This is a genomic window from Aureimonas frigidaquae, assembly GCF_001463905.1.
Taxonomy (GTDB): Bacteria; Pseudomonadota; Alphaproteobacteria; order Rhizobiales; family Rhizobiaceae; genus Aureimonas; species Aureimonas frigidaquae.
Map to the genome: position 1 here is coordinate 55,900 of NZ_BBWR01000005.1, position 55,103 is coordinate 111,002.

The 55,103-nt window shown below is 66.9% G+C and carries 56 protein-coding genes, 1 tRNA gene and 1 pseudogene (1 of these 58 running past the window's edge); 33 read left to right on the forward strand and 25 right to left on the reverse strand.

The annotated features are described in order from the left end of the window. The 9 genes from AUL30_RS05725 to AUL30_RS05760 all read right to left on the reverse strand — a co-directional run. Nucleotides 1-2,402: the 5' portion of an autotransporter domain-containing protein gene (locus tag AUL30_RS05725; protein ID WP_062226910.1), read on the reverse strand. Its footprint begins 1,978 nt before the window's first position; 2,402 of the gene's 4,380 nt are visible here — the first part of the coding sequence; the start codon lies at nt 2,400-2,402; the stop codon falls past the left edge of the window. A 127-nt stretch (nt 2,403-2,529) separates the two neighbouring features. Beyond that, nucleotides 2,530-2,655 carry a hypothetical protein gene (locus tag AUL30_RS20195; RefSeq protein ID WP_280137387.1) on the reverse strand — a complete coding sequence of 42 codons (126 nt, stop codon included), beginning with the start codon at nt 2,653-2,655 and terminating at the stop codon, nt 2,530-2,532. Continuing rightward, nucleotides 2,652-3,872: an MFS transporter gene (locus AUL30_RS05730; RefSeq protein ID WP_062226911.1), complete on the reverse strand. Its 1,221-nt coding sequence runs from the start codon at nt 3,870-3,872 to the stop codon at nt 2,652-2,654. The genes AUL30_RS20195 and AUL30_RS05730 overlap by 4 nt, the downstream gene beginning before the upstream one ends. 74 nt (nt 3,873-3,946) lie before the next feature. Continuing rightward, nucleotides 3,947-4,819, reverse strand: a complete 873-nt coding sequence (locus AUL30_RS05735; protein ID WP_062226912.1) for a tellurite resistance TerB family protein — start codon at nt 4,817-4,819, stop codon at nt 3,947-3,949. 67 nt (nt 4,820-4,886) lie between these two features. Next, on the reverse strand, nt 4,887-5,540 hold the full coding sequence (locus AUL30_RS05740; protein WP_062226913.1) for a septation protein A: 654 nt from the start codon (nt 5,538-5,540) through the stop codon (nt 4,887-4,889). A gap of 48 nt (nt 5,541-5,588) precedes the next feature. Further along, on the reverse strand, nt 5,589-7,250 hold the full coding sequence (gene ftsY, locus AUL30_RS05745; RefSeq protein ID WP_062226914.1) for a signal recognition particle-docking protein FtsY: 1,662 nt from the start codon (nt 7,248-7,250) through the stop codon (nt 5,589-5,591). Further along, entirely contained in the window at nt 7,243-8,565 is a 1,323-nt protein-coding gene (gene mtaB / locus AUL30_RS05750; protein ID WP_062226915.1) for a tRNA (N(6)-L-threonylcarbamoyladenosine(37)-C(2))-methylthiotransferase MtaB, read from the reverse strand. The genes ftsY and mtaB overlap by 8 nt, the downstream gene beginning before the upstream one ends. Beyond that, a complete protein-coding gene (gene dapF / locus AUL30_RS05755; RefSeq protein ID WP_062226916.1) occupies nt 8,562-9,449 on the reverse strand; it encodes a diaminopimelate epimerase in 888 nt (295 codons plus the stop codon). Before dapF ends, mtaB begins: the two co-directional genes overlap by 4 nt. An 81-nt stretch (nt 9,450-9,530) precedes the next feature. After that, nucleotides 9,531-10,619 carry an endonuclease/exonuclease/phosphatase family protein gene (locus tag AUL30_RS05760; RefSeq protein WP_062226917.1) on the reverse strand — a complete coding sequence of 363 codons (1,089 nt, stop codon included), beginning with the start codon at nt 10,617-10,619 and terminating at the stop codon, nt 9,531-9,533. 306 nt (nt 10,620-10,925) lie between these two features. Here AUL30_RS05760 and ffh point away from each other — a divergent pair, with 306 nt between their 5' ends. The 26 genes and pseudogenes from ffh to AUL30_RS05885 all read left to right on the forward strand — a co-directional run bounded on the left by ffh (nt 10,926) and on the right by AUL30_RS05885 (nt 33,950). After that, nucleotides 10,926-12,464: a signal recognition particle protein gene (ffh, locus tag AUL30_RS05765; protein ID WP_062226918.1), complete on the forward strand. Its 1,539-nt coding sequence runs from the start codon at nt 10,926-10,928 to the stop codon at nt 12,462-12,464. Between the two features lie 96 nt (nt 12,465-12,560). Then, nucleotides 12,561-12,962, forward strand: coding sequence for a 30S ribosomal protein S16 (gene rpsP, locus AUL30_RS05770; protein WP_062226919.1), 402 nt, complete (start codon nt 12,561-12,563; stop codon nt 12,960-12,962). A gap of 140 nt (nt 12,963-13,102) precedes the next feature. Beyond that, nucleotides 13,103-13,657: a ribosome maturation factor RimM gene (gene rimM / locus AUL30_RS05775; RefSeq protein WP_062226920.1), complete on the forward strand. Its 555-nt coding sequence runs from the start codon at nt 13,103-13,105 to the stop codon at nt 13,655-13,657. Beyond that, complete coding sequence (locus tag AUL30_RS05780; RefSeq protein WP_062226921.1) at nt 13,654-13,956, forward strand: putative quinol monooxygenase; 303 nt, start codon at nt 13,654-13,656, stop codon at nt 13,954-13,956. The genes rimM and AUL30_RS05780 overlap by 4 nt, the downstream gene beginning before the upstream one ends. 7 nt (nt 13,957-13,963) lie before the next feature. Beyond that, a complete protein-coding gene (gene trmD / locus AUL30_RS05785) occupies nt 13,964-14,668 on the forward strand; it encodes a tRNA (guanosine(37)-N1)-methyltransferase TrmD (protein ID WP_062226922.1) in 705 nt (234 codons plus the stop codon). Between the two features lie 142 nt (nt 14,669-14,810). Then, nucleotides 14,811-15,269, forward strand: a pseudogene (gene rplS / locus AUL30_RS05790) (50S ribosomal protein L19); the annotation flags it as partial. 124 nt (nt 15,270-15,393) lie between these two features. Continuing rightward, on the forward strand, nt 15,394-15,519 hold the full coding sequence (locus tag AUL30_RS20200) for a hypothetical protein (protein WP_280137388.1): 126 nt from the start codon (nt 15,394-15,396) through the stop codon (nt 15,517-15,519). A gap of 92 nt (nt 15,520-15,611) precedes the next feature. After that, nucleotides 15,612-17,021: a 3-isopropylmalate dehydratase large subunit gene (gene leuC / locus AUL30_RS05795; RefSeq protein ID WP_062226924.1), complete on the forward strand. Its 1,410-nt coding sequence runs from the start codon at nt 15,612-15,614 to the stop codon at nt 17,019-17,021. Between the two features lie 109 nt (nt 17,022-17,130). After that, the gene (locus AUL30_RS05800) at nt 17,131-17,598 is read left to right on the forward strand and encodes a GNAT family N-acetyltransferase (protein WP_062226925.1); all 468 of its coding nucleotides are present in this window, start codon (nt 17,131-17,133) and stop codon (nt 17,596-17,598) included. Between the two features lie 223 nt (nt 17,599-17,821). Beyond that, the gene (gene sdhC / locus AUL30_RS05805; RefSeq protein ID WP_062226926.1) at nt 17,822-18,214 is read left to right on the forward strand and encodes a succinate dehydrogenase, cytochrome b556 subunit; all 393 of its coding nucleotides are present in this window, start codon (nt 17,822-17,824) and stop codon (nt 18,212-18,214) included. 11 nt (nt 18,215-18,225) lie between these two features. Continuing rightward, nucleotides 18,226-18,603 carry a succinate dehydrogenase, hydrophobic membrane anchor protein gene (sdhD, locus tag AUL30_RS05810; RefSeq protein WP_157069942.1) on the forward strand — a complete coding sequence of 126 codons (378 nt, stop codon included), beginning with the start codon at nt 18,226-18,228 and terminating at the stop codon, nt 18,601-18,603. 5 nt (nt 18,604-18,608) lie between these two features. Then, a complete protein-coding gene (gene sdhA, locus AUL30_RS05815) occupies nt 18,609-20,459 on the forward strand; it encodes a succinate dehydrogenase flavoprotein subunit (protein WP_062226927.1) in 1,851 nt (616 codons plus the stop codon). Between the two features lie 107 nt (nt 20,460-20,566). Further along, nucleotides 20,567-21,385, forward strand: coding sequence for a glycosyltransferase family 25 protein (locus AUL30_RS05820; protein WP_062226928.1), 819 nt, complete (start codon nt 20,567-20,569; stop codon nt 21,383-21,385). A 75-nt stretch (nt 21,386-21,460) separates the two neighbouring features. Continuing rightward, on the forward strand, nt 21,461-21,865 hold the full coding sequence (locus tag AUL30_RS05825; RefSeq protein WP_157069944.1) for a hypothetical protein: 405 nt from the start codon (nt 21,461-21,463) through the stop codon (nt 21,863-21,865). Between the two features lie 192 nt (nt 21,866-22,057). Next, complete coding sequence (locus AUL30_RS05830) at nt 22,058-23,107, forward strand: App1 family protein (protein WP_062226930.1); 1,050 nt, start codon at nt 22,058-22,060, stop codon at nt 23,105-23,107. Nucleotides 23,108-23,206: 99 nt separating this feature from the next. Continuing rightward, nucleotides 23,207-23,986 carry a succinate dehydrogenase iron-sulfur subunit gene (locus tag AUL30_RS05835; RefSeq protein WP_062226931.1) on the forward strand — a complete coding sequence of 260 codons (780 nt, stop codon included), beginning with the start codon at nt 23,207-23,209 and terminating at the stop codon, nt 23,984-23,986. Between the two features lie 85 nt (nt 23,987-24,071). Next, a complete protein-coding gene (msrA, locus tag AUL30_RS05840; RefSeq protein WP_062226932.1) occupies nt 24,072-24,680 on the forward strand; it encodes a peptide-methionine (S)-S-oxide reductase MsrA in 609 nt (202 codons plus the stop codon). Nucleotides 24,681-24,709: 29 nt separating this feature from the next. Then, nucleotides 24,710-25,225 (forward strand): DUF302 domain-containing protein, encoded by a 516-nt coding sequence (locus tag AUL30_RS05845; RefSeq protein ID WP_157069946.1) that lies wholly within the window; start codon nt 24,710-24,712, stop codon nt 25,223-25,225. An 80-nt stretch (nt 25,226-25,305) separates the two neighbouring features. Beyond that, nucleotides 25,306-25,809, forward strand: coding sequence for a DNA starvation/stationary phase protection protein Dps (gene dps, locus AUL30_RS05850; protein WP_062226934.1), 504 nt, complete (start codon nt 25,306-25,308; stop codon nt 25,807-25,809). Nucleotides 25,810-25,874: 65 nt separating this feature from the next. Further along, the gene (locus AUL30_RS05855) at nt 25,875-28,112 is read left to right on the forward strand and encodes a primosomal protein N' (protein ID WP_083507700.1); all 2,238 of its coding nucleotides are present in this window, start codon (nt 25,875-25,877) and stop codon (nt 28,110-28,112) included. Between the two features lie 111 nt (nt 28,113-28,223). Beyond that, nucleotides 28,224-28,619: an AGROH133_08824 family phage infection protein gene (locus AUL30_RS05860; protein WP_062226935.1), complete on the forward strand. Its 396-nt coding sequence runs from the start codon at nt 28,224-28,226 to the stop codon at nt 28,617-28,619. Between the two features lie 230 nt (nt 28,620-28,849). After that, entirely contained in the window at nt 28,850-29,410 is a 561-nt protein-coding gene (locus AUL30_RS05865; RefSeq protein WP_062226936.1) for a F0F1 ATP synthase subunit delta, read from the forward strand. Further along, on the forward strand, nt 29,410-30,939 hold the full coding sequence (atpA, locus tag AUL30_RS05870; RefSeq protein WP_062226937.1) for a F0F1 ATP synthase subunit alpha: 1,530 nt from the start codon (nt 29,410-29,412) through the stop codon (nt 30,937-30,939). Before AUL30_RS05865 ends, atpA begins: the two co-directional genes overlap by 1 nt. A gap of 38 nt (nt 30,940-30,977) precedes the next feature. Continuing rightward, nucleotides 30,978-31,868 (forward strand): F0F1 ATP synthase subunit gamma, encoded by an 891-nt coding sequence (locus AUL30_RS05875; RefSeq protein ID WP_062226938.1) that lies wholly within the window; start codon nt 30,978-30,980, stop codon nt 31,866-31,868. Between the two features lie 104 nt (nt 31,869-31,972). Continuing rightward, nucleotides 31,973-33,427, forward strand: a complete 1,455-nt coding sequence (gene atpD / locus AUL30_RS05880; protein ID WP_062226939.1) for a F0F1 ATP synthase subunit beta — start codon at nt 31,973-31,975, stop codon at nt 33,425-33,427. A 118-nt stretch (nt 33,428-33,545) separates the two neighbouring features. Further along, the gene (locus tag AUL30_RS05885; protein ID WP_062226940.1) at nt 33,546-33,950 is read left to right on the forward strand and encodes a F0F1 ATP synthase subunit epsilon; all 405 of its coding nucleotides are present in this window, start codon (nt 33,546-33,548) and stop codon (nt 33,948-33,950) included. Between the two features lie 1,129 nt (nt 33,951-35,079). On the opposite strand, the gene AUL30_RS05890 is transcribed toward AUL30_RS05885, so the two are convergent. The 13 genes from AUL30_RS05890 to rplU form a co-directional block, all read right to left on the reverse strand. Further along, nucleotides 35,080-35,529 (reverse strand): GNAT family N-acetyltransferase, encoded by a 450-nt coding sequence (locus tag AUL30_RS05890; RefSeq protein ID WP_062226941.1) that lies wholly within the window; start codon nt 35,527-35,529, stop codon nt 35,080-35,082. Between the two features lie 12 nt (nt 35,530-35,541). Further along, nucleotides 35,542-36,060, reverse strand: coding sequence for an RNA pyrophosphohydrolase (locus tag AUL30_RS05895; RefSeq protein ID WP_062226942.1), 519 nt, complete (start codon nt 36,058-36,060; stop codon nt 35,542-35,544). An 83-nt stretch (nt 36,061-36,143) separates the two neighbouring features. After that, the gene (locus tag AUL30_RS05900) at nt 36,144-37,490 is read right to left on the reverse strand and encodes a S41 family peptidase (RefSeq protein ID WP_062226943.1); all 1,347 of its coding nucleotides are present in this window, start codon (nt 37,488-37,490) and stop codon (nt 36,144-36,146) included. Further along, on the reverse strand, nt 37,480-38,838 hold the full coding sequence (locus tag AUL30_RS05905; protein ID WP_083507701.1) for a murein hydrolase activator EnvC family protein: 1,359 nt from the start codon (nt 38,836-38,838) through the stop codon (nt 37,480-37,482). The genes AUL30_RS05900 and AUL30_RS05905 overlap by 11 nt, the downstream gene beginning before the upstream one ends. Nucleotides 38,839-38,979: 141 nt before the next feature. Next, nucleotides 38,980-39,462 (reverse strand): 23S rRNA (pseudouridine(1915)-N(3))-methyltransferase RlmH, encoded by a 483-nt coding sequence (gene rlmH / locus AUL30_RS05910; protein WP_062226945.1) that lies wholly within the window; start codon nt 39,460-39,462, stop codon nt 38,980-38,982. 10 nt (nt 39,463-39,472) lie between these two features. Continuing rightward, nucleotides 39,473-39,937, reverse strand: a complete 465-nt coding sequence (gene rsfS / locus AUL30_RS05915) for a ribosome silencing factor (protein ID WP_083507702.1) — start codon at nt 39,935-39,937, stop codon at nt 39,473-39,475. A gap of 22 nt (nt 39,938-39,959) precedes the next feature. Then, entirely contained in the window at nt 39,960-40,592 is a 633-nt protein-coding gene (locus tag AUL30_RS05920) for a nicotinate-nucleotide adenylyltransferase (RefSeq protein WP_407638267.1), read from the reverse strand. 5 nt (nt 40,593-40,597) lie between these two features. Further along, a complete protein-coding gene (locus AUL30_RS05925) occupies nt 40,598-41,899 on the reverse strand; it encodes a glutamate-5-semialdehyde dehydrogenase (RefSeq protein WP_062226946.1) in 1,302 nt (433 codons plus the stop codon). Further along, entirely contained in the window at nt 41,892-43,070 is a 1,179-nt protein-coding gene (gene proB, locus AUL30_RS05930) for a glutamate 5-kinase (protein WP_062226947.1), read from the reverse strand. The genes AUL30_RS05925 and proB overlap by 8 nt, the downstream gene beginning before the upstream one ends. After that, nucleotides 43,067-44,137, reverse strand: coding sequence for a GTPase ObgE (obgE, locus tag AUL30_RS05935; protein ID WP_062226948.1), 1,071 nt, complete (start codon nt 44,135-44,137; stop codon nt 43,067-43,069). Before obgE ends, proB begins: the two co-directional genes overlap by 4 nt. 125 nt (nt 44,138-44,262) lie before the next feature. Next, on the reverse strand, nt 44,263-44,871 hold the full coding sequence (locus AUL30_RS05940; RefSeq protein WP_062226949.1) for a GNAT family N-acetyltransferase: 609 nt from the start codon (nt 44,869-44,871) through the stop codon (nt 44,263-44,265). 127 nt (nt 44,872-44,998) lie between these two features. Then, on the reverse strand, nt 44,999-45,268 hold the full coding sequence (rpmA, locus tag AUL30_RS05945) for a 50S ribosomal protein L27 (RefSeq protein WP_062226950.1): 270 nt from the start codon (nt 45,266-45,268) through the stop codon (nt 44,999-45,001). Nucleotides 45,269-45,412: 144 nt separating this feature from the next. Continuing rightward, a complete protein-coding gene (gene rplU, locus AUL30_RS05950) occupies nt 45,413-45,889 on the reverse strand; it encodes a 50S ribosomal protein L21 (RefSeq protein WP_062226951.1) in 477 nt (158 codons plus the stop codon). Nucleotides 45,890-46,166: 277 nt separating this feature from the next. Between rplU and AUL30_RS05955 the strand changes: the two genes are divergently transcribed. Next, nucleotides 46,167-46,256 (forward strand) — tRNA-Ser (locus AUL30_RS05955). A gap of 18 nt (nt 46,257-46,274) precedes the next feature. Beyond that, nucleotides 46,275-47,681 carry an SNF2-related protein gene (locus AUL30_RS05960; RefSeq protein WP_062226952.1) on the forward strand — a complete coding sequence of 469 codons (1,407 nt, stop codon included), beginning with the start codon at nt 46,275-46,277 and terminating at the stop codon, nt 47,679-47,681. Between the two features lie 25 nt (nt 47,682-47,706). Here the strand turns inward: AUL30_RS05960 and AUL30_RS05965 are convergent, their stop codons facing one another. Next, entirely contained in the window at nt 47,707-48,537 is an 831-nt protein-coding gene (locus tag AUL30_RS05965) for a transglutaminase-like domain-containing protein (protein ID WP_062226953.1), read from the reverse strand. A 214-nt stretch (nt 48,538-48,751) separates the two neighbouring features. Between AUL30_RS05965 and AUL30_RS05970 the strand changes: the two genes are divergently transcribed. Continuing rightward, complete coding sequence (locus AUL30_RS05970; protein ID WP_244490721.1) at nt 48,752-49,834, forward strand: M42 family metallopeptidase; 1,083 nt, start codon at nt 48,752-48,754, stop codon at nt 49,832-49,834. On the opposite strand, the gene AUL30_RS05975 is transcribed toward AUL30_RS05970, so the two are convergent. After that, nucleotides 49,831-51,090 carry an amidohydrolase family protein gene (locus tag AUL30_RS05975; protein ID WP_062226955.1) on the reverse strand — a complete coding sequence of 420 codons (1,260 nt, stop codon included), beginning with the start codon at nt 51,088-51,090 and terminating at the stop codon, nt 49,831-49,833. The genes AUL30_RS05970 and AUL30_RS05975 overlap by 4 nt on opposite strands. A 79-nt stretch (nt 51,091-51,169) precedes the next feature. Between AUL30_RS05975 and AUL30_RS05980 the strand changes: the two genes are divergently transcribed. Next, entirely contained in the window at nt 51,170-51,586 is a 417-nt protein-coding gene (locus tag AUL30_RS05980; RefSeq protein ID WP_062226956.1) for a nuclear transport factor 2-like protein, read from the forward strand. A gap of 6 nt (nt 51,587-51,592) precedes the next feature. Here the strand turns inward: AUL30_RS05980 and AUL30_RS05985 are convergent, their stop codons facing one another. Further along, a complete protein-coding gene (locus tag AUL30_RS05985) occupies nt 51,593-52,342 on the reverse strand; it encodes a GntR family transcriptional regulator (protein ID WP_062227055.1) in 750 nt (249 codons plus the stop codon). A gap of 242 nt (nt 52,343-52,584) precedes the next feature. Between AUL30_RS05985 and AUL30_RS05990 the strand changes: the two genes are divergently transcribed. The 3 genes from AUL30_RS05990 to AUL30_RS06000 are packed head-to-tail and all read left to right on the forward strand — an operon-like array spanning nt 52,585 to nt 55,096. Beyond that, complete coding sequence (locus tag AUL30_RS05990; RefSeq protein ID WP_062226957.1) at nt 52,585-53,448, forward strand: ABC transporter ATP-binding protein; 864 nt, start codon at nt 52,585-52,587, stop codon at nt 53,446-53,448. Beyond that, complete coding sequence (locus AUL30_RS05995) at nt 53,445-54,260, forward strand: ABC transporter permease (protein WP_062226958.1); 816 nt, start codon at nt 53,445-53,447, stop codon at nt 54,258-54,260. Before AUL30_RS05990 ends, AUL30_RS05995 begins: the two co-directional genes overlap by 4 nt. A gap of 5 nt (nt 54,261-54,265) precedes the next feature. Then, nucleotides 54,266-55,096: an ABC transporter substrate-binding protein gene (locus AUL30_RS06000; protein ID WP_407638264.1), complete on the forward strand. Its 831-nt coding sequence runs from the start codon at nt 54,266-54,268 to the stop codon at nt 55,094-55,096. Nucleotides 55,097-55,103 lie beyond the last annotated feature (7 nt).

Genomic DNA, 55,103 nt, shown 5'->3' on the forward strand with positions numbered 1-55,103 from the left:
CCGGCCGCCACCACGGTGCCCCCCGTATAGCTGTTCTGGCCTGTCAGGGTCAGCGTGCCGTTGCCATTCTTGACGAGGCTGCCCGATCCGCTGATCCGCCCGGGATAGATGCCGTCCTGCTGCGCCGTGCGCGTGATGGCTAGGACCGAATCATCGACGATGTCTCCGGTCAGGACGGTGATGGAGGCCTCATTGGTGAGCGCCAGCGTCCCGGATTGGATCCGCGTGAGGCCCGTATAGGATAGGGGGCCCGACAGGGTTACCCGTCCTGTTCCGGAAGTGACGAGCCCCCCGGAGCCAGTGATCCCGCCGCCGAAGACCGTATCGCTCGACGTATCGAAGGCGAGCGTCCCGCTATTGCCGATCGTGCCGCTGAAGCTGGTCGGTCCTCCATCGCCAAAGGTCAGACCGGCGCCCGCCCTGATGTTCGCCGTTCCGGTGAAGCCGGAGAGGTCGCCCGTCATTACGGTTGTGCCCGCCTGGGCCAGGATGGTGCCATTGCCTTTGATCGCATTGGCGAAGCGGTAGTCGGTGCCCGTATGGTTGAAGATGAGCGTTCCCGTGCCGGCGCCAAAAGCGATTCCACGACCTGCCGATACCGTGCCGGCGGCGGCGGCGGAGCCTTCGTCGCCTATGATGAGGGTGCCGGTGGAGCCGGCGGCGTAGCCGATGCGCAGCTCGTTGCTTGCCGTCAGGCTGGCGCCATCCTGAACGATGATGGTGCCATCGCCATAGGAGCCGGCATAGACATTGCCAAGAAACGCGCCGACGGGAACCGTCTTCGCAGCCGTTCCGGCGCCCTGCAGCAGAAGAAAACCGGAGCTGCCCGCATCGACCCCGACGGCGATCACCGCCCCATCGAGAATTGATCCGCCGGTGAGATAGACCTCTCCGTTGCCGCCCACGCCGTTGCCGGTCCCTCCGACATAAAAGGGCAGGTGCGCGGTCAGTTTCGTACCGCCGCCATCGGCGGTCAGCAATGCGCTGCGTCCGCCGGGCGATCCCTGGACGTAGATGCCGTCGGCGTCGACGGTCGCGCCCCCGGATACGTCCAGCCTGGCATTGCTGAGGCTCAGCCAGCCATCGGCCGAACTGAAATCCGCCGGAGCACCGTGCCGCGTGCCCACGCGCAGCGTCGAGCCCGCGCCGTCCACCGAGATGGCGACCTGACCATCCGCAGCCAGGCTGAGTTCGGTTTCCACCGATCCGCCTGCCTGGACCACGAGCTGCCCCTGCAGCGATCCACCGGATGTGCCAAGCTGGGCGCCGTCCGTGGCCTTCAAAAGGCTGCCCGCGCCCTGAACCAGCGCATCGATCCGGCCGCCCACACTGCGTGCGCCTTCAAGCGAGGTCGTCGTCAGCACCCCGCTATCATCGACGGTCAGGAAACCGCTGCCGCCCTGCCCGACAAGGAGGGGCCCGTTGATCATGGCGCGCGATCCGGCGCCGGTGACGGAAAGCTCACCCACGCTGCCCGCATCATAGGCGACAGTCGTCATGCCGGCTGTGAGCGCTGCTGCGGTGGTTACTTTAACCAAGCCATCGGAATGAAGGCTGCGACCGATGTCGAGCGTCGACAATTCTGCCGTCGCGCCGTTCGAGAGTTCAACAGTTCCTTGGCCGATCAAGCCGACGGTCAGATGCGCCGAACTCGTCAGGCGCGACCCGTCGTCGCTCAGCTTGACGATCCCGGCCGCCCCATTCGCATTGCCGATATACCCGGCACCGCTCAGCTCGAGCGTACCGCCGGATGCCACCTCCACCTGTCCGTAGGCGCCGGCGTTCATGCCGACCTGCAGGGCACTAAACGTCGCGCGCGCACCGTTCTCTAAGTAGAAGGCGCCGTATCCATCATATCCGACATTGGTGGAGCCCGTCGCGGTCCAGTGCGAGCCCGGGCCTGTCACGGTTGCGGTGCCGACGCCATCCGTCAGGCGTCCGAGATGGGTGAACGCGGTCGAGACCGTACCGCCGTCGCTGACATACAAGCCACCGTTGCCCGATAGGCCGATGATGAGATTGCTGGTAGCGCTCCAGCTGCCGGCCGAGCCATGCACGAAGACAGTGCCTTTGCTGCCAACTGCGGATCCGATCGCGTCCGAGCCACTCGTCACGAGGCTGCCATTCACCCAGAGTTTCGCGCCACTGCCCAAAGCTTCGACCAGGATTTCCGAAACCGTCGCTGCGAGGCCCGTGCCGATCGTGGCCTCATTCGCCGTTGCGCCGATGATGGCGCGGTCCGAGGCTGTCGGCGCTGCCGGCGACCAGTTTGCTGCGTCGGAGAAATCCTCGCTCACGGCACCTGTCCAGCTGGCATCTGCGGCACGGGCCGGCTGCCACGTCAGTGCCGTGGATGCCAGAAGGGCGGCAAACACGCATTGCCGGATCTTGAGGGCGATCATCTGGATACTCCACGTCTCGATCCACGCCTAATGGCCAAGGATCAAATATATATACGTAGACGTATATAGGAATATCGGTCGTTTGCCTATGGCATTCGATCAGTGCGTGTCGACGGCACGGGCCGGATCAGAGGCAGAAGCCGAAGGCTGCGCTGGTCCAGATGGACAGGCCCTGCATGTCCCACAGCCAGAGCCCCGCAACGAGGATCGCGGCGATGGCGGCGCCGGTGGCAAGATCCTGGCGCAGGCTCATGCGGGCGCTCCCGCCAGCTGGACCGGCCGATCCTTGATGGGCAGGTTGACGATGCCGGCCAGAAGGCCGAGCCCGATGGAGATCTGCCAGGCCAGATCGTAGGAGCCGCTCGCTTCGAAGAAGCGGCCGGCCAGCCAGGCGCCGAAGAAGCCGCCGACCTGATGGCTCATGAAGACGATGCCGAAGAGCGTCGCCAGGTAGCGCACGCCGAAGATCTGGCCGACCAGCCCACTCGTCAAAGGCACGGTGCCGAGCCAGAGAAAGCCGATCGCACAGGCAAACAGCGTGGCGCTGAGGGGCGAGAACGGCACCAGCAGGAACAGGATGATGGCGCCGGACCGCGCGAAATACAGCGCCGACAGGACGTATTTTTTGCGCAACCGGTCGGCCAGCCGCCCGAAGGCGAAGGACCCGAAGATGTTGAAGAGGCCGATCAGCGCCAGGGCCCGGGCCCCGATTTCCGGTGAGAGCCCCTGATCGGACAGGAAGGCCGGCAGGTGGGTCGAGATGAAGGCGACATGGAAGCCGCAAACGAAAAAGCCGATATTGAGAAGCCAGTAGCCCGGGTGGCGCGAAGCCTGCGACAGGGCGGCGCGCAGGCTCTGCTCCATGCCCGGCCGCGCCAGCCCGTCACGCGGCAGACCGGCGATGCCGCGGGCCAGGAAGACGATCGCCAGACTGGCCGCTGCGGCCAGAAGCATCGTCTCGCGCCAGCCGAAGCTGCCGATGAGACCCTGTGTTAGCGGCACCAGGAAGAACTGGCCGAAGGAACCGCCTGCCGTGGCGATGCCGATGGCCGTCCCGCGCTGCTCGGCCGGCACGGCGCGGCCAACGGCCCCGAGCACCACCACGAAGGTGATGCCCGTCATGGCAAAGCCTGCCAGAAAGCCGAGCGAGATGTTGATGCCGATTGCGCTGGAGGCACCGGCGGTAAGCGCGAGCGCCGCGCAGTAGATGAGTGCGCCGACCGCCGCGACACGGCCCGAGCCGTGCTTGTCGGCAAGGGCGCCGACAAAGGGCTGCGCCAGGCCGAGAATCAGCGTCTGCACGGCAATCGCCAGGCCGAACGCTTCCCGGCTGACGCCGAGTTCCAGTTCGATGGGCCGCATATACAGTCCGAGCGACTGGCGGATTCCCATGGACAGGGTGACGATCGCCGCGCCGCAGGCCAGGACGATAGCCGGCCGGGCATAGCCGTACCGGACGGGACTCAGCATGATCGATCACCTCGCATCTTGCCGCCTGGCGGCAAGGTGCGAAGCTAAAGGATCGCGCGGCCCGCTGGAAGCCCTCAGGCTGCGGTGACTGCCTGCCGGTGGGCCGTATGGATCTCGGTGACGAGGGCGGGCGGCAACTGCAAGCCCTGGGCGAGCGCGTCGAGGTAGCGGCGCTCGGCATCGTTGTCGGCGTCGATCACCATGACCGAGGCGACATAGACCTCGACGGCCATTTCGGGCGTGCGCGACATGGCCGCCAGATCCGCGATCGGCATGGGGCGCCGCAGCTCGTCCATGACCAGCGCCTTCTCTTCGGCGTCGAGGTCGAGCGAATCCATCTTGCCGAAGATGGCGTCTTCTTCCGCCGCATCGATGCTGCCATCCGCCTTGGCGGCGGCGATCATCGCCGACAGGAGAAGCCGCGCATGCTCCTGTTCCTCGCCCGGAGGCGGGGCGAAGGCGGTATCGGAGGCGTCGGGAATTTCCTGCGGGGCGATCCTTTGTGCGGCACCGGCGCCCTGCTGCTGCGCCTGGTAGTTCTGCCACGCCTTGTATCCAAGGCCCGCCACGAGCGCGAGCCCGCCGAGCTTCAAGGCCGAGCCGCCGAGCTTCTTGGCGCCCTTGCCGCGCAGGAGGTAGGATGCGAGCCCGCCGGCGACCATCGGCCCGAGCGCCCCGCCAAGGCCGCCGCCCGATCCGCCGCCCAGAACGCTGCCGAGCCCGCCGCCGAAGCCGCCGCTCGATCCCCCGCGGCTGCCGCCGCGTCCATTGCCGAGGAGACCGCCGACCAGATCGCCGAGCTGGCCCTCCAGCCCGCCGCCGGAACTCCGGCCATCGCCGAGCGGAGCGCCCTGGCCCCGCCCGCTCTGGCCAAATCCGCCCTGGCCTCGCCCGCTTTGGCCCTGCGTCCCGAGAAACTGGTCAAGAAGCTTGCGCGCATCGATCATGGGTCCGGCCCTTCCGTTTTTCGCTGGAAGCGAAAATGGTGGCCGGGCCGGCCTTGGCAAGGCGGGCTCAGTCCCGCGTCTGGAAAAGCGGCTCGAGGGCGTGGCGCTTGAGAAGGGGGATCTGCAGGAGCATGAAGACGATGGTGATGGGCATGGTGCCCCAGACCTTGAAGGCGACCCAGAAATCGGTCGAGAAAAGGCGCCACACGACCTCGTTGAGGATGGCCAGGAAGACGAAGAACAGGCCCCAGCGCAGGGTCAGCTTGCGCCAGCCGGCATCGTCCAGCTTGAAGGCCTGGTCGAAGACATAGCCGAGCAGCGGCTTGCCGAAGGCGAGGCCGCCCAGTAGCACGGCGGCAAACAGCCCGTTGACGATGGTCGGCTTCATCTTGATGAAGACCTCGTCCTGCAGCCACAGCGTCAGCCCGCCGAACACCACCACGACGGCCCCCGATACGATGGGCATGAGGGGCAGGGTGCGCGTCATCGCCCAGGACACGGCGAGCGACAGGAGCGTCGCCAGCATGAAGAGCGCGGTGGCCACGAAGAGCGGGCCGCCCAGGGCACCCAAGGCCGGCACGGCCTCCACGATCGCCGCGCCGCGTGTGTTGGCAAAGAAGAAGACCAGGAGCGGACCGAGTTCGAGGACGAACTTGGCGACCGGGTTCATCTCCTTGCGGGCGGGCGCGTTGGGCGCTTCCTCGATGATCCGCTCGTTCATGTCAGCAACTCCGTGTCGGCCGCCGGTGCCGGCGGCGGGATAGTCGGTTCAGCCGGCCCGTCCGGCGATCGCCTGAGCAAAGTCCCGGGCCTTGAACGGTTCGAGATCGTCGATGCCTTCGCCGACGCCGATGAAGTAGACCGGCAGTGCATGGCGCGTGGCGATCGCCACCAGGATACCGCCCCGTGCCGTACCGTCCAGCTTGGTCATGACGAGGCCGTTGACGCCCGCCACGTTCCGGAATATTTCCACCTGGCTCATGGCGTTCTGGCCGGTCGTGGCATCCAGCGTCTGGAGCACGGTGTGGGGCGCATCCGGCGCGCGCTTGCGCAGCACCCGCACGATCTTTTCAAGCTCGGCCATCAATTCGGTCCGGTTCTGCAGGCGCCCGGCCGTATCGATGATCAGGACGTCCGATCCGGTGCGGACCGCCTCGTCATAGGCCTCGAAGGCAAGGCCGGCCGCATCGGCCCCGATGGGTTTGGCCACCACGGGCGAGCCGGTGCGCTCGCCCCAGATCTTGAGCTGCTCCACCGCCGCCGCGCGGAACGTATCGCCCGCGCCGAGCGTGACCTTCAGCCCGCCGCGCGTCAGCTTGGCGGCGAGCTTGCCGATCGTCGTCGTCTTGCCCGTGCCGTTCACACCCACCACCAGAATGACATGCGGGCGGACGGACAGGTCGAGTTCGAGCGGCCGGGCGACCGGCGTCAGCGCGCGCTCGACCTCTTCGGCCAGGATGGCCGTGACCGCGTCGCCGGTGACCTCCTTGCCGTAGCGCCCCTCGCGCAGGCGTTCGGTGATCCGTGTGGCCGTCTCCACGCCGAGATCGGCCTGGATCAGCACATCCTCGAAATCCTGCAGCGTGTCGTCGTCGAGCCGCCGCTTGGTGAAAAGGGAGGTGATCTGCCCGGACAACTGGCCCGACGAGCGGGCCAGCCCCTCGCGCAGGCGCTGGAACCAGCTCCGCTCCGGCTCGGCCGCCAGGGCCGCACCGGCCGCCGCTTCCCGTGCTTCGCGAAGGCGCCAGCCCTCGGGCGCCTGGCCCTCGGGTGCCGCGCCGACGGGCTCTTCGGGCTGCGGTTCGACAGGCGCGTCGAGCCAGGCGAACTCGTCCTCCCGCTCGGGCGCAAGCTCCAGATCCTCGATGGCGACCGTGTCGGCCGCCTCATCCTGCTGCGCAATCGCGTTATCGGCAGCAGGCGCAGGAGCGGGGATGGGCGCGGGCGCGGGCGCAGGCAGGTCGAGGTCGTCCGCCGGACGGCCGCCATCCTCTTCCAGGATGGTTTCCTCTGCCGGGTCCAGCATGGCCGGCTCCCCCGCCGGCGGGGTCGTATCGTCCTCGAGCCAGGCGAAATCGTCGGCAGGCTCGAGGGTGGGCGGCGCGTCGGAATTAAGGAAGGCGAAGTCGTCGTCGGCCGTTGCGTCGCTTGTGGGCGCGCCTTGCGCCAGCGGTGCAGGCGGTGCCGGGGTCGACGCTTCCGAGGTCACGGGCTCCGGCGTGTCATCGTGAAGGATGACGGGGGCTGCCTGCGGCTGCGACGAACCGGCCGGCCCGTCCGAGCCGACCGTTGCCGCGTCCGGCTGGGCCGCCACGGGCAAAGGCTGCGTCGCCGCCACCTGTTCCTCGGCAGGCGCCGGCGCCGCGGGAGCGGGCTCGTCATCCTTGCCGAAGGTGAAGATGCGGCGGAAGAAGCCTTTTTGCTCAGCCATTGAGTCTCCATTCCCGTTCATGGGGCAGTGTCGCAGGGGCCGGCGCGGCGACGAGCCGTTCGCCGTTCTGACCGGCGATGACGGTGTCCACGATCTCTCCGGGCGCGCCGAAGGGCAGTTCGACCAAGGTGAAATCTTCGGCGCGGCCGAGCCCTTCGCGCTCGACGAGGACGGACTGCTCCGTGCCGACGAGCCGTTGCAGATGGGCCCTGTGCGCCGCGTCGCCGAGCGCGCGCAGACGGGCGGCGCGCTCCTTGCCGACGGCCTTGGGCAGTTGCGGCATGCGGGCGGCCGGCGTGCCCGTGCGGGGCGAGAAGGGGAAGACGTGCAGATGCGTCAGGCCGCAGTCCTCGACGAGCGCGAGGGAGTTTTCGAACATCGCCTCCGTCTCGGTCGGGAAGCCGGCGATGATGTCCGCGCCATACACCATGTCCGGGCGGCGGGCGCGGATGTCCTGCGCGAAGCGGATGGCGTCTTCCCGGCTGTGCCGGCGCTTCATCCGCTTCAGGATCATGTTGTCGCCGGCCTGCAGGGACAGGTGCAGATGCGGCATCAGGCGGCGTTCGGAGGCGATGGCGTCGATCAAGGCGGGGTCGGCCTCGACCGAATCGATGGAGGACAGGCGCAGCCGTGGCAGGCCGGGGACATGGCGCAGGATCGACTGGACGAGATCCCCAAGACGCGGGGTCCCGGGCAGGTCCGCGCCCCAGCTCGTCATGTCGACGCCGGACAGGACGACCTCCCGATAGCCAGCATCCACCAGGCGCTTGACCTGCGTGACGGCGGCCCCCATCGGCACGGAGCGGGAATTGCCGCGGCCATACGGGATGATGCAGAAGGTGCAGCGATGATCGCAGCCGTTCTGCACCTGCACGATGGCGCGGGCCCGGCCCTCGATCGCATCGACCATGTGGCCGGCGGTCTCCCGCACGCTCATGATGTCGTTGACGCGGATCTTCTCCTCTGCCGCGACGCCGAAATCCGGCAGGTCGCGATAGGACTGGGCCTTCAACTTGTCGTCATTGCCGATGACGGCGTCCACCTCCGCCATGCGGGCGAAGACGGCGCCCTCGGTCTGGGCCGCGCAACCGGTGACGATGATGCGGGCGTCCGGATTGTCGCGGCGGGCGCGGCGCACCGCCTGGCGTGCCTGCCGCACCGCCTCGGCCGTGACGGCGCAGGTGTTGACGATGACCGCCGTCTCCGCGCCGCCCAGCCCGGCGGCGGCGGCCTCGCGCTTCATGACCTCCGCCTCGTAGGTGTTGAGGCGGCAGCCGAAGGAAATCACTTCGATGCCCCGGGGCGCGTCCGTCATGCCGCCGCCCCTGCATCCTGGATGCGCTCGAAGGCACCCGTGGCGGGATCGAGCCGGCCGGACCATTCGTACTCGGCCGGGCCGGTCATCATGACGTGATCGTCGTCCCGCCATTCGATGATGAGATCGCCGCCGGGCACGGTGACCGTCAGCCGACGCTCGGTGCGGCCGGTGCGGGCGGCCAGGACGCCGGCAGCACAGGCGGCCGAGCCGCAGGCGCGCGTCAGCCCGACGCCGCGCTCGAAGGTGCGCATGACGAGCCGCGTCGGCCCGGCCACGCTGGCGATGCTAATATTGGCGCGGTCGGGGAAGAGCGGGTGGTGTTCCAGCTCGGCGCCCCAGCGCGCAAGGTCGATCGACCAGACATCCGCCTGCACGAAGAAGACCGCATGCGGATTGCCCATCGATGCGAGCGCCGGGGCGGACAGGACGGGTGCGTCCTGCGGCCCGCACGCGACGGGCGCGGCGTCCGTGTCCGCTACAGGGTGCGCCAGGGGGATATGCGCCCAGTCGAAGCGCGGAACGCCCATGTCGACGCTGATCACCCCGGTCGGCAGTTCCCGCGCCTCGACGGTGCCGTAGCGCATCTCGAAAGAGAATTCCTGTGCGCCGCTGTCGAGGCTCAGGTAACGCACCACGCAGCGGGTCCCGTTGCCGCAGGCCCCCGCCTCGCTCCCATCGGTGTTGAGGATGCGGATACGGGCCGTGCTGCCGGGACGCTCGGGATCGTGGATCGCCATGATCTGGTCGAAGCGCGTCAGCGGGTCTGCCGCCAGGGCGATGGCCGCCTCCGGCAGGATACGGTCTGCACGGCCACGCATGTCGGCAACGAGAATCTCGTTGCCGAGCCCGTTCATGCGCGCGAAGGGAACGTCCGGTGTCATGCGGGCTATATGCCGCTTTTCCATCGCCATTGCCAGACATGCCACCGGGCTCGGCCCTTCGGGGTGCGAGCTGGTTGGGGTTCACTTCTCCCAGTCGGTGCCCACCGGCTCGCGGTCGAGGCGCTTGCCCTGCTGCTCGATGTCGCGCATCTCGGCCCGGTCGTCGCTGTCGAGCCCCTCCGGGCGGCTCTGCGCGCTGTCGACCGGCGTCAGCGCCAGCCGGAAGTTGATCGGAAAATGGTCGGAACCTGCGGCGTCCATCCGGCGGATCGAGATCAGGCGGAAGCGGGCGTCGTGGAACAGATGGTCGAGCGGCCAGCGGATGAAGGCGTAGCGGGCATCGAAAGTGGAATAGAAGCCGCGCCCGACGCGCGGGTCGAGCAGGCCGGAAATGCGCTGGAAGAGCCGCGTCGTATGCGACCAGGCGACATCGTTGAGATCGCCCGTCACGATCGAGGGCAGCGTTTCGTCCCGCACGAGCTTGGCGACCGCCACCAGCTCGGCATCCCGTCCCACCGAGTCGGAGGTCGGCACCGGTGGCTCGGGATGCACGCAGAACAGCCGGAACGGTTGTCCGTCCCGCAGCGTCACCCGCGCGGTGATTGATGGAATGCCCTCCATCACCAGCTCGCGCACGGCGACATCGTCCAGCGGCAGCCGCGAGAAGAGGATCATGCCATAGCTGTTTTCCAGCGGGCAGGCGACGACGTGCGGATAGGTCTCACGCAGGGGAGAGAGCTCCTCGACCCAGCGCGCATCGGTTTCCATGAAGACGGCCAGGTCCGCATCGGCCTGGCGCGCCACGGCGCGCACGCCGGCATAGTCGGCATTGGACTGCTTGATGTTGAAGGACAGGATCGAGAGCGTGTCCGGCCCGTCGGGGTCACCGTCATGATCCATGGACTGGGTCTTGCGGAGCCGCGTGAACTGGACGATCGGCACGGCCTGGGCAATCGCCACGACGATGAGGCAGAGCGCGGTTCCCATGGCGAGCCATCCGCCCTCTGCCAGGAGCAGCGTCACGGCCAGGAGGATGAGCGTGACGGCCAGGATCTGCAGCCTGGGAAAGGAAAAGACGCGCACCATGCCGTGCGCTACGCTGATGAAGGACAGGACCGTGGCCGCCGCCAGAAGCGCCGCCAGTGCGGCAAGGACGATACCCCAGCTCATCGGCGCGGCGCCCCGTTATCATGTCGATCTTTCATATCGTCCCTCATCAGCGGACATGGGCGTCCGATCCCCTTGGGTTGACAAGTAGGCGGCGGCGCGCATAAAGCATCCCCGATCCGCGACAGTTTCGTCCGCGAGCAACCGACCGTGCCCCTTGCCTCGGCAAGCCGCCCGGAGGTCACCATCCGCCAGCGAGTGTCGCCCGCGGATGCGTTTCCATTTGGACGCTCGGGTTGGCACGGTCGCATCCCGTCCCCATTCTTTCGTGTGGCGTCGTGCCGGACGAGCCGAATGGAAAGGTAACCGATGTTCGATTCTCTCCAGGACCGCCTGGGCTCCATACTGAACGGCCTGACCGGCCGTGGCGCCTTGTCCGACAAGGACGTGGCGGCAGCGCTGCGCGAAGTTCGCCGCGCGCTGCTGGAAGCCGACGTCGCCCTGGAGGTGGTGCGCGATTTCACCGACCGCGTCCGCGAGAAGGCCGTCGGCGCGCAGATCATCAAGTCGATCAAACCCGGGCAGATGGTGGTCAAGCTCGTCCATGACGAGCTGGTCGCGACGCTCGGCTCCGAGCAGGTATCCATCGATCTGAACGCGCCGGCGCCCGTCACCATCATGATGGTGGGCCTGCAGGGCTCGGGCAAGACGACGACGACGGGCAAGATCGCCAAGCGCCTGACCGAGCGCCAGCGCAAGAAAGTGCTGATGGCCTCGCTCGACACGCGGCGCCCGGCCGCGCAGGAGCAGCTCCGCGTGCTCGGCGAGCAGACCGGCGTTGCCACCTTGCCGATCATCGCCGGCCAGGGGCCGGTGGAGATCGCCTCCCGCGCCACCCAGGCGGCGCGGCTCGGCGGCTATGACGTCCTGATCCTCGACACGGCCGGCCGGACGCATATCGACGAGCCGCTCATGGTCGAGATGGCCGAGATCAAGGCGCGCACCGCGCCGCACGAGATCCTTCTCGTCGCCGATTCGCTGACCGGCCAGGACGCGGTGAACCTGGCGCGCTCCTTCGACGAGCGCGTCGGCATTTCGGGCATCGTGCTGACGCGCGTGGATGGCGACGGGCGCGGCGGCGCCGCCCTGTCCATGCGGGCCGTCACCGGCAAGCCGATCAAGCTGATCGGCGTTGGCGAAAAGATGGACGCCCTGGAGGAGTTCCATCCGGGCCGCATCGCCGACCGCATCCTCGGCATGGGAGACATCGTCTCCCTGGTCGAGAAGGCGGCCGAGAACATCGACGCGGAAAAGGCCGCGGCGATGGCGCAGAAGATGCGCTCGGGCAAGTTCGACCTGAACGACCTGGCCGACCAGATCCGCCAGATGCAGAAGATGGGCGGCATGGGCGGCCTGATGGGCATGATGCCGGGCATGGGCAAGGTGCGCGACCAGGTCGCCGCCGCCGGCCTCGACGACCGGCTGTTGAAGCGCCAGCTCGCCATCATCTCGTCCATGACGGCTGCCGAGCGCGCCAATCCCGACCTTCTGAAGCACAGCCGCAAGAAGCGCATCGCCTCCGGCTCGGGCACGGATGCGGCCGACATCAACAAGCTGCTCAAGATGCACCGCCAGATGGCCGACATGATGAAGTCGGTCGGCAAGGGCAAGGGCGGCGGCATGATGGGCAAGCTCATGGGCGGCCTCGGCGCCAAGCTGGGCCTGCCGGGCGGTGGCATGCCGGACCTGTCCAAGATGGACCCCAAGGAAATCGAGAAGATGGCCAAGGCCATGGAAGGCGCGGGACTCGGCAACCTGCCGGGCAAGCTGCCGCCTGGCCTTGGCGGCGGCCTGCCGGGACTGGGCTCGGGTCTGCCCGGCCTGCCCGGTCTGCCCCGCAAGAAGTAGCGGCGCGGCGCGCCGTCCGCACCGACCCACATCCGATCAACACAGCCATGGATGGGCGCCGCAAAGCGCCCCACGACACCACGAAAGGAACAGAATATGGCTCTGAAACTGCGTCTCGCCCGTGCCGGGTCCAAGAAGCGCCCCTACTACCACATCGTCGTCGCCGACGCGCGCTCCCCGCGTGACGGCCGCTTCGTCGAGGCGGTCGGCGCCTGGAACCCGATGCTGCCGAAGGATGCCGAGCGCGTGACGCTCAAGGAAGACCGCATCAAGCATTGGCTGGGCGAGGGTGCGCAGCCGACCGACCGCGTCCTGCGTTTCCTGGACAAGGCCGGCCTGGCCACCCGCCCCACGCGCGCCAACCCGACCAAGGGCCAGCCGGGCAAGAAGGCCCAGGAGCGTGAAGCCGAGCGTCTCCAGCGCGAGGAAGCGGCTGCCAAGGCCGCGGCCGAAGCCGCTGCCAAGCCGGAAGCGACCGAGGCCGCCGAAGCCGAATAAGGCTTCGCCCGACGATTGGACGGGCCCGCCGAAAGGCGGGTCGGACCGGGCGGCATGTCGCATGCCGCCCGTTCGCATATGGGGCCATCGGGCCGATACGGCCCTGGCCCGGCGCGCCAGGCCGAAGAAAGGACGTCAGGATGATCGATCCCACAGAACCCGTCCTTTTGGGCGTGATTGGCGGCGCGCATGGCATACGCGGCGAATGCCGCGTCAAGAGCTACACGGAAGATCCGGAGGATCTCGGCGCCTATGGCCCCCTGAAGGACGCCCGCGGCCGCGTCTTCACGGTCCTGTCCGCGCGCCTGCAGAAGAATGTCGTGGTCGTCCGCTTCCGCGAGGTGACGGATCGCAACGCGGCGGAGGCCCTGAACGGGACCGAACTCTTCATCGACCGCGCGCACCTGCCGGACGATGGCGAGGATTTCTACCAGGCCGATCTGATCGGCCTGGATGCCCGGAGCACCGAGGGCGAGCTGCTCGGCGAGATCATCGCCTTCCACAATTTCGGCGCAGGCGACATACTGGAAATCCGATCCGCCGCCGGGGGGACCGTCATGATTCCCTTCACGCAGGCCGCCGTTCCGGACATCGATCTGGAACTCGGCGCGATCACGGTGGAGCCGGTGGCCGCCGGCCTGAAGGACGCCGTCGAAGCGCGGCCCGAGCCGGGCGAAGAGGAGGGTGGGGCGTGATCATCGTATCGGGAATTCTGCGCCTGAACCCGGGCGCGGTCGATCATCTGCGCGGTGACATGCAGGCGTTGATCAAGGCCACCCGCCAGGAGCCGGGCTGCATCCTCTACGCCTTTGCCGAGGATGTGATCGAGCCGGGCCTGATCCGCATCTACGAGGAGTGGGACAGCCGCGAGGCGCTCGCCACGCATGGGCGCGCCGACCATGTCGGGGCCTGGCACGCGGCACTGGCGCATCATGAAGTGCTGGAGTTGCGCCTCGTCTCGACCGAGGCCGGCGAAATCCTGCCGCTGAACTGAGCCGACCATGCCCTTCCGCGCCTCCGTCGTCACGCTCTATCCGGACATGTTTCCCGGTCCGCTCGGCCATTCGCTGGCCGGCCGGGCGCTTGAACGCGGCGACTGGACGCTGGATACGACCCATATCCGCCTGTTCGGCGAGGGGCGGCACCGCACGGTCGACGACACGCCCGCCGGCGGATCGGCCGGCATGGTGCTGCGGGCCGATGTCCTGTCGCGCGCCATCGATGCGGCTTCGCCGCCGGGCGACGACAGGCCCCGCCTCCTGATGTCCCCGCGCGGCGAACCGCTGACCCAGCCGCTGGTCCGGGCCCTGTCGGCCGAACCGGGCCTCGTCATCGTGTGCGGGCGCTTCGAGGGTGTGGACGAGCGCGTCATCGAAGGGCGCGCGCTGCGGGAGGTTTCGGTCGGCGACTATATCCTGTCGGGCGGAGAGGCCGGGGCGCTGGTCCTTCTGGATGCGGTGGTGCGGCTTCTTCCCGGTGTCATGGGCAATGCGCAGTCCGGCACCTGCGAGAGTTTCGAAGACGGGCTCCTGGAGCATCCGCATTATACCCGCCCGCCGGTCTGGGAAGGCCGGGCGATCCCGGATGTCCTGACCTCCGGCGATCATGGCGCCGTCGACAGATGGCGCCGGCAGGAGGCCGAGCGCATCACCCGGGAGCGCCGTCCGGACCTGATGGCCCGGCTCGCGCGCGACACGGATGGATGACGCTGCGATTCTGCCTGTGCGCCGGCTCGACATGGCGCGGCGGCTGGTGTAAGAGCGCGCGTGATTTCCTCACAAAAACCTGACCGTTTCGACGGCCATGACCGGCGGGTACGTCCGGCATGAAATCAAGAGAGGCATCCAGATGGATATCATTTCCGAGCTGAACGCGGCGGAAGTCGCGCGTATTTCCGCCATCCGCACCCTTCCCGCCTTTTCGCCCGGCGACACGGTCCGCGTGAACGTGCGCGTCACGGAAGGCACCCGGACCCGCGTCCAGGCTTATGAGGGCGTCGTCATCGCCCGCTCCGGCGCCGGCCTGCAGGAAAACTTCACCGTTCGCAAGATTTCCTACGGCGAGGGCGTGGAGCGTGTGTTCCCGGTCTTTTCGCCGCTCGTCGAGTCGGTCGAGGTCGTGCGCCGTGGCCGCGTGCGCCGCGCCAAGCTCTATTACCTGCGCGATCGCCGCGGCAAGTCGGCCCGTATCGTCGAGGCGACCAACGCCCGCGCGCGTAAGCTGAACGACGGCGCGCGTGCCGCTGCCGCCGAGGATCGCGCCCGCGCCGACGCCGCCAAGGCCCAGGCCAAGACCGACGCCGCGGAGTAATCCGCCCGCCGACACGGCAACAGAATGCAAAGGGCGGCCCTCGGGTCGCCCTTTCCGTTTGCGGCGCTGACGGGCCCGCTTGTAACCGTTCTACGCTGTTGGTATTTTCTCAAGTATGGACATGCGGCACGACACCGGAAACATCCGCCTGCCGACCACGCTGGGCTATTCCCCGCTGGACGATCGCGCACGCATGCCCGGCCGCTTCTTCTACCGGCAGATCTCCGCCACATACCTTCGGGGCTGATGCAGCCGGGCCGGCCAGGCCCGCGTGCCGCGATACGATCCCATGCCCCGCCAGGCCGTGACCTGTGGGCGACAGCTTCGGACAATACGATCATGAACGCCAAGCCGCGTACACTCTATGACAAGATCTGGGACGATCACCTGATCGAGACCCTGCCCGGCGGAGCCGGCCTCCTCTATATCGACCGTCACCTCGTCCATGAGGTGACGAGCCCGCAGGCCTTCGAGGGTCTGCGCATGGCCGGGCGCAAGGTGCGCCAGCCCGAGCGCACGCTCGCGGTCGTCGATCACAATGTCCCCACCAGTGACCGGAGCCTCGGCATCGCCGATGCGGAAAGCCGCATCCAGGTGGAGGCGCTGGCCCGCAACGCCGCCGAATTCGGCGTCGAATATTTCAACGAGGTCGATCGTCGCCAGGGCATCGTGCACATTATCGGCCCGGAACAGGGCTTCACCCTGCCGGGCATGACGATCGTCTGCGGCGACAGCCACACCTCGACCCACGGGGCCTTCGGCGCGCTGGCGCATGGCATCGGCACGTCCGAGGTCGAGCATGTCCTGGCCACGCAGACGCTGATCCAGAACAAGGCCCGCAACATGCTGGTCGAGGTGAGCGGCACGGCGCCGGCCGGCGTGACAGCCAAGGACATCATCCTCGCCATCATCGGAGAGATCGGGACCGCCGGCGGCACCGGCTACGTGATCGAATATGCCGGCGAGGCGATCCGCGCGCTGTCGATGGAAGGCCGCATGACGGTCTGCAACATGTCGATCGAGGGCGGCGCCCGCGCCGGACTGATCGCCCCGGACGACACGACTTTCCGCTACATTGAAGGCCGTCCCCGCGCGCCGCAGGGCGCCGCCTTCGACAAGGCGGTGGACTACTGGCGCACGCTCCATTCGGACGAGGGCGCCCATTTCGACAAGATCGTGCGCCTGGATGCCGCATCGCTCCCGCCCATCGTCACCTGGGGGTCCAGCCCGGAGGATGTCGTCGCGGTCACGGGCGTCGTCCCCGATCCGGACGACATCGCCGACGAGGCCAAGCGCGCCACCAAGCGCCGCGCTCTGGACTATATGGGGCTGACGCCCGGAACCCCGATGACCGACATCGCCATCGACCGGGTCTTCATCGGCTCCTGCACCAATGGCCGGATCGAGGATCTGCGCGAGGTGGCCAAGGTGGTCGAGGGGCGCCGGATCAATGCGCGCGTGTCCGGCATGATCGTGCCCGGCTCCGGCCTGGTGAAGGCGCAGGCCGAAGCCGAAGGCCTCGACCGGATCTTCATCGAGGCCGGTTTCGACTGGCGCGAGCCTGGATGCTCCATGTGCCTCGGCATGAATGCCGACCGGCTGAAGCCGAACGAGCGCTGCGCCTCCACCTCGAATCGCAATTTCGAGGGGCGTCAGGGCTTCAAGGGCCGGACTCATCTCGTCTCGCCCGCCATGGCGGCGGCGGCGGCGATCGCCGGTCACTTCGTCGATATCCGCCAGTTCGTCTGACGGTCAGGCAGAGTGGGCAAAGGGGGCGGGCGCAGCGCGCCGGCTCCCTTTGGCCCTCCGCCGGCACCCCCCGCTTGTCAGGGCCGGCGGAATTGGGCATTGAACAGCCATGGAACCGGTCGTGGCCCCCGATATCGATATCTCGCTCCTGCGCCTCAAGGATGCGCGGGATCTTGCGCCGCTGCTTGCGGCCTATAACCAGGCCATGTTCCGCGGCGCGCCCAGCGCGCCGGACACCTATTATGCCGAGCAGTTGCTGCAGGACCGCACGGGGGAGATCCTCGGCGCGCGCATCGACGGCGAGCTGGTGGGCTTCCTGGTCTTCTACGATCTGCCCGATCCCTGGACGGGCATGCGCTCGGGCCTGGCCGACCATATCTATGTGGACATCCGGCACCGCCGCAAAGGCATTGCCAAGGCCATGGTCGACCTTCTGGCCGACGAGGGCGAGGGGCGCGGCTGGTCGCGGCTGGTCCTTCAGGCGCCCCGCAACGCCGATACGGGCCGCAACCTCTATGCCCGGATCGCCGAGCCGGCCGACTGGACGAGCTACATCATCCGCTTCGTGGAACGCTGATTCGCCGCGCATGCGTGCGAACGGGCAGGAGTGGCAGACCCTCGAGGCGCGCGGTGTCCGGCTTAATCGATTAGGGCCGCTATGTCACAGGAAGCTGCGCATCTCTGCTTGATTTCGCGGGTGCAAAAGGTGTTTTAGAAGCGCTCCAGCCGGTGGCACCGTACCGGAAGGAGCCGCGCCGTGCCCGATGGCCCGGCGCCTGCGCCCAGACAGGAGATTGCCTTTGTCGGAGATCAAATCCGCGCGGCCCATTTCACCGCATCTGACGATCTATCGATTCCGTCCGACCATGGCGATGTCGATCATGCACCGAATCACGGGCTGCGCGCTCTATTTCGGCACGCTCCTCGTCGCGTGGTGGCTGGTCGCCGCCGCGACCGGGCCGCAGGCCTTCGAAACGGCATCCTGGTTCTTCAACAGCTTCATCGGCCGCTTCATCCTGTTCGGCTACAGCTGGGCGCTCCTGCATCATATGCTCGGCGGCCTGCGCCACCTTTACTGGGACACTGGGAACGGGCTCGGCAAGGAAACCTCCACCAAGCTTGCCGTCGCCACGCTGGCCGGCTCGCTCATCCTGACCGTGCTCCTGTGGCTCGGCGTCCTGATATTCGGCTGAGGGGAACCGACATGAGCATGAAAACGCCCTTCAAGCGCGTCGAGGGTCTCGGTTCGGCCCGGGAAGGCACCGGCCATTTCTGGACGCAGCGCCTTACGGCCGTCGCGAACCTGTTCCTGATCACCTTCTTCGTCATTCTGGTTCTGCGCCTGTCGTCCGGCACCTATGCCGACCTGCGCGCCGCCTTCACAAATCCTCTGGTGGGCCTTGCCATGGCCGCGGTGATCCTGTCGGCCACGGTGCACATGCGCCTCGGCATGCAGACCGTCATCGAGGATTACGTGCATGGCGGCATGCGTATCGTGGCCGTCCTGGCCAGCACATTCTTCTCGGTCGCCGTCGCGCTCGCCAGTCTGATCGCGATCGTGCGCCTGAGCTTCGGAGCTTGATTCCCATGGCTGATACCGCAACGGGCACCGGACAGCCCCATCGCACTGCACCGGGCGTGAACGGCCGCGCCTACCAGTTCGTCGATCATACGTTCGACGTCGTCGTGGTCGGCGCCGGTGGCGCCGGGCTGCGCGCCACGCTGGGCGCGGCGCAGGCCGGGCTGCGGACGGCTTGCATCACCAAGGTCTTCCCCACACGCTCGCACACCGTGGCCGCGCAGGGCGGCGTCGCCGCCTCGCTCGGCAATATGGGGCCGGACAACTGGCGCTGGCACATGTTCGATACCGTCAAGGGTTCGGACTGGCTGGGCGACCAGGATGCCATCGAGTATCTCGTCCGCAACGCGCCGGCCGCCGTCTACGAGCTCGAACATTTCGGCGTGCCCTTCTCCCGCACGCAGGATGGCCGCATCTACCAGCGGCCCTTCGGCGGCATGACCACCGAATTCGGCGAGGGCCCGCCCGCCCAGCGCACCTGCGCGGCCGCCGACCGGACCGGCCACGCCATCCTGCACACGCTCTATGGGCAGTCGCTGCGCTACGCGTCCGAGTTCTTTATCGAGTATTTCGCCATCGACCTGATCATGGATCAGGAAGGCGCCTGCGTGGGCGTCGTGGCCTTGAACATGGATGATGGCACGCTGCATCGCTTCCGGGCGCAGAAGACCATCCTGGCGACGGGCGGCTACGGCCGGGCCTACTTCTCGGCCACCTCAGCTCATACCTGCACGGGCGACGGCAACGCCATGGTGCTGCGGGCCGGCCTGCCGCTGCAGGACATGGAGTTCGTCCAGTTCCACCCGACGGGCATTTACGGAGCGGGCTGCCTGATCACCGAAGGCGCACGCGGCGAAGGCGGCTACCTGACCAATTCGGAAGGCGAGCGCTTCATGGAGCGCTATGCCCCCTCGGCCAAGGATCTCGCCTCGCGCGATGTGGTGTCGCGTTCCATGACGATGGAAATCCGCGAAGGCCGCGGCGTCGGCAAGGGCAAGGACCACATCTTCCTGCACCTCGACCATCTGGATCCGAAGATCCTGCATGAGCGGCTGCCCGGCATTTCCGAAAGCGCGCGCATCTTTGCCGGTGTGGACGTGACGAAGGAGCCGATCCCGGTGCTGCCGACGGTCCATTACAATATGGGCGGCATTCCCACCAACTATCATGGCGAGGTGCTGACCCTGCGCAACGGGAACCCGGATACGGTGGTGCCCGGGCTGATGGCGGTGGGCGAGGCGGCCTGCGTTTCGGTGCATGGGGCCAATCGCCTCGGCTCCAACTCGCTCATCGACCTCGTGGTCTTCGGCCGCGCGGCCGCCCTGCGCTGCGCCGAGACGATCGAGGCCAACGACTCACAGGCGCCGCTGCCGGAAAATGCCGGCGAGCTGGCCATTTCGCGGTTGGACCGGTTCCGCAATGCCAATGGCAGCACGCCAACGGCGGCGCTGCGCCTGTCCATGCAGAAGACCATGCAGGACAATTGCGCGGTGTTCCGCACGGGCGAGATTCTGGAGGAAGGTCACCACAAGATCCATCAGGTCTGGGCGGCCTCCGAGGATGTGCGCGTGGCCGACCGTTCCTTGATCTGGAACACGGATCTGATCGAGACGCTGGAATACGACAACCTTATCTCGCAGGCTGTCGTGACGATGGACTCGGCGCTGGCGCGCCAGGAATCGCGGGGTGCCCATGCGCGCGAGGACTTCCCCGACCGCGACGATCAGAACTGGATGAAGCACACACTGTCCTTCGCCGATACGCAGAAGCGGACCGTGTCCCTGGCCGATCGGCCGGTCCACACCTACACGCTTTCCAACGAGATCGAGTACATCAAGCCGAAGAAGCGGGTGTACTGACGGAACGACCAAGCGCCCCGCAAAAGGATGGCTCGCCGCAAGGCGGGCCATTTTCATTTGGGGCTGGCCGTGCCAAATCCGACCGGACCGTTCCGGAGCAGTGCAGCATGCGGCCCTCAGTCCCGGCGGAGCGACGCCTCGGCGTCTTCGCCATCAATCTCGATCGCTCGCCCGAGCGCTGGCAGGCGTTGCAGCAGGCTTTCGGCCCGCTGCCCTATCGGCTGCAGCGCATCGCTGCCCTGGATGCGCGAAACGCGCCGGAACAGGTGCTGGCCGTGCGCGGCTTGTCCATCACCCTGCCGCCGGCCGGCATCGGCTATACCCACACGCGCGGGCGCGAGTACCTTCTGGTGCAGGAAGCCTGCTTTGCAGGGCACATGATGGCGCTCGAAGCCTTCCTGGCATCCGATCTCGACCTCGCCTTGATCCTGGAAGACGACGCCGAACCCTGCGGCCCGCTGGCGCAGGTGCTCGCTGCCATGTGCCGGATGGACCATCCATTCCCCCTCGTTCGGCTGGAAGGCCTGCGCAACCACGGACGCCGGCTTGCGACCCTTGCCGGCCATGCGGGGCCGGTCGCCCTGGTGCGCTCGCTGCGGCCCACGGCCGGCTCGGCGGCCTATGTCGTGGACCGCGCCGGCGCGCGGTTGCTGCGGGAGAATGCCGGCCACCGCCTCGTGCCCTTTGACGAGTATTTCGCCAACCCCGCATTGACGGGGTGCGACATCGTCTACGCTGCGCCCTTTCCGGTGCGGCAGGCGGAGGGTGACAGCATCATCGGCCAGTCCTACCGGCGCGCGGCGCTGCGCAAGCAGCGTGGGCCCGGCGCCTACCTGCGGCAGGCATGGGTGCGGGCATGGTTGCGCGCGGTCCTGTGGGCGCGGGCTTTGGCCGAAGGCGGCATTCCGGGGCTCCATCGCTGGTAGAAAGCCTTTCCCGAAGGGTCCGGCCGCGCTAGCATTGCTGGTGGACGGATGGGTGGGCCCCGATCCGCGGGAGGCATGGCATTGCATCGCATGTATCGAATCGGCGTGGCCTGCACGCTGATGATGGCTTTCTGCCCGCCGGCCCTGGCTGCGGGCGATGGCGGCCCGCCGCCCATGTTCGCCACGCCGGGGGCGGCCGATCAGGTCGGCCTGGTCACCGGCCTGTGCGGCGTGCAGATGAAGGATATGTCGTCGGACGCCTGCCGCTGCCTGGCGGACCAGTCCATGACGCGGCTTTCGGACGTCCAGAGGGATTACCTCATCGCCACCGCCGTTTCGCCCCCGGTGGCCGACCGGATGGTAGAGGACGGAACGGTGGGCCAGATGGATCAGCAGTTGATCTTCACCTTCCTGAACGAGGCCATGCGCCAATGCCATGGCGGGACCTTCCAGGAGAATGCGCCGCCCCTGCCACAGTGACGCCGGATGAGGGCGGACATTTGTGCGCGGCGCTGCATTATCGTGCGAATGCCGTTTACAGTTTCGCTGTCGATGCTCTAAGCCAACCAGATGGCGAAGGGGATGTTGCGTCGGCTTGCCGGCCCGGTTGCTCGATACTGGCGTGCGGGGCGTTTTGCGTTCAAGCGGGGGCTTGGATTCATCGATCCGCCGATGCTGATGCCCTATCTGGGCTATGCGGGTCGTGACGGCGTGTGGTTGCGCGGCCGCGTCCTGGAGGATGAAGGCGTCGTCAGCGCGCCGCATACGACCTCGGCCGTCCACAATCTGTGGTTGACGTTCAAACGCTACGAAACGGACGAAATCCCGGGTGCGAAGGTGGAGTGGGCAGGCCTTGGCGGCTCGGGCCACCTCGTCTGCGACGATGGCGGCTATTTCGAGGTGCGCCACCCGGAACAGGTTGCCGGTGAAACGCCCTGGGTGCCGCTGCACCTGAACCTCGTCCATGCGCCGGGGTATCCGCCGGTCGGTCTTGCGGGGGAGGGGCTGGTGCGTGTCGTATCGCCCAGCGCCCGTTTCGTGGTCGTCTCCGATATCGACGATACGATCGTGCATACGGGCGCGAGCGAGATCATCAAGCACTGGCGCATCGTGACGGCGAACTCGCCCGAAAGCCGCGTGGCCTTTCCCGGCGTCGCGGAGTTCTACCGGGCGCTGGCGCGCGGCAGCGCGGGGCCGGAGACGAACCCCATCTTCTACGTCTCGTCCAGCCCGTGGAACCTGTTCGATCTGTACGACCGCTTCATGACGCTCCGCGGCATCCCGCGCGGACCGATGCTTCTGCGCAACCTGTCGGGCGACGGGCTGGACTGGGTGCTGCGGCGGCACAATGGGCACAAGATGCGTATGATCGAAAAGCTGCTCAATGCCTATCCGGATCTGCCCTTCATCCTGATCGGCGATTCGGGGCAGGACGATACGGCCATCTATCTGGATGTGGCGAAGCGTTTCCCGGGGCGCATCCTGTCGGTCCACATTCACGATCTGCGCAAGGCAGAGGGGCACACGCGGATCGGCGCCGACTTCGATGCCATACGCGCCCTCGGGATTCCCGCCACCCTCAGCGGCACCTTGATCGAGGCGGCCATTCTCGGCGAGCGACTCGGTATCGTGGAGCCGGGCACGGAGGCCACGGTGCGCGAGGCTGTCGGTGGGCTGGACACCGGGGCAGGCCAGGCCGGACACGAGGTCGGGACAGGCTGAACCGATTGAAATAAACGCGCCTGTTGCGCCGCGAAATTTTTAAGTTTAGGCCGGTTCTAAAAGCCCTCGCGGGCTTACCGATTGCTGTCAGGACATGTCATGGTCGAACTCAGCCTTCCCCGGAACTCCCGACCTGCCAAGGGCAAAGTGTGGCCCAAGCCGCAAAACGCGGCGAGCGTGCGCGAATTCGCGGTCTATCGCTGGTCGCCGGACGATGCTGAAAATCCCCGCATCGACACCTACTACGTCGATCTCGACGATTGTGGCCCGATGGTGCTGGACGCCCTCCTGTGGATCAAGAACAACGTCGATTCGACGCTGACGCTGCGCCGCTCCTGCCGCGAGGGCATCTGCGGCTCCTGCGCCATGAACATCGACGGCACCAACACGCTGGCCTGCACCAAGGGCATGGACGAGGTGGACGGCGCCGTGAAGGTGTACCCGCTGCCGCACATGCCGGTGGTCAAGGATCTGGTCCCGGACCTGACGGTCCCCTATGCGCAGCTCCGCTCCATCGAGCCCTGGCTGAAGACGCAGACGCCGGCGCCCGAGAAGGAGTGGCGGCAGAGCCACGAGGACCGCGAGAAGCTGGACGGGCTCTATGAGTGCATCCTGTGCTTCTGCTGCCAGACCTCGTGCCCGTCCTACTGGTGGAACGGCGATCGCTATCTCGGACCCGCGGTCCTGCTCCAGGCTTATCGCTGGCTCATCGACTCGCGTGACGAAGCGACGGGCGAGCGGTTGGACCACCTGGAGGATCCGTTCCGGCTCTATCGCTGCCACACGATCATGAACTGCACGCAGACCTGCCCAAAGGGCCTGAACCCTGCCAAGGCCATTGCTGAAATCAAGAAGATGATGGTCGAGCGCCGGGTCTGATCGCTTCCTTTTCGCGCCGCCACGCCTTGCCGCGGGCACAATCGCCCGGCACTCTCAAGCCTGGCTTTGCTTGAGGAGAGCGCGGATGCGCAAGCGTGCGGCGGTAGTCCTGACGATGATGGGCGCTCTGGCGGCGCCGTCCGCACAGGCGCAGGATGCGGTGGCGGTCTTTGCCGGCGGCTGTTTCTGGTCGGTCGAAGCGCATCTCGAATCGATTCCGGGCGTCGTCTCGGCGGTGTCCGGCTTTGCCGGCGGCACCGTCGCCGACCCGACCTATCCGCAGGTGATCGCCGGGGGCACCGGCCATCTGGAGGCGGTCGAGGTGCGCTACGATCCGTCCAAACTCTCCTATGAACAGCTCCTCAACGCCTATTGGCATTCGATCGACCCGACCGACCCCTCCGGCCAGTTCTGCGACAAGGGCCCACAATACCACACGGCGATCTTCTACCAGACGGATGAGGAACGGGCGCTGGCGCAATCGAGCCGCGATGCGGTCGCCCGCGCGCTGAAGGCCGATGTCGCCACGCAGATCCGCCCGGCGGCGACCTTCTATCCCGCAGAGGATTATCACCAGGATTTCGCCCGCACCAATCCGCAGCGCTACCGCGCCTACAGCATTGGCTGTGGCCGCGATGATGCGCTGCGGGCTGTCTGGGGCGATCAGGCCTTTGCCGGCCTGCCCGGTCACTAGACGAATGGCATGAGGAGGCTTTGGAACGCGTGTTGACCTGGCTGCGCCATACGGCCCGACCCGCTGTCCTGGGCCTGTTCCTGATGCTGGTGCCTATCTTGGCGCCCGTGCTGGCACCCGAGCCGGCCTATGCGCAGACGGAAACCGCTTCTGAAGAGTGGGTGGTGCGCCAGAGCCGGTACAATGTCGATGAAACGGCGCAACGGCTGGAAGATGCCATTGTCCGGTCGGGTTCGGTGGTGGTCGCGGTGATCGATCACCAGGCCGCGGCGCGCGCGGTCGGGCAGGAGCTGCCGCCGACCAAGGTCGTCCTGTTTGCCCGGCCCAAGAGCAGCACGCCGCTGATGGCCGACAATCGCCGTATCGCCATCGATCTGCCACAGCGCTTCCTGGTCTGGGAGGAGGGCGGTGAAACACGGATCGGCTATGTCGCGCCCTTCTCGCTGGCGCAGCGTTACGGCATGACCGGCGACCGCCCCGAATGGGAGGATATGCGCTCCTCTCTCGAGGCGTTGGCGCAGGCTGCTTCCAGCCGCGCGCGATAGGCCACCGGAACCGTTCCCCATCTGCGCTGTTATGGCTGCGTGCGAGTGACGCAGCCCGATCAGGCAGAGGAAATTTCGACATGGCCAAGAAGCCGCAGGTCACGCTTCATCCGACCAAGAACACCGAAAACGAGAATGTCAGGGCGTCCATGATCGCCCTTTTGCAAACCCACCTCGCCACCGCGATCGACCTTTCCTACTCGGCCAAGCAGGCGCATTGGAACGTGAAGGGGCCGAACTTCATGTCGGTCCACCTTCTCTTCGACAGCCTGCACGAGGAAGCGGAAGGCTATGTCGACAGCATTGCCGAGCGGCTGACGGCCCTGGGCGGCCAGGCGCAGGGGACGGTGCAGGCCGCATCGCAGAACACGGTGCTCGATCCCTATCCGACCGATCTGGTGGATTCGATGGGCCACCTGAAGCGCCTGGCCGACAATTACGCGCGCTGGGGCAGCGCCCTGCGTGAGGGAATTTCGGAATCGGACGAGGCCGGCGACGACCTGACGGCAGACCTTCTGACCGGCGTCGGACGCGGCGTCGACAAGTCGCTCTATTTCCTGGAAAGCCATTTCCAGACGGAATAGCGCCCTTTTCAGCGGCGGTGCGGATCGTTACCTGAGCGGTGTCGGATCGACACCGGAAGGCAGGAATGGCCGATCGCCGCGCTAGCAACACGGATACACATCCCACGGACTCGCTCTTCGGCTCACCGGAGCCGCAGGCGGGTCCGCGTGCCGTGCCTGTCCTTGTGCCCGTGCCGACAGACCGTGCCTATTCCTACGCGGTGCCGGATGGAATGGAGGTCGAGCCGGGCTCGATTGTTGCGGTTCCGCTCGGGCCGCGCCTGGTGGCCGGCATCGTCTGGGACGGCGCCGCCGACATCATCGATGCGCGGCGCCTGCGCGCCATTGCTCAGGTCTTCGACTGTCCGCCGCTGCCACCGGCCATGCGACGTTTTGTCGAATGGGTCGCCAACTATACTTTGTCGCCGCCCGGCCTCGTCGCCCGGATGGCGTTGCGCTCCCCCACCGCCTTCGATCCCGAACCCATGATCGACGGGTTGCGCCCGACAGGGATGGCCGCCGAGCGCATGACGCCGGCGCGCCGCCGCGCCGTCGACACGGCCGGCGAACACCCCGTCTGGACGCGCTCGGGCCTTGCCCATGCGGCAGGGGTCTCGACCTCGGTCATTGATGGGCTTCTGCGCAGCGGGGTCTTCGAAGCCATCCGCCTGCCGCCGCCGCCCGCCGTGGCGGCGCCCGATACCGCCTTCGGGCGGGCGGCGCTCAACGACGAGCAGGCCGCTGTCGCCGCGCGGCTGGCATCGGTGGTGGGCGAAGGCTTCGGCGTGACCCTTCTGGAAGGGGTGACGGGATCGGGCAAGACGGAGGTCTATTTCGAGGCCGTGGCCGCGGCCCTGGATGCGGGCCGGCAGGTCCTTATCCTGCTGCCGGAAATCGCCCTGACGCAGGCCTTCCTGGACCGGTTCCATGCGCGCTTCGGCGCGCCGCCGGCAGAATGGCACTCCGATGCGCCGCCCCGCATGCGCGAAAAGGTCTGGCGGCAGGTGCGCGAAGGGCGGGTACGTGTCGTCGCCGGTGCGCGTTCGGCGCTTTTCCTGCCCTTCAAGAATCTGGGCCTCGTCATCGTCGACGAGGAGCACGATCCTGCCTACAAGCAGGAGGACCGCACCTTCTACCACGCGCGGGACATGGCCGTCGTGCGGGCCTCGCTCGAGGGGGCTCCCGTCATCCTGGCCTCGGCCACGCCGTCCGTCGAAAGCCGGGTCAATGCCCGGCAGGGGCGCTATCGCTACGAAAGGCTGGAGTCGCGCTTCGAATCCGCCGCCATGCCGAGCCTGACCCTGGTAGATATGAAACGCCATCCGCCGGAGCGCGGCCGCTTCATCTCACCCGTCCTCGCCACCGCCATCGAAGAAACGGTGGCCCGGGGGGAGCAGGCCCTCCTGTTCCTGAACCGGCGCGGCTACGCGCCGCTGACCCTGTGCCGGGCCTGCGGCCATCGGTTCCAGTGCACGCAATGTTCGAGCTGGCTCGTCGATCACCGGCTGCGCGGCCAGTTGATCTGTCATCATTGCGGCCATAGTGAAAAGCGGCCCGAGGCCTGCCCCGAATGTGGCACGCTCGACCATCTCGTGCCCTGCGGGCCGGGCGTCGAACGGATCGCCGAGGAGATGCTGCAGCGCTTTCCGCAAGCGCGCACCGTGCTCCTGTCATCGGACCTGCCGGGCGGCGCCCGGCGCCTGCGCCGGGAACTGGAGGCGATCGCCGAGGGCGAGGCAGACATCGTCATCGGCACGCAGCTCGTGGCCAAGGGCCACCACTTCCCCCTCATGACGCTGGTCGGCGCCGTCGATGCCGATCTCGGCCTTTCCAACGGGGATCCACGCGCCGCCGAGCGCACCTTCCAGCTCCTGCACCAAGTGACGGGGCGGGCGGGCCGCACCGGACGCGCCAGCCGTGGCCTGATCCAGACCTGGCAGCCCGACCATCCGGTCATGCAGGCCATCGCCAGCGGCGATGCCGAGCGCTTCTACGAGCGGGAGGTTGGCGAGCGCGAGCGCGCGGGCATGCCGCCCTTCGGCAGGCTCGCCGCCATCATCGTCTCGGCCGCGACGCGCAAGGAGGCGGAGGAATACGGGCGGCAGCTGCGGGCCGCCGCGCCGGACGATGCCGGGATCGACGTCCTGGGGCCGGCGGAGGCGCCGCTCGCTCTCCTGCGCGGGCGCCATCGCTTCCGGCTCCTGTGCCATGGGCCACGCCAATCCTCGATGCAGTCCTATCTGCGGCGGCTCCTGGCCGCGGCGCCCCGGCCGCGCGGTTCGGTGCAGATCCAGCTCGACATCGATCCGCAAAGCTTCCTGTAGCCGTCGTCACGTCTTGGTGAGCCCAAGTTGAGGCAAGCCCGGCATGCTTAGACGGGCGGGAGACGATTCGGCGGCGCGGCCGCGAATGCCAAGGAAAGGACACGCGGCGCGATGGAATTCTCCCTGCCGATCACCAATGCCGACTGGCTGCCCTTCATCGCCGCCTGCGTGACCATCCTCGGCGGCCTCACCTGCCTCTTCGCCCCTGGCCTTTCCCTGCGCCGGGCCGGGATCGCCCCCGGGCAGGCGCGGCCGGCCGCATTGGCGCAGATACGCAGCTCCATCGGCGGTTTCTGGCTGGGCGCGGGCTTTGCCGGGATCCTCTTTTACGACCAGCCCATCGCCCAGCTGGTGCTGGGGCTTGCCTGGGCTTTCGCGGCCTTCGGCCGTTTCGTTTCCATGCTATCGGATTCCGGCCTCAACGCGTTCAACTGGGTCGCGCTGATCGCACAACTGATTCTTGCGTTTCTGTTCCTCGGCCCGGTCTTCGGCCTCGTCCCGGCCTGAGCGCCGCGAAAGACCGCAGACGCGTCGAAAACCACGCCGATCCGCGCACAAGACTGCATGTTGCCATGTTGTCGGCGGTGGAACGCTATGCTAGACGAACCCCCGATCGGCATGGCGGAACGGCGCGTCGCGGTTTCGCTCGGATTTCAAGGTTCGGTTCGGGCACTTTCACCCTCCTGTGCAACAGGGGAGCGGCGGGGCCGAACTCCAATAAAGAGAAGCGGTCGTCCGTGGCTACATCATCCTCTCCGGTATCCGGAGTCGCAGAACGCTACGCCCAGTCCCTGTTCGAGCTCTCGCAGGACGAGGGATCGATCGAGGCGACGGAGTCGGAGCTCCGGCAGTTCCGGACCCTCATCGACGACAGCGCGGATTTCCGTCGCCTGGTCGAAAGCCCGGCCTTCTCGTCCGAAGATCAGGTCCGTGCCGTCTCCGGCATCGTCGCGGCGGTCCGTCCCTCGGCGCTGGTCGGCAACTTCCTGAAGGTTGTGGCCTCCAATCGCCGCCTCTTCGCCCTTCCGCAGATCATCACCGCCTTCATCGAGCTCGCACGCGCCGCGCGCGGCGAGGTCGAGGCACGCGTGACCAGCGCCCATGCGCTGACGCCGGAACAGCGCCAGGAGCTTTCAACCGCCCTGTCCGCCTTTTCCGGCAAGACCGTTTCCATGCAGGAAGACGTCGACCCCGCCATTCTGGGCGGCCTGGTGGTCCGCATCGGATCGCGCCAGATCGACACGTCGCTGCGCACCAAACTCAATTCGCTTAAGCTCGCGCTGAAAGAGGTCGGCTGATGGACATCCGCGCCGCGGAAATTTCCGCAATCCTCAAGAACCAGATCAAGAACTTCGGCAACGAGGCCGAAGTCTCCGAGGTCGGCCAGGTTCTCTCGGTCGGTGACGGTATCGCCCGTGTCTACGGCCTCGACAATGTGCAGGCCGGTGAGATGGTCGAGTTCCCGGGCGGCGTCCGGGGCATGGCCCTCAACCTCGAAAGCGACAATGTCGGCGTCGTGATCTTCGGTTCCGACCGTGAGATCAAGGAAGGCGACACCGTCAAGCGTACGGGCGCCATCGTGGACGTGCCGGTTGGCAAGGGCCTGCTCGGCCGCGTCATCGACGGCCTCGGCAACCCGATCGACGGCAAGGGCCCGATCGATGCCACCGAGCGCCGCCGCGTCGACGTGAAGGCGCCGGGCATCATCCCCCGCAAGTCGGTGCACGAGCCCATGGCGACGGGCCTCAAGGCCATCGACGCCTTGATCCCGATCGGCCGTGGCCAGCGCGAGCTCGTCATCGGCGATCGCCAGACCGGCAAGACCGCCATCCTTCTGGACACCTTCCTGAACCAGAAGCCCGCGCATGACGAAGGCCGTACGAGCGATCAGCTCTACTGCATCTACGTGGCCATCGGGCAGAAGCGTTCCACCGTCGCGCAGTTCGTGCGTACGCTGGAAGAGCGTGGCGCCATGGCCTATTCGGTGGTCGTTGCCGCGACCGCGTCGGACCCGGCCCCGCTCCAGTACATCGCGCCCTTTGCCGGCTGCGCGATCGGCGAGTATTTCCGCGACAACGGCATGCACGCCGTGATCGGCTATGACGACCTGTCCAAGCAGGCCGTTTCCTACCGCCAGATGTCGCTGCTGCTGCGTCGCCCGCCCGGCCGCGAAGCCTATCCCGGCGACGTCTTCTACCTGCATTCCCGCCTTCTCGAGCGTGCGGCCAAGCTCAACGACGCGCTGGGCGCCGGCTCGCTGACGGCGCTGCCCGTGATCGAGACGCAGGCCAACGACGTGTCGGCCTACATCCCGACCAACGTGATCTCCATCACCGATGGTCAGATCTTCCTGGAAACCAACCTCTTCTACCAGGGCATCCGTCCTGCGGTGAACGTCGGCCTGTCCGTGTCGCGCGTCGGTTCCTCGGCGCAGATCAAGGCGATGAAGCAGGTTGCCGGCTCCATCAAGGGCGAGCTCGCGCAGTACCGCGAAATGGCGGCCTTCGCGCAGTTCGGCTCCGATCTCGACGCCGCGACGCAGCGCCTCCTGAACCGTGGTGCGCGCCTGACGGAGCTCCTGAAGCAGCCGCAATTCTCCCCGCTCAAGACGGAAGAGCAGGTTGCGGTCATCTTCGCCGGAACGCAGGGCTATCTCGACAAGCTCAAAGTGTCGGATGTCGGTCCTTTCGAGCAGGGTCTCCTGACCTCGCTGCGCACGGAGCACAAGGGCATCCTCGACACGATCGCGACCGAGAAGGCGCTGTCGGACGATACGCGCAGCAAGCTCAAGGCGGCTCTCGACCAGTACGCCAAGTCCTTCGCGTGACCCTGTCGCGCTGGCTGAACCGGAGACGCTAGAGACAGATGGCTTCGCTCAAGGATCTGCGAAACCGCATTGCCTCGGTCAAGGCGACGCAGAAGATCACCAAGGCCATGCAGATGGTCGCGGCGGCGAAGCTTCGCCGCGCGCAGGACGCGGCGGAAGCGGCGCGTCCCTATTCCGAGCGCATGGCGGCGGTTCTCGGCAACATCGCCGGCGCGATGGATGACGGAGAGGCCCCGGCGCTGATGGCCGGGACCGGCAAGGACGACACGCATCTGCTCGTGCTCTTCACGTCGGATCGCGGTCTGTGCGGCGGTTTCAATGCGCAGATCGTGCGCCTGTTCCGTGAGCATGTCCGCCGTCTCGACGCTGCGGGCAAGACGGTGAAGATCGTCACGGTCGGCAAGAAGGGCCACGACATGATCCGCCGCGATCTGTCGAACCGGATCGTCGAGCGTGTCGAGTTCCAGGACTCGCGCAATGTCGGCTTCGCCAATGCCGAGCAGGTCGCCGAAACCGTTCTGGCGCGCTTCGAGAAGGGCGATTACGACGTCGCCACCATTTTCTTCTCGGAATTCGTCAACGTCATCACGCAGAAGCCGACGGCGCAGCAGGTCATCCCGGCCAGCGTTCCGGCGGTGGACGGCGCGGGTGCGGCGGATGCCAAGGCCGGTGGCGCGCTCTACGAGTACGAGCCGGAGCCGGAAGCCATCCTCGAGGATATCCTGCCGCGCAACGTGAAGGTGCAGATCTTCCGGGCGCTTCTGGAAAACGCCGCGTCGGAGCAGGGCGCCCGGATGAGCGCCATGGACAACGCCACGCGCAATGCCGGCGACATGATCAACAAGCTTTCGATTTCGTACAACCGCCAGCGCCAGGCGCAGATCACGACCGAACTGATCGAGATCATCGCCGGCGCCGAAGCGCTGTAAATCGGATCCCGGCCGCCGCAGGGCGGCCGCCCATGCAACATACGAGGACGCGCGGGAGGCCAAGGCCGGACGTGCGGTTCAAGCTGGTTTGAGAGGAGGCCTTGATGGCTGACACATTGGACAGGGGCGTGGCCACCGGCCGGATCGCGCAGGTCATCGGCGCCGTCGTCGACGTTGAGTTCGACGAGCATCTGCCGGCAATCCTGAACGCGCTGGAAACCGAGAACAACGGCAACCGCCTCGTTCTCGAAGTGGCGCAGCATCTGGGCGAGAACACCGTCCGCACCATCGCCATGGACCTGACCGAAGGTCTCGTCCGCGGCCAGCCGGTGCGTGACACGGGCGGCCCCATCGAGGTGCCGGTCGGCGACGAGACGCTGGGCCGCATCATGAACGTGATCGGCGAGCCGATCGACGAGGTCGGGCCGATCCGGACCGCCTCCAAGCGCTCGATCCACCAGGACGCTCCGCCCTATATCGAGCAGTCGCCCGAAAGCCAGATCCTCGTCACGGGCATCAAGGTCATCGATCTGCTGGCGCCCTATGCGCGCGGCGGCAAGATCGGCCTGTTCGGCGGCGCCGGCGTCGGCAAGACGGTTCTGATCCAGGAACTGATCAACAACGTCGCCAAGGCGCATGGCGGTTACTCCGTCTTCGCCGGTGTCGGTGAGCGCACGCGCGAAGGCAACGATCTCTACCACGAGATGATCGAGTCGGGCGTGAACAAGGACCCGCACGAGAATGGTGGTTCGACCGCCGGCTCCAAGGCCGCGCTGGTTTACGGCCAGATGAACGAGCCTCCCGGTGCGCGCGCCCGCGTCGCCCTGACCGGCCTCACCATCGCCGAGCATTTCCGCGACCAGGGCCAGGACGTCCTGTTCTTCGTGGACAACATCTTCCGCTTCACGCAGGCCGGCTCGGAAGTGTCGGCGCTTCTCGGCCGTATCCCTTCGGCCGTGGGCTACCAGCCGACGCTGGCGACCGATATGGGCTCCATGCAGGAGCGCATCACGACGACGACCAAGGGTTCGATCACCTCCGTGCAGGCCATCTACGTGCCCGCCGACGATCTGACCGACCCGGCCCCGGCCACGTCCTTCGCCCACCTCGACGCGACGACGGTTCTCAACCGCGCCATTTCGGAAAAGGGCATCTACCCGGCCGTGGATCCGCTGGACTCCACCTCGCGCATGCTGTCGCCGATGATCATCGGTGAAGAGCATTACGGCGTGGCGCGGCGTGTCCAGTCCATCCTGCAGAAGTACAAGTCGCTGCAGGACATCATCGCGATCCTGGGCATGGACGAGCTGTCGGAAGACGACAAGCTGACGGTGGCACGCGCCCGCAAGATCGAGCGCTTCCTGTCGCAGCCCTTCTTCGTCGCCGAGGTCTTCACCGGCTCGCCGGGCCAGCTGGTTCCGCTGGAAGACACGATCCGCTCCTTCAAGGGCCTGGTCGAAGGTGAGTATGATCACCTGCCGGAAGCCGCCTTCTACATGGTCGGCTCCATCGACATGGCGATCGAGAAGGCCCAGCGCCTCGCCGCCGAAGCGGCCTGAGGCACACCCGGCCCCTTGAGCCGGGACCCCGAACCGACGAGGCCGCTTTCCCGGGGGCCTCGTCCCGCATCTTTAAGGGCGCGCCCGAAGGGCAGCGCGATATCGAGGCAGGCGACCCGTGGCTGACAGCTTCAAGTTCGAACTCGTTTCTCCCGAGCGGCTGCTGCTTTCCGAGCAGGTGACCGCCGTCATCGCGCCGGGCACCGAAGGCTACTTCACCGTCATGGCCCACCACGCGCCGCTCATGGCCACGCTGAAGCCGGGCGTCGTGCATGTCACGCTGGCGGGGGGCGCACCGCGCCGGATCTTCATCCAGGGCGGCTTTGCGGACATCAACCCCGATGGTTTCACGCTGCTGGCGGAACACGCCATCGCCGTGGAGGAAATGTCGGCGGACGACCTCGATCGCCAGATCCGCGACGCGCAGGAAGACGTTGCCGACGCCAAGGACGCCGACCTTCGATCGAGGGCCGAGCATCGTTTGGCCGATCTGCAGAACGCCCGGGCCGCTCTGGCCGCCTGACCCGCTTTCCAGCTCCGGGACGAACCCAAAAGGCCTCTCCGATCCGGGGAGGCCTTTTTCGTTTGCAACCGCATCATTGCCGCGGTGCATGACGAAGCCGGACCTGTCGGGGCGCGCCGCCGGCCGCGGATATGCCCCGTAAGGGCAGCCGACTTGATCAGCCTGCTATGAAGCATGGCACAGGCGGTTGCGCGCCACTCTTCCGCTGATGGTGCAGGGACATTATCAGAGCTTGGATGTCCAAGCCCGACCCGCTGTCGATCGTGGTTCCGCGCCGAGCCACAACCGCGATGACTGTATGGGCAGCAAGCCGATGCCCGGCCAGCAATCCGTGCGCGGTTTGCATGGAGTGCGCCACCGCCGTCTCAAGACGCCATGCGCGAGGGGATTCGCAGGAACTCGCCTGCGCTGCAACCCGATGATGTCATTTTCACAGGGGCAACCGCCGTAAGCCCTGGGTTCCGTGCGCGCTTGCGGCCATAGGGCGGAAGGTAGATCACTCTGCCATGCACGCCGCATAGGCGGGCATAGCCTGCTGTAAGGCGTGTGCGCGGGACGCGCATCGGCGAAAAGTCGCAATCTCTATGACCGATCAGTCCGGAAGATGACCGGGAGGACGTCCGGATCCATAGATCAGTCCATTCACCTGCTTCAGGTCCGATCGATGCTGAAGGCGTTCAGACCGTGGCGGCGCGGATGTAAGCGAAGCCGGGGAGGCGGATGGCCTTGCGGTGGTATCGACTGACCAAACGGCTGCACCTTGCCGTGGCTCGAGACGGACAAGTGCTCGAGTGGCGTCACCGCTTTGCCCGGCTGCGATGATGAGACGCAAATCACGGCAGCATCGTCATCTACTCTTGATTGTCCCTGTCCTTCGTGAGCCCCTGAACATGTCTTCCCAAAAGCCAGCATGGCACCAGCAAAAGAGCCGGCATACACCGTCTTCCACCTGCCCCGGCGTTCAGGAGTATCGTGCCAAGGCGCGCCGCAGCGCGGGACCCAGAGCCACGGCTGACCAAGGGGTTGTCAGCGCCCGGCCGTCAGACGCCGCGATCAAGCGGCGCCATCTCTTCCTGCTTCCCTTGCCGAGCCCGCGCCGACACCAGGCGTCGAGGAAAGGCCAGCGCGCCTAACGGTGCTTGGTCATGCGGATGTCGCCACCATCGATCACGGCCTCCACCTGCCAGCCGCAGCGGCGATAGAAGCCATCGGCGCGAGTGCCGGGCTGCGTGTCGAGCTGGATGCGGTCAGCACGGGCAAAGAGCGCCTCTTCCGCGGCCGCCAGCAGCCGGCGGCCGATGCCCATGCGCTCCCGCGCGGGATCGATAAAGAGCGCAAAGAGGGATGCCGCCTCGGCGTCGATCATGGCAAAACCGACGACACGGCCATCCATCCGCGCCACGAAGGCGCAGTCATCGGCCTGGACGGCATCTGTGATGCCAGGCTCTGTTATGCCGAGTTCCGCCAGTTGCGCGCGCGTCAGCGCGTTTTCGCGCACGCGCGTGCGGATGTCGAACATGGCCGGAACGTCTGCCGCGGTCGCCACGCCGATGATAAGAGCGGACTGCGTTTGGCCCATGCCGACCCGACCTTATGCGGCCGGCGCCAGATGCCGGAATGCCGCGACGACCTTTTCGTAGACGCCCCGCTTGAAGGGGACGATGAGTTCGACGATCTCGTCCATCGGCTTCCAGCCCCATTCGGCGAACTCGGCCGTATGGCCGCCCGGCGGCGGGTTGATCTGGATTTCGGACTCCGCGCCCTCGAAGCGGAAGGCGTACCATTTCTGGGTCTGGCCCCGAAACCGGCCGCGCAGCGCAATCCCGACGAGATGGGCCGGCAGGTCGTAATTGATCCATTCCGGCGCTTCGGCCAGGCGGCTTACGCTGCGCATTCCCGTTTCCTCGTAGAGTTCCCGAAGGGCGGCTGCGTCCGGGTCCTCCCCCGGGTCGATCCCGCCCTGCGGCATCTGCCACAGGCGTTCCTCGCCATCGAGTTCACCATTCGGCTCGGCAATGCGCCGCCCGACCCAGACGAGGCCCTGTTCGTTCAGAACCATGATCCCGACACAGGGGCGGTAGGGCAGGGTGGCGGGGTCGATTGCAGCCATGGTTCAGCTCCGGTCCTTGGCGATAAAAAAGCCCCGGAGACGTCTCCGGGGCCGATGTCGTGTGCGGGGGGCGTGCCGGGCGGTCAGTTGGCGACCGAGGCAGCCTCCTGCTTGGGGGGGAAGGCCGCGTGGGTCTTGGTGCCGCGCAGGAGCTCCAGCGCATATTGAAGCTGCAGGTCGTCAGCCTGTTCCGGCGGGACGTAGTCGAGCGAGCCGGAGCCTTCGTCATCCTCTTCCGCGCCCTGGATGTGGCCACGCAGCGAGGATTCGCCACGTGCCAGCTCATCATCCTCCGACAGGCCCATCTGCGCGCGGATTTCCTCCGGCAGCGGCTGGTCGACCACGATATCGGGCCGGATGCCGCGGCCCTGGATCGAGGCTCCGGACGGCGTGTAGTAGAGCGCCGTCGTCAGGCGGAGGGACCCGTTGGCGCCGAGCGGGATGATGGTCTGCACCGAGCCCTTGCCGAAGGAACGCGTGCCCACCACCGTGGCGCGCCCCTGGTCCTGCAAGGCGCCGGCGACGATTTCCGACGCCGAAGCCGAACCGCCATTCACCAGGACGACAAGCGGCTTGCCGTCGATGTCGTCGCCGATGCGGGCATTGTAACGGCGGGTTTCCTCGGCATTGCGGCCGCGGGTCGAGACGATCTCGCCCTTTTCCAGGAAGGCGTCGGACACGCTGACGGCCTCGTCCAGGAGCCCGCCCGGGTTGCGGCGCAGGTCCAGGACATAGCCCTTGAGATCGCCTTCCGGGATCTTCTCCTTGATGTCGGCGATCGCCTCTTCCATCCCAACGGTCGTCTGCTCGTTGAAGCGCAGCAGCTTGATGTAGCCGACATCGTTTTCCACCGTGTGGCGGACGGAGGGGACCTTGATTTCGTCACGTGTGATGCTGAGCCGGATCGGCTGTGCGGCACCCTCGCGGATGATGGTCAGGTCCACCGCGGTGCCGATATCGCCCTTCATCCTGTCGACCGCTTCGGACAGGGTCAGCCCGCGCACCTGCTCGCCGTTGATTTCGGCGATCAGGTCGTTCGCCAGGACGCCGGCCTTGTCGGCAGGCGTGCCCTCGAAGGGCGAGATGACCTTGACCAGCTCGTTCTCCATCGTGACCTCGATGCCGAGGCCGCCGAACTGGCCGCGCGTTTCGGTGCGCATGTCGGCCGTCTGCTCGGGATTCATGTAGCTCGAATGCGGATCGAGCGAGGTCAGCATTCCGTTGATCGCGGTCTCGATCAACTTCTGATCGTCGGGCTGCTCGACATATTGCGAGCGGACGCGTTCGAACACATCGCCGAAAATGGCGAGCTGCCGGTAGGTATCGGACCCGGATGCATTGGCGACGCCGGAAGGGGGTCCGACGAAGACGGTCATCGCCGTCGCGCCCATCAGCGCTCCCGCGAAGAGTATGGAGAGCTTACGTGTCATTCCTCGTCCTTCCAGATGGCCGCTCCGCCCACCAGGGTGCTGGGTCGACCGGTTGTCCGTCCTTGCGAAATTCGACATAGAGCGCCTGTCCGTTGTCCGGCATCTGCGTCGTGGCGTCCGCACTGGCCAGCCGCCGCGCCCCCATACGGGCGACCGGTTCGCCGGCAAGGACGAGCTGTCCGACACGCACGTCGATTTCCGCCATCCCAGCCAGCACGATATGATAGCCATCGCCGGCATTCAGGATCAAGAGTTGTCCATAGGACCGGAACGGTCCCGAATACAGTACCTCGGCATCCGCCGGCGCGTCGACCCGTTCGCCCGGCTCGGCCGAGAAGGTCATGCCGATGGCCGCCCGGCCCGCCGCGTCGGCCTGCCCGAAGCGCGCCGCGACCAGCCCGGCCACCGGAGGATTCAGTACCCCCTTCAATGTCGAAAATGCGGCGCTCGCCGCGATTTTCGCCATGCCTTGCCGCAGGCCTGCGACATCATAGCTTGCTGCCTGCGGATCGCTCGCCTGCGCGGCTACGGGCGGCTGGGCGTCGAGCGCGGCAATCAGCGCGCCGAGGCTCTCGGCCCGGCGCGCCAGGTCGGCCTGCCGGGCCACCAGCGCGGCGGCCTCCTGGCGGGCCAGATCCTCCGCCATCTGCCGCCGGCGGATCAGCGCTTCCAGCCGCAGATCCTCCTGACGGCGGCGGTCGAGCCGGTCGGCATAGGCGCGCTTGGCCGTATCGATGGCGCTGGACAGCTCGGCCAGTTCCGATAGTTCACGATCGAGTGCTTCGGCCTCGCTCCGCAGTTGCGGCACGGCCGTGCCCAGCATCATGGCGCTGCGCAAGGCCCCCACCGCATCGCGCGGCTGGACGAGCAGGGCCGGCGGCGGCGAGCGGCCGAGCCGCTGCATCGCCGCCAGAAGATCCGACATGTCGCGGTTGCGGGCGGTGAGTGCGGTCTTCAAGGCCGCCTCGCGGATGGCCATGGCGTTCAGGCGCTGTTCGAGCGCGGCCATCTCCTGCGTCATCTCATTGCTGGCGCGGGCGCTTTCGACGAGCCGCTGGGAGAGGGCGGCCCGATCCGCGGCCGTGCGCTCGGCCTCCGCCTCGATGGCGGCGCGCTGTTCTTCCGTCACACGCAATTGCTGCTCGATGGCGCTGAGCTCCTGCCCGACCTGCCGTGGCTTCTCGACCCCCGCATCCGGCGCATCCGGGGCAATGGCGGCCACCTGCTCCTGCGCCGCGGCCGGCAGCATACAGGGGAGCGCAAGCGCAACGAGTGCCGCCAGGAGGAACCGCGCGCAGTGGCCAGGCATGCGCATGGCCAGTCGCCGGCCTGCGCCGGTCGGTGTCATGCAAGGCCCGTCATGTCGCAACGCGGTGTGAATGGCTGGCCTCCGACGCCCATCTTCCGGATCGACCGGCAGTCTAGGGGCGGGGCGGTAAAGAATCCATGTGCCGTCGGCAACAGTCCCGGCGAAAGCGACGATGCATCTCTACCGGCGGTGGTAGGGATGTCCTGATAAGATGGTCGACGCGCGGTAGAGTTGTTCCGCCAGCAGAATGCGCGCCAGTTGATGCGGCCAGGTCATCCGGCCGAGCGCGATGACCGCATCCGCGCGGCTCCGCAACTCGGGCAGGAGCCCGTCAGGGCCACCGATCAGAATGGCAAGGTCGCGCACCGGTTCGTCCCGCAGGGCGCCGAGCCGCGCGGCGAAGTCTTCCGAGCCGACCACCTGCCCGGTTTCGTCCAAAAGCATCAGCCGCGCCTTGTCCGGAACTGCGGCGATCAGCCGCTCGGCCTCGTCCGCCTTGCGGGCCGTGTCCTGCGCCAGGCGCGATTCCGGCAGCTCGACCAGCCCGGCATAATCCAGCCCGAGACTGCCGCCCGACTTGCGGAACCGGTCGATGTAACGCGCGGCCAGCTCCTGTTCGGGGCCGGCCTTCATGCGCCCGATCGCGGCGATGGTGATGCGCATGCCGGACGGATCAGTGCAGCTTGGGATCCTGGTCCGATGCGGACCACATCTTTTCGATGTTGTAGAAGGAGCGCACTTCCGGCCGGAAGATGTGGATGATGATGTCGCCGGTGTCGATCAGCACCCAGTCGCCATTGGTCAGGCCCTCGACCTTGGCCGGGCCGAAGCCCTGCTCCTTCAGGTCGCGCAGGAGATGGTCCGCCACGGCGCTGACATGGCGGTGGGACCGGCCGGAGGCGATCACCATATGATCGGCCAGAGCGGACTTGCCCTTGAGGTCGATCGAGACGATCTCTTCCGCCTTGGAATCATCGAGGCTGGCAAGAACGAGATCGATAGCGGTCCTGTCGACGGATGCGTCGTCGGACGGCGCTTCGGAAGCAACGTCGCGGACGTTCTTCGTTTCAGGCGCGGGGGTCAGTTTGTTGCTTCCTTCTGTCGTCAGAGGATGGATGGATTGTGTTCCATCTAACATATCATGTCCAGTTCTGCGTGCTTCAAGTCTTCGTCCGCGACCGGATGGCCGTGGACGACAGGATGGATCGGGGTCCGTGCAGGAACACCCAGGCCGGTGGGTCCATCAGCGGCAGGGCAGCCGCCAGATGTTCGGGAACACGGGCGCGCTCGAAGGCGCGCGCCATGGGAGAGGACAGGAGCGCCAGCGTGGAGCCAGGCCGGTCGATGACGGCCAGCGGCATCGCGCCGGCAATGCCGCGCCAGTCCTGCCAGCGATGGAAATTCGCCAGGCTGTCGGCGCCCATGATCCAGACGAAGCGCACGCCCGGCCGCCGCTGCCGCGCCAGCCGGACCGTGTCCGCCGAGTAGCGGATCGCCGCCGCGGCTTCGAAGGCCGTCACGTCGATGCGCGGGTCACGGGCCAGGGCAAGCGACTGGTCCAGGCGCTCGGCAAGCGGGCGCAGCGCGCCGTGATCCTTCAGGGGATTGCCGGGCGTGACCATCCACCACAGACGGTCGAGCCCGAGTCGCTTCAGCGCCGTCTGCGCAACGAGCAGATGGCCGCGATGCGGTGGATTGAACGATCCCCCGAACAGGCCGACCTTCAGCCCGGCCGTGGCCGGGGGCATGCGCAGCCGGGCCGGGTCCGGCTCGGCCTCCAGCGCCTGCAGCATCGCGTTCACGGCCGCGTCTGGCCGGTGCCGTGGACATGGTACTGGAAGCTCGTCAGCTGCTCCACGCCGACGGGTCCGCGTGCATGCATCTTGCCCGTGGCAATACCGATCTCCGCGCCCATGCCGAACTCACCGCCATCGGCGAACTGCGTGGAGGCATTGTGCAGGAGGATGGCCGAATCGATGGCATCGAAGAAGCGGCGCGCGACCGCGGGGTCCTGCGTGACGACGGCTTCCGTATGGTGGGACGAATGCGTGCCGATATGCTCGATCGCGCCCTCCACCCCGTCGACCAGCGCCACGGAGATGATCGCGTCGAGATACTCGGTGGAAAAATCCTCGTCGGTCGCGGGATGGGCCGAAGGCCAGGCCGCGCAGACCTCCGCGGTGCCGCGAATCTCGCAGCCCGCCGCCGCCAGCGCCGCCAGGATGGGCGCCAGATGCGTCGACGCCACGGCGCGGTCCACCAGAAGCGTCTCGGCCGCGCCGCAAATGCCGGTCCTGCGCATCTTGGCGTTGACGGCGATCTCGCGCGCCATGTCCAGATCCGCCTGCCCATCGATATAAAGGTGGCACAGGCCTTCCAGATGGGCAAAGACCGGTACGCGGGCCTCCGCCTGGACGCGCTCGACCAGGCTGCGCCCGCCGCGCGGCACGATGACGTCGATCGTCTGCCCCAGGCCCTTCAGCATTTCCCCGACGGCCGCGCGGTCGCGCGTCGGCACCAGGAGGATGGCGTCCTGCGGCAGTCCGGCCGCGGTGATCCCCGCCTGCAACGCCGCGTGAATGGCGCGGGAGGATGCCGCACTGTCCGAGCCGCCACGCAGAATGACGGCATTGCCGGCGGCAAGGCACAGGGCGCCGGCATCGGCCGTGACGTTGGGCCGGCTCTCATAGATGACGCCGATGACGCCGAGCGGTGTGCGCACGCGCTCGATGCGCAGGCCGTTGGGGCGGGTCCATGCGTCCATCACGGCGCCGACCGGGTCGGGCAGTTGCGCAATGGCCTCGACACCGCGGGCCATGGCCTCCACCCGCCCGGCATCGAGGGCGAGCCGGTCCAGAAGCGCGGCGCCGAGCCCGGCCTGTCGCGCGGCCTCCATATCCCCGGCATTGGCCGCCAGGATTGCGTCCGTCTGCGCGCGCAGCGCGGCCGCCATGCCCATCAGCGCGCGGTGCTTGGCGGCGGAATCGGCCGTGGCGAGCGCGCGTGCCGCGGAGCGTGCACGCCGCCCGAGCGCAAGCATGGCTTGCGCCATGTCCTCTCCGCCGCCTGCATCCTTTGCCAGGGCCGTATCGTCACGCATGGTCGCTCTCCCAATCCTGCGCCAGGTCCGCCGCCAGGCCTTCGGCACGGCGCGCCGGGCTCAGGACCAGATCGTCGCGATGGATCATCGCGGCCCGGGGCGCATAGCCCAGGATCCGTTCCACGTCGCTGCTGCGGCACCCGGCAATCGCCCGGGCATCGGCGGCGTCATAGGCCACGAGCCCGCGTGCGATCTCGCGGCCGCTCTCGTCCTCCACGCAGATCGTATCGCCGCGCGCGAAACTGCCATGCACGGCCCGCACGCCGGCGGGCAGGAGGCTGCGCCCGCGCGACAGGGCATCCACCGCCCCGGCATCGACGGTCAGGCGGCCGAGCGTGTTCAGATGCCCGGCGATCCAGCGCTTGCGCGAATTGACAGCGCTGCCCGCCGGGGCGAAAAAGGTCGCGCGTTCGCCGGCCTCGATGGCGGCCAGCGGGCTCATCCGGTTGCCGGCGGTCACGATCATCGCGGCGCCCGCGCCCGTCGCGATCTTGCCGGCATCGATCTTGGTCTTCATCCCCCCGCGTGACAGATGCGAGGCGGCCGCCCCGGCCATGGCCTCGATCTGCGGCGTGATGGCCGCCACATGCGCAATATGCACCGCATCGGGGTTGTGGGCGGGCGGGGCCGTGTAGAGCCCGTCAATGTCGGACAGAAGGATCAACAGATCGGCCGACATCATCGTGGCGACGCGCGCGGCGAGCCGGTCATTGTCGCCGTAGCGGATCTCGGCCGTCGCCACCGTGTCGTTCTCGTTGATCACGGGGATGGCGCCGAAGGAGAGGAGCGTTCCGATGGTGGCCCGCGCATTCAGATAGCGGCGCCGCTCCTCCGTATCGCCGAGCGTCAGGAGGATCTGTCCGGCCTCCAGCCCATGCACGCCGAGCACTTCGGAATAGACGCGCGCCAGAACGATCTGGCCGACGGCCGCGGCCGCCTGGCTTTCATCGAGGCGCAGGGGCTTGGGCTGCAGTTTCAGGACGCTGCGGCCCAGCGCGATCGCGCCGGACGATACGAGCATGATCTCGTGCCCAGCCTTGGCCAGGCGCGCGACATCCGCCGCGAGCGATTCCAGCCAGGCGCGGCGCAAGCCGGTCTCGCGATCCACAAGCAGCGCGGAGCCGATCTTGACGACAATGCGTCGATAGGGCGCAAGCGTCTGCGCGGTCATCTGCGCCAATCCTCCTCGCTCATGTCATGGCCGAAGCGGGAACGGTCTTCCCGCGCCTGTTCGGCGCCGTCCTCATCGGCGAAGCGGTCGATCTGGCGGCGCAGCAGGCGCAGCGCCTCCGGCAGTCCCTCGCGGCTGACCGCCGAAAGGGCCAGGACCCGGTGGCCGACCTCGGCCTCCAGCGCGGCCAGCTTCTCGGCCCGCGCTTCGAGCGAAAGCGCGTCGATCTGCGACAAAGCGACGATTTCGGGCTTGTCGGTCAGGCCGCCTTCGTAGAGTTCCAGCTCGCGCCGCACCGTGCGATAGGCATGGGCGACATCCTCCTCGGTGCCGGAGACGAGATGCAGGAGCACGCGCGTGCGCTCAACATGGCCGAGGAAGCGGTCGCCGATGCCGACACCTTCATGCGCGCCTTCGATCAGGCCCGGAATGTCGGCGATGATGAACTCGACGCTGTCGACGGTCGCCACGCCCAGATTGGGATGCAGCGTCGTGAAGGGATAATCGGCAATCTTCGGCCGCGCCGCCGTGACGGAGGCGAGGAAGGTGGACTTTCCGGCATTGGGCAGGCCGACCAGTCCCGCATCGGCAATCAGCTTCAGCTGCAGCCAGAGCGTCAGCTCCTCGCCCGGCAGGCCGGGATTGGCGCGGCGCGGCGCCTGATTGACCGAGGATTTGAACTGCGCATTGCCGAAGCCGCCATTGCCACCGGCCGCGATCCGGTAGACCTCGCCGACCTGCGTCAGGTCGCAGATCAGCGTCTCGCCATCCTCGGCGAAGACCTGCGTGCCGACGGGGACCTTCAGCGTCACGTCCGCGCCCTTGCCGCCGGTGCGGTTGCGGCCCATGCCGTGCATGCCGGTCTTGGCCCGGAAATGCTGCTGGTAGCGATAGTCGATCAGCGTGTTGAGGCCCGATACGGCCTCCACGAAGACGTCGCCGCCGCGGCCGCCATCGCCGCCGTCCGGTCCACCGAACTCGATGAACTTCTCACGGCGAAACGACACCGAGCCGGCGCCGCCATCGCCCGAGCGAACATAGACCTTGGCCCTGTCGAGAAATTTCATCGGATCAAGCGTGCCTTTATCTTTTCTGTCGCCGGCCGGTCGTGCCGGCCCGGCGCTGCGCCTTCTCCATAGCGCAGACGACCCTGTCTTTGCACGCCCCGCCGCCATCGGCGGGGCGTTTACCATCAGACCGCGCGATCCAACTCCCCGGCCGGGACCTTGGTCGTATCCATGGCCCAGGACTTGAGCGACAGCCAGCAGCGCCGGTCCATCCTGTAGCTTTCGCTGGAAACGCGGCCGGCCAGGCTGGAAATATCCATGCCCACGCCCTGGTAGTGGAAACCGCACTTGTGAATGACCCGGCGGGAGGCGCCGTTGATGACGCGGCACCGCACTTCCAGCGCCTCGGCCGCCAACTCCCCGAAGGCGTAGTCGATCACGCTGTGGGCCGCCTCCGTGGCGTAACCCTGGTTCCAGTAGGCGCGTCCCACCCAGTAGCCGAGTTCGAGCGCGTCGCTGTCGTTCTTCTCGCGCAGCGAGATGAGGCCAATGAAAGCGCCGTCCGCCTCGCGGATCATGCCGAAGATCAGCTCGTGGCGGCTCGTCTCCAGGAAGTTCTGCGCGTCCGCCAGCCCGTAAGGGTAGGGGATACGCGCGGTCATTTCCGCAATGTGCCGGTCATTCGCAAGCCGGGCGATGACGGGCGCATCCTCCATCGCGACTTCGCGCAGGATCAACCGGCGCGTGCGTATCGGACTGAGCTCTTCCTCGACCCATAAATCATCCGTAGGCATCGGGGTTCTCTTTTTCGACCAAAGGAAACGGGGAGATGGCGCCCCATCTCCCCGTCTCATTCGCCTTACCCGAACCTGTTCGGTCAAAGCGCCGGGTCGAAGGGACGCCGGCGCTTGGAAGCCAGCGTCACTCGGCGGCTTCGGCGTTCGGCATAATGGAAATGTAGGTGCGACCTTGGGCCTTGGTCGTGAAGTTCACGACGCCATCGGCGGTGGCGAAGAGGGTATGGTCGCGGCCGATGCCGACATTGGTGCCCGGATGCCAGCGCGTGCCGCGCTGACGTACGAGGATGTTGCCAGCCACCACGCGCTCGCCACCGAATTTCTTGACGCCGAGGCGTTTGGACTCGGAGTCGCGACCGTTGCGGGAAGAACCGCCTGCCTTTTTATGTGCCATTGCTCAGTCTCCTGATCTGTCTCTCTGCAAGGACCGGATCCCGTAAGGGGCCGCACGATCCTGCCATTGAATTCCGTTGGTGGCCCATAGGGCCGGTCGTCCGGGTCTGCCTGCGACAGCCCCGGGCGTCTCTGCCAGCCTTTATCAGGCCTCGTCGCCCTCGGCGTCCTTTTTCTTGGTCGCGCGCGGCTTCTTCGGCGCGGCCTCGGCATCCGTGCCCGCCTCGGCCTTCGGCTTGGTTGCGCGCTTCGGCTTCTCAGCCTCTGCGGCGGTGTCGGTCGCCGTGGCGGCAGCCTGTTCCTTCTTGGCCGGCGCCTTGCCGTCCGTCAGGATCTCGTTGATGCGGATCAGCGTCAGCTCCTGGCGATGGCCGCGCTTGCGCTTCGAATTCTGGCGGCGGCGCTTCTTGAAGGAGATAACCTTCGCACCGCGGGTCTGCTCGACGATCTCCGCCACCACGCTGGCGCCGGCCACGAAGGGCGCGCCGATGGAGGTGCCGACCATCAGGACCTCGGAGAAGGACACGCTGTCACCGGCATTGCCGGCCACGCGCTCGATCTCGAATTCGTCGTTGGCTGCAACGCGATACTGCTTGCCGCCCGTCTTGATCACTGCGAACATATCAATTCAACCTTTACGGGATCGACTCTCGGCAAGGGGCCGGGTCGTCTTCTTGTGGTTCTTAAGCGAGGCTCCGTCGTCCAGCCCTTTCGGGCAGGCCGCGAGACCGCGCGTTGCATACCGCATTCCCCCCGCGCGCGTCAATCGCACCGCACCCACGCGGCACCCTCTTCCACCGCCCGACCATTTTGCCCCTTGTGCCGTGCCCCAAAGCTTTGATATGGACCCCTCGCGCCGCAAGGCCGCAACCACGTTAAGTCCGGTTTCACCGGCGGCCGGAGAGGTGGCAGAGTGGTTGAATGCACCGCACTCGAAATGCGGCATGCCTGCAAGGGCATCGGGGGTTCAAATCCCTCCCTCTCCGCCATATCGACCCATATTCCCAATGGCTGAACAGCAGTTTACCCCACGCCCCCATCAGATCGAGGCGCGCGATTCCATCCTTGCAGCCAGAGTGAGCGGGCGGCCCGGTTTTCTGCTGGGGGATCTGACGGGGTTGGGAAAGACGCTGTCGGCGTGGAGCGCTATCAGCGCGATGCAGGACCCGGAGGTGCTGGTCATCTGCCCGAAGGGCGCGATCCCACAGTGGCAACGCACGATCGCCGGCTCGCCGGCCACGGGCAAGGCCATCACCATCACGAACTTCGAGAAGACGAAGTCCCTGATGGCGCCCCCGGGCACCAGCACGAAGCGCTCGACCAGAGCGAAGAACAACGAGCTCGCCAAGCTCGGGACCTTGAAGCGGAGCTGGCCGCTGGTGGTGATCGACGAGAGCCACCGCATCCGCAACCCGTCATCGCAGCAGGGGCTCGTGTGCCGGCATCTGGCCGCCGCGTCCGACTTCACGATCTATATGAGCGCCACGGCCGGGCAATCTCCGCACGAGTTGTCCTATCTCGGCAGGCTTCTCGCCTTTGCGACCGGAGGGCGCACCGGCGACATGGCCGAGTTCCGCGCGCTGATGAAGCGCCTGAAGATCGGCCGGCCCCGCGGACGGTGGAAGAACTGGAGCTGGGAGCCGAACGAAGTCGATCGGGACGTTATGTCCGGGCTCCTGTATCGCGGAGAGAATGCGATCGGCCTGCGCCGGCGGCCCGAACAGATCGCCGGCTGGCCGGAAGTGCAGCGGGAACTGGCGCCTGTGGCCCTGGATGCCGAGGCCAGACGGCTCTACGATTCCACATGGCGCGAGTTCCGGCGCGAGCTGGGCCTTGCCGGCGGGTCGACCCGCAGGCCGACGGGCTGGGCGGCGGACCTGCGCTTTCGGCAGAAGGCCAGCCTGATCCGCGTAAAGGGCACCGCCGATTTCGTCTGTGATCTTCTGGAGGTCGGCCAGCAGGTGGCGATCTCCGTCGCCTTCCTCGAGACCAGCGCGATCCTGGCCGACAGCCTTCGCGGGCGGGGGTGGAGCGTCGGTGAAATCAACGGAAACAATGCCGGCGATGCCAATGAAGACACGCGTATCGCGTTCCAGACGGGGCGGCTCGATGCCGTCATCTTCACGGTGACGGAATCGATCTCCCTGCACTGCGGGGAGATGGATGGCGGCGACCGGGAGCGCTCCCTCGTCGTGCACGACATGCGCCACAGCGCGATCCAGTTGCAGCAGATCGAGGGGCGCTGTCACCGCGACGGGCAGCGCGCCGTGATCTACTACACCTTCGCCGAAGGAACGGTCGAGGAACGCATCGCCGCAATCGTCATCGCCCGGATGGCGTCGATGGACGGAATGGCGGGGGATGATACGGCGCTGCTCGACGCGATCGCCCAAGAGCTCCAGTTCGCCGCCTGAGGAACAGGCAGTGCCGATCCAAGGACTATAGCGCGCCCTGCGTCAGCCCCGGCGCTTCCCCCGCCGGTTCGTCCACATCCTCGAGGCGCGTCACGCTCACATCCTGGCTCTGGAACTGGCCGTGCCCGAAGATGGTCATGAAGGAGATGTCTGTCGCATCGCGGCCGACGGCGATCCGGACCAGGCCTTCGGTCGGCGCCAGCCCGCTGGCGTCCACCAGGCGCCATCGGCCGTCCAGCCACACGTCGACGACGGCGTGGAAGTCCGGCGGGTTCAGCTGCCAGGCATAGGCGGAGACGAGGCGGGCGGGGATGCCAGCGGCGCGGGCAAGCGCGGCCATGACATGGGCGTAGTCGCGGCAGACGCCCCTGCGGGCGACGAAGGTGTCGACGGCACTCGTCTTCTCGGTGCTGGAGCCGATCCGATAGTCGACATGCTCGTGGATCCATGTCGCCATCGCCTCGACCAGGGCGCCGCCCTCGAGGCCGCCGAACTCCCGTTCGACGAAGGAGGTGAAGAGGTCCGACTGACAGAAGCGGCTGGGCCAGAGATAGGGGATGACGTCTGCGGGAAGCTCGCTGCGCGGGGTGATCGGAACTCCCAGAAGCGACTCGTTCCTGCGTTCGACGACGAAGGTGCCCCGATAATGCGCATGGAACGCGCCGCTCGCCCGGACCCAGGTCCGACGGCCGATCCCGTCATCTCCGGGGATGGTGCGCATCGCTTCCTGCGTGTTGACGGTCAGCCGATCGTCAAGAAGCCGCTGCTCCTTCGTCGGTGCGGCTTCGATCGCCAGGAGGATGTCAGCGGATTCGGGGATCCAGTATTGAAGGTTTGCTTCGACGGACAAACGCACGGAGGAGGGTCCTGTTCTCACCAGTCCCGAACAGAAGCCGGGCTTACGGGTCCTTCGCTAGGTATCAAAGGCCGGGGCCGTCCGATACGGGCCAACTGCCGCAGTGCAATAAATTCGAGCTTTCGCCCATCGTGGGTGGATCGAATTCCTCTATGCTCTGTTCTTGTGAGCCAGGTGGCGATCCGCGAGCCTGAAGGCTCCCGACAGGCGAGCCATGAAAGTCGTTCCTATGCGCTCCGAGTCTCTTAGATTCCTGCAAGACCTCGTCAAAGCCCATTCGCCGAGCGGCTACGAACAGCCGGCGGCCTCAGTCTACCGGGCCTATGCCGGGCCGTTCGCCGATCGGGTGACGACAGATGTGAGCGGCAACGTCACCGCCGTCCTGAACCCCGATGCCACGATGCGCATCATGCTGGCCGGACATCTCGACGAAATCGGCTTCATGGTTCACCACATCAGCGACGAGGGCCTTCTCTACTTCAGTCCCATCGGCGGGCACGACAGTGTGGTGCCGGTCGGCCAGCTCGTCTGGGTGCATGGCGCGGAGCGCATCGCCGGCGTCATCGGGCGCAAGGCGATTCACCTCATCGATCCCGAGGAGCGCAAGAAGAAGCCGGAAATGTACGACCTCTGGATCGACATCGGCGCTTCCTCACGCGCCGAGGCCGAGGCGGTCGTGGAGGTCGGCGATATCGCGACCTACCAGTATGAGTTCCAGTCCCTGCTCGGCGGTCGGGCCAGCGCACGCGGCTTCGACAACAAGGCCGGCTGCTTCATCGTTGCCGAAGCGCTGCGCCTCCTGAAGGAGGAGGGCGGGCTGCACCCCGATGTCGGCGTCTACGCGGTGGCGACCGTTCAGGAAGAGATCGGCTCGCGCGGCGCCAGGACCGCCGCCTACGAGATCGGTGCGCAAACGGGGCTTGCCGTCGATATGAGCCACTCGGTCGATTACCCGGGCGTCAGCAAGGCACGCTATGGACAGCTCGATCTCGGCAAGGGGCCGAGCGTCACCCGGGGCGCCAACGTCAACCCGGTCGTGTTCCGTCTGTTGCAGGACGCGGCCAAAGAGATCGGGATCGCCACGCAGGTGATCGGAGCGCCTTCTGTGACGCCGACAGATGCCGGCGCCATGCAGATCAACCGCTCCGGCATGGCGACAGGGCTCCTGGGCGTGCCCTTGCGCTACATGCACACGCCCTGCGAGGTCGTCAGCCTGGACGATGTCGCGAACTGCGCGCGCCTGATGGCGCAGTATTGTCGCAAGGTGCGCCCGGATACCGACTTCACGCCGCTCTAGAGACCTTCTTCGGGCGGCGCGTCCAGCCTTGCGGGGTCGCATCGGAAGGTGCGTCTTCCGCGCTTGTAGGCGGCGACCACGGTGGGGAGTTCGGCGAGCGCACTGATCGCGTCCGGCGCATCGAGGATGACGAAGTCGGCCGCCGCGCCGACCTCGAGGCCATAGGTTTCGAGCCGCATCAGCCGGGCGGGGAGGCGCGTGACGAGATCGAGGCAAAGCTCGAATCCCTCCGGCCTCACATGCATGGCGTTGGCGTAGAGCTGGGCCATGCGCAAAAGCGAGCCGTCGCCGAAGGGCGTGAAGGGGTTCAGGACGTTGTTCGTGGCGAGGGACGCCAGGACGCCGTGCTCCGCAAAGAGCCGATGCACCGGCGCAATGCCGCGGGGAATGTCGGCGCGCCGGTCGCGACCGGTGAGGTAGAGGTCAGTCGCCGGAAGGGCGGTGACGGCGACGCCGGCATCGGCCAGCGCCGTGGCCGCGCGCAGGAAGCCATCCTCGTCCATGGCCGAGAGCTTGGTGACGTGGCCGATCGCGACGCGCCCTTGCCAAGCGTGACGCGTGGCCTGGCGGCAGATGTCGAAGAGCAGTGCGCCGTGAGGGTCGAGGTCGAAGTCGAGATGGAGATCGAGGTCGAGGTCGCGCTCGACCGCGATGGCGAAGAGGCGCTCGATCTGGGCCTGCGGGTCGGTGTCCGTATAGGGGCAGCCACCGAGGAGGTCGGCGCCGGCATCGAGCGCGCGCAAAAGCAGCGCCTCCGTTCCTGGATCGTTGGTCAGCCCCTCCTGCGGGAAGACGCAGACGGACAGATCGATCGCGAAGGCATATCGGCGCTTGAGCTCCAGCATGGCCTCGAAAGAGACAAGCCCGACGCGCGGATCCACCTCGACATGGGTGCGCATATGGGTGGTGCCCTTCAGGATCGCCTTTTCCAGCGTGCGTGCACCCCGGGCATAGACATCTTCTGACGTAAAGCCCCGCTTGGCCGCCGAGACGGCCGCAATGGCGCCCTTCAGCCCGCCCACCCCGCCACAGGCGCAGCCCATCAGGCAGGATTTGTCGAGATGAACGTGGCTGTCGACGAAACCGGGCATGACGAGACGCCCCTCCGCCTCTTCCACGCATCGGTCGGCGGCGATGCCGGGCTGTGTCACATGCGGCGTTATGCTGGCGATCCGTCCCGCCGTGACGGCAATGTCGTACCGTCGCGTCCGACCCGGCAGAGTCGCACCCCGCACTATGAGATCGTGCTGCACCATCGCCCTGTCCCGCACTTGTGGTAAGAGAGTGCATACAGTAACTGCATTCCATTGCTATGAAAATGTCGGAGCAACACGGATGCAGGATCGTGACCTCGACGCGGTGAAGGCGTATCTCGATGCCACCATGGCGCAGGACCCCCTGCGCGCCGCTCGCTACATCGCCCCAGGCTTCAAGGTGCGCTTTACGGGCGGGCGCGCCTATGACGCTCCGGACGGTCCGACCGGCTTCAACGCCGCACGCTACAAGTGGGTCAAGAAGCGCATCCTGCGCTATGACGTGATGCCGGCCGACACGGACGGAACGGTGATCTACAGCCTCGGCTATCTCTATGGGGAATGGCCGGACGGCACGCCCTTCGACAACAACCGCTATGTCGACCGCTTCGTGGTCAAGGACGGGCTGATCCTGGAAACGGATGTCTGGAACGACAGTGCCGAATGGATCCTCGATCCCGCCTGCCAGACAGCCGTCGAGACGGCCCGCAAGGGCTGACCGCCGTCAGCCCTTCGCAGCGCGCCCCGTTGGCGCGGCGGCGTAGGGCGCAAGGATACTCATGAGATCGCGCGCGGGCGAACCGGGCGCCTGCAGGAGTGCGCGTTCGGCAACTGCGTCGAGGTGATGGGCCATCAGGTCCGCGGCCTTGCCGGCATCTCCCGCCACCAGCGCGTCGATCAGCGCATGGTGCTCGTTCACCGCGCATTCGGAGGAATGCGGCCGTCCGAAGGACGACAGCGACAATCCGGCCCGGTAACTGATCTCCGACACATAGCGGATGAGCGTCGGTTTGCCGGTCATCTCGGCCAGCCGGACATGAAACTCCGTGGCGAGCCGGATCGCATTGCCCGTCGCACCGCCACGCGCAGCATCCTCCTCGGCCACCATGGCGCGCAACTCGGCCACCTGCGCGGCGGTCAGGCGTCCGGCCAGATGGCGCATGACGAGCCGCTCCAGCTCCACGCGGATGTCGAAAATATCGCGCGCGTCCTCGAAAGACGGTGTCGCGACCACGGCGATGCGGTTGCGGCGAAGGTCCACCAGCCCCTCCGCCGCGAGTTGGCCGAGCGCATGGCGCGCGATGGTCCGGCTGACGCCGAAGCGCTCGCCCAGCGCATCTTCCGGCAGACGGTCACCCGGCAAAAGCGCCCGCTCGATCACCGCGCGGCGGATCGCCTGGCAGATCACCCGTGTCCGGTCGCTGCCCCTGTCGTCCGCCCACTTGTCCGCCGCGCTTCTGTCAGCCGCGCCCATATGCTCCGTCGCCCCGTCGACCGTTCCGCGGCCAAGGATTAGTCGCGCGCCCTGCATCACGCAATGGCGCGCAGCGCGTGTCATTTCAGCACTGTGCACAATCACTGAGCACGGGGCGAGGGACCGCGTGGCCATGTTCGGCGCTTCGGAAGACGTCGGCCTGTGGGCTGCGGCCCATCACCCCGTCTGGCACGTCGATTGCATGCACTTTTATGCAGGAAAGCATGCAGATTGGACGCTCAATGTCGGAACAGATTTTGCAGAGGCCCGCTGCCACCGCAGTCGACGGGGGCGGACCGAACGCGATCGAACTGTCACGCGCGGGCGTCGCCTTCGGCAACGGGCCTGACCGGGTGACGGCGCTTCGCCCGACGGATTTCCGGATCTCGAAGGGCGAATTCGTCGCACTGGTGGGCCCGTCGGGTTGCGGCAAGTCCACCATCCTGAAGCTGGCGAGCGGGCTCCTGACCCCGTCCGAGGGCGTCGTGCTTGTCGGCGGCCGCGAGGTCGGCGCCAAGGCGCTGCGCATCGGCATGGCATTCCAGAACCCCACTATGCTGCCGTGGTTGACCATCGAGCGCAACGTCATGCTGCCGCTGAAGATTGTGCAGCCCTTCCGCTCCGAGTTCCGCGCCAAGCGCAATGGTGCGTTCCGCGAGCGGGTGCACGCGCTCCTGGAAGAGGTCGGGCTGGCGCGGTTCGCCGGCCACTACCCCTGGCAGCTTTCGGGCGGCATGCTCCAGCGCGCCAATCTGTGCCGGGCGCTCGTGCACGAGCCGCGGCTCCTTTTGCTCGACGAGCCGTTCGGCGCGCTCGACCAGTTCACGCGCGAGGAATTGTGGGGCGCCCTTCAGTCCCTCTGGATGAAGCTCAAGCCGACCGTGCTTCTCGTGACGCACGATCTGAAGGAAGCCGGTTTCCTCGCCTCGCGCATCTGCGTGATGAGCGCGCGGCCGGGGCGCATCGTCGATGACAGTCCGGTCGACTTTGCGCGTCCACGCACCGTGCCAATGACGTTCGAGCCGGACTTCGTCGCCCTGAACCAGCGCCTGCGCGCGCAGATCGAAGAGGCGCGCACAGGCCTTACCGTAGGAGCGGAACGATGAGCTACGAGATCCGCCGCCGCCTCTCGGCCGCCCTCCTGATCCTCGGCTTCTTCCTGGCATGGGAGGTGTCGTGCATCCTCCTCGACGTGTCGGACCTCGTCCTGCCGAGTCCGAGCCAGGTGCTGGCGACGCTCGTCGAGCGCTTCCCCGTCCTGTGGCCGCATATCGTGCAGACGGTCACCACCACCATGATCGGCTTTGCGCTCGGCGTGGCGGTCGGCGTTGCGATCGGGGCCTGTATCGGCGTTTCGCGCACCGCCTACGATACCGCCTATCCGTTGCTGATCGGCTTTTCCTCGATCCCCAAGGTGGCGGTGGTGCCGATTTTCGTTCTCTGGTTCGGCGCCGGCACGGTGCCTGCGGTGCTCACCGCGCTTGCCATGTGCTTCTTTCCCATCGTCGTCAACATCGCCACGGGCCTCGCCACCACCGAGCCGGAACTCGAGGATGTGTTGAAGGCTCTCGGGGCGAGCAAACTCGACATCCTCTGGAATGTCGGCCTGCCGCGTACCATGCCGTTCTTCTTCGCCTCTTTGAAAATCGCCGTCACCTTCGCCTTCGTCGGCACGGTGCTGGCGGAAACCGTCGCCTCGAACCGGGGCATCGGCAATGTCATGATGAGCGCTTCGTCGAACTTCGACGTGCCGCTCGTCTTCGCCGGCCTCTTCATCCTCGCGACGCTGGGCGTGCTTCTCTACGTCCTGTTCTCCCTCATCGAGGGCCGCGTCGCAGGCTGGGCCACCCGCCGCACCGACGTGCGGCAACGGCCTGATCGCCTGACACTCCCGCATTCCATCAACCTGAAGGATTGATCCACATGCGCAAGACCGGCCTCTCTGCCCTCTCCCTCACGCTCCTGATCTCTGGCACGGCGCTCGCCGACACGGATATCCGCTTCACTCTAGGCTGGAAGACGCAAGGGTCGGACGCGGCCATGCTCCTGGCGCTCGACAAGGGCTATTTCGAAGAAGAGGGGCTAAACGTCACGATCGACCAGGGCGAGGGTTCGGGCGCCACGGTCACGCGCATCATGTCCGGGACCTACGATGCGGGCTTCGGAGACATCAACGCCATCATCCAGAATGCCGCCACCCGCCCGGACGAGGCGCCGGTGATGGTCTACAATATGTGGAGCAAGCCGCCCTTCACCATCGTCTCCAAGAAGGAGACCGGAATCCAGACGCCCGCCGATCTCGAGGGCAAGACGCTCGGCGGGGCGCAGGGCACGCCGACGACACGGCTCCTGCCGGTCCTCACGCGGTTCAACGATGTCGACCTTGCAACGGTCGGCGTCGACAACATGGCGCCGAATCTGCAGGAGCCGATGCTGATCCGCGGCGATATCGATGGCGCGCTCGTCTTCAACATCACCAGCCACTTCAACCTTTTGCAGAACCGCCAGGATCCGGAGGCGGACTTCAACTGGCTGAACTTCGGGGAATACGGGCTGGACCTCTACTCCAACGGCGTCATGGTCTCTCAGTCGATGATCCGCGACAATCCCGATGCGGTTCGGGGGCTCGTGCGGGCGATCAACCGCGCGGCGGTGGAAATCGGCCTCGATCAGGAGGCCGGCGGCGACGCGGTCATCGCCTATGACAATCTTGCCAAGCGCGATATCGAGATGCAGCGCCTGCGCTACGCTTAGGAGAAGC

What these genes read in the sequence shown, in the direction of transcription:
- AUL30_RS20195 (WP_280137387.1), bottom strand. Translation starts at nt 2,655, where the DNA reads ATGAGCCTGCGCCAGGATCTTGCCACCGGCGCCGCCATCGCCGCGATC.
- AUL30_RS05730 (WP_062226911.1), bottom strand. Translation starts at nt 3,872, where the DNA reads ATGCTGAGTCCCGTCCGGTACGGCTATGCCCGGCCGGCTATCGTCCTG.
- AUL30_RS05735 (WP_062226912.1), bottom strand. Translation starts at nt 4,819, where the DNA reads ATGATCGATGCGCGCAAGCTTCTTGACCAGTTTCTCGGGACGCAGGGC.
- AUL30_RS05740 (WP_062226913.1), bottom strand. Translation starts at nt 5,540, where the DNA reads ATGAACGAGCGGATCATCGAGGAAGCGCCCAACGCGCCCGCCCGCAAG.
- ftsY (WP_062226914.1), bottom strand. Translation starts at nt 7,250, where the DNA reads ATGGCTGAGCAAAAAGGCTTCTTCCGCCGCATCTTCACCTTCGGCAAG.
- mtaB (WP_062226915.1), bottom strand. Translation starts at nt 8,565, where the DNA reads ATGACGGACGCGCCCCGGGGCATCGAAGTGATTTCCTTCGGCTGCCGC.
- dapF (WP_062226916.1), bottom strand. Translation starts at nt 9,449, where the DNA reads ATGACACCGGACGTTCCCTTCGCGCGCATGAACGGGCTCGGCAACGAG.
- AUL30_RS05760 (WP_062226917.1), bottom strand. Translation starts at nt 10,619, where the DNA reads ATGAGCTGGGGTATCGTCCTTGCCGCACTGGCGGCGCTTCTGGCGGCG.
- ffh (WP_062226918.1), top strand. Translation starts at nt 10,926, where the DNA reads ATGTTCGATTCTCTCCAGGACCGCCTGGGCTCCATACTGAACGGCCTG.
- rpsP (WP_062226919.1), top strand. Translation starts at nt 12,561, where the DNA reads ATGGCTCTGAAACTGCGTCTCGCCCGTGCCGGGTCCAAGAAGCGCCCC.
- rimM (WP_062226920.1), top strand. Translation starts at nt 13,103, where the DNA reads ATGATCGATCCCACAGAACCCGTCCTTTTGGGCGTGATTGGCGGCGCG.
- trmD (WP_062226922.1), top strand. Translation starts at nt 13,964, where the DNA reads ATGCCCTTCCGCGCCTCCGTCGTCACGCTCTATCCGGACATGTTTCCC.
- AUL30_RS20200 (WP_280137388.1), top strand. Translation starts at nt 15,394, where the DNA reads ATGCGGCACGACACCGGAAACATCCGCCTGCCGACCACGCTGGGCTAT.
- leuC (WP_062226924.1), top strand. Translation starts at nt 15,612, where the DNA reads ATGAACGCCAAGCCGCGTACACTCTATGACAAGATCTGGGACGATCAC.
- AUL30_RS05800 (WP_062226925.1), top strand. Translation starts at nt 17,131, where the DNA reads ATGGAACCGGTCGTGGCCCCCGATATCGATATCTCGCTCCTGCGCCTC.
- sdhD (WP_157069942.1), top strand. Translation starts at nt 18,226, where the DNA reads ATGAGCATGAAAACGCCCTTCAAGCGCGTCGAGGGTCTCGGTTCGGCC.
- sdhA (WP_062226927.1), top strand. Translation starts at nt 18,609, where the DNA reads ATGGCTGATACCGCAACGGGCACCGGACAGCCCCATCGCACTGCACCG.
- AUL30_RS05820 (WP_062226928.1), top strand. Translation starts at nt 20,567, where the DNA reads ATGCGGCCCTCAGTCCCGGCGGAGCGACGCCTCGGCGTCTTCGCCATC.
- AUL30_RS05825 (WP_157069944.1), top strand. Translation starts at nt 21,461, where the DNA reads ATGGCATTGCATCGCATGTATCGAATCGGCGTGGCCTGCACGCTGATG.
- AUL30_RS05830 (WP_062226930.1), top strand. Translation starts at nt 22,058, where the DNA reads ATGCTGATGCCCTATCTGGGCTATGCGGGTCGTGACGGCGTGTGGTTG.
- AUL30_RS05835 (WP_062226931.1), top strand. Translation starts at nt 23,207, where the DNA reads ATGGTCGAACTCAGCCTTCCCCGGAACTCCCGACCTGCCAAGGGCAAA.
- msrA (WP_062226932.1), top strand. Translation starts at nt 24,072, where the DNA reads ATGCGCAAGCGTGCGGCGGTAGTCCTGACGATGATGGGCGCTCTGGCG.
- dps (WP_062226934.1), top strand. Translation starts at nt 25,306, where the DNA reads ATGGCCAAGAAGCCGCAGGTCACGCTTCATCCGACCAAGAACACCGAA.
- AUL30_RS05855 (WP_083507700.1), top strand. Translation starts at nt 25,875, where the DNA reads ATGGCCGATCGCCGCGCTAGCAACACGGATACACATCCCACGGACTCG.
- AUL30_RS05860 (WP_062226935.1), top strand. Translation starts at nt 28,224, where the DNA reads ATGGAATTCTCCCTGCCGATCACCAATGCCGACTGGCTGCCCTTCATC.
- atpA (WP_062226937.1), top strand. Translation starts at nt 29,410, where the DNA reads ATGGACATCCGCGCCGCGGAAATTTCCGCAATCCTCAAGAACCAGATC.
- AUL30_RS05875 (WP_062226938.1), top strand. Translation starts at nt 30,978, where the DNA reads ATGGCTTCGCTCAAGGATCTGCGAAACCGCATTGCCTCGGTCAAGGCG.
- atpD (WP_062226939.1), top strand. Translation starts at nt 31,973, where the DNA reads ATGGCTGACACATTGGACAGGGGCGTGGCCACCGGCCGGATCGCGCAG.
- AUL30_RS05890 (WP_062226941.1), bottom strand. Translation starts at nt 35,529, where the DNA reads ATGGGCCAAACGCAGTCCGCTCTTATCATCGGCGTGGCGACCGCGGCA.
- AUL30_RS05895 (WP_062226942.1), bottom strand. Translation starts at nt 36,060, where the DNA reads ATGGCTGCAATCGACCCCGCCACCCTGCCCTACCGCCCCTGTGTCGGG.
- AUL30_RS05900 (WP_062226943.1), bottom strand. Translation starts at nt 37,490, where the DNA reads ATGACACGTAAGCTCTCCATACTCTTCGCGGGAGCGCTGATGGGCGCG.
- AUL30_RS05905 (WP_083507701.1), bottom strand. Translation starts at nt 38,838, where the DNA reads ATGACACCGACCGGCGCAGGCCGGCGACTGGCCATGCGCATGCCTGGC.
- rlmH (WP_062226945.1), bottom strand. Translation starts at nt 39,462, where the DNA reads ATGCGCATCACCATCGCCGCGATCGGGCGCATGAAGGCCGGCCCCGAA.
- rsfS (WP_083507702.1), bottom strand. Translation starts at nt 39,937, where the DNA reads ATGTTAGATGGAACACAATCCATCCATCCTCTGACGACAGAAGGAAGC.
- AUL30_RS05920 (WP_407638267.1), bottom strand. Translation starts at nt 40,592, where the DNA reads ATGCTGCAGGCGCTGGAGGCCGAGCCGGACCCGGCCCGGCTGCGCATG.
- AUL30_RS05925 (WP_062226946.1), bottom strand. Translation starts at nt 41,899, where the DNA reads ATGCGTGACGATACGGCCCTGGCAAAGGATGCAGGCGGCGGAGAGGAC.
- proB (WP_062226947.1), bottom strand. Translation starts at nt 43,070, where the DNA reads ATGACCGCGCAGACGCTTGCGCCCTATCGACGCATTGTCGTCAAGATC.
- obgE (WP_062226948.1), bottom strand. Translation starts at nt 44,137, where the DNA reads ATGAAATTTCTCGACAGGGCCAAGGTCTATGTTCGCTCGGGCGATGGC.
- AUL30_RS05940 (WP_062226949.1), bottom strand. Translation starts at nt 44,871, where the DNA reads ATGCCTACGGATGATTTATGGGTCGAGGAAGAGCTCAGTCCGATACGC.
- rpmA (WP_062226950.1), bottom strand. Translation starts at nt 45,268, where the DNA reads ATGGCACATAAAAAGGCAGGCGGTTCTTCCCGCAACGGTCGCGACTCC.
- rplU (WP_062226951.1), bottom strand. Translation starts at nt 45,889, where the DNA reads ATGTTCGCAGTGATCAAGACGGGCGGCAAGCAGTATCGCGTTGCAGCC.
- AUL30_RS05960 (WP_062226952.1), top strand. Translation starts at nt 46,275, where the DNA reads ATGGCTGAACAGCAGTTTACCCCACGCCCCCATCAGATCGAGGCGCGC.
- AUL30_RS05970 (WP_244490721.1), top strand. Translation starts at nt 48,752, where the DNA reads ATGAAAGTCGTTCCTATGCGCTCCGAGTCTCTTAGATTCCTGCAAGAC.
- AUL30_RS05975 (WP_062226955.1), bottom strand. Translation starts at nt 51,090, where the DNA reads ATGGTGCAGCACGATCTCATAGTGCGGGGTGCGACTCTGCCGGGTCGG.
- AUL30_RS05980 (WP_062226956.1), top strand. Translation starts at nt 51,170, where the DNA reads ATGCAGGATCGTGACCTCGACGCGGTGAAGGCGTATCTCGATGCCACC.
- AUL30_RS05985 (WP_062227055.1), bottom strand. Translation starts at nt 52,342, where the DNA reads ATGGGCGCGGCTGACAGAAGCGCGGCGGACAAGTGGGCGGACGACAGG.
- AUL30_RS05990 (WP_062226957.1), top strand. Translation starts at nt 52,585, where the DNA reads ATGTCGGAACAGATTTTGCAGAGGCCCGCTGCCACCGCAGTCGACGGG.
- AUL30_RS05995 (WP_062226958.1), top strand. Translation starts at nt 53,445, where the DNA reads ATGAGCTACGAGATCCGCCGCCGCCTCTCGGCCGCCCTCCTGATCCTC.
- AUL30_RS06000 (WP_407638264.1), top strand. Translation starts at nt 54,266, where the DNA reads ATGCGCAAGACCGGCCTCTCTGCCCTCTCCCTCACGCTCCTGATCTCT.